Source organism: Thermostichus sp. MS-CIW-30 (genome assembly GCF_054058015.1).
In genome coordinates, this window is the sequence record NZ_JBSRZW010000013.1 from 1 (window position 1) to 56,325 (window position 56,325).

A 56,325-nucleotide genomic window follows, 5' to 3' on the forward strand; every position below is an offset into this window, starting at 1 on the left:
CAGAAAGATCAACTGGTAGTAATCCGTACTGAACATATTATACATTATTTTCAGTATAGTTGAGCTTATTATTGACTAGAGTCATGCTCTCTCCCGGTGGTCTCTATGCTGAAATCGCTGCCTGCTCGCCCATTGTCCTGCTTTCTTGTAGCCGGCCTGCTGTTGGCAGGGGGCGTTGCGTTTTTGGCCCCCCGTTGGTTCCCGGCTCTGGCCAACGAACAGGCTGTTCCTGAGGCCGAACTGGCGCTTCGGCCCCTCTTGCCTCCGGGATCCCGGATCCTCAGCTCGCGGCGATTGAGCGACACAGAAGCGGAAATTTGGGTGGAGTCTCGGGGGGGAACCAGCCCTGTGATCATGCGGCTGAATGCTGCAGGGACTTGGGAACAGGATATGAGCGCCACCTTGGCCCGCGGAGCCAGCCAGATGCAAGCTCTCGCCCGGCAACAAACGGTGAACTTGCCTGCCGGCTTTGGCCAGACCGCCCCCGATCAACCCCCGCCGCCGGTGCCCTCCCTTCTGCAGGCTACCCAAGCTGCCTCTAGCCTGATCCCGCCAGTGGATCGAGAGCAGGAAACCCAGCGGGCCTTGAGTGGGGCTGGCCGTGTGGATCCCTTTGTGCCCCAGAACATTCGCGCTCCTGAACCGCAGATTGTCCTGCCGCCCCTGCCTCCACCTCCGGTTTTGCCCCCTCCTGGCGACGGCAATGGAGCGCCTGTAGCAGTGGCCACCCCGATCCCAACGCCTACCCCCGACCCGGCTGCCTTTGCCCGCAGTGTACAGGTTTCCGGGATGATACAGATCGGCGGCGAGTCCTTTGCTCTGGTTTCTGGCCCAGGTGTCATTCCCGCTGTGGTGCAGGCCGGGCAAAACTACCAAACCGCCAAGGTGGCCGGAGTATCGGTGCCAGAGCGACGGGTTGTGCTCTCGGAAGGGGGAGAAACGGTCGTGAAGCAAATGGAAGACACCAGCGTGATTGTAGGTGCGCCCTAGCTTCAGCAGCAGCAAGACACCGACGGTAGAACGGGCTTATTCCAAGTAGCAGCCAACTAGCAGTAAAACAGTTGGCTGGCTTGATTCCCAACTCCCCCTTCCAGAGGGGCCGGGGGCAAGGGTCAGAGGCTACTTGAACGGGCTCGGAACAACCCTAGTTGGAAGATAGGAGTTGCCAGATCTCCAGATCCCGAGATCTTGGCGGCAAGGCCGAGAAGACTTCAAAAGCGGGGTTCGCTGCTGAGGCGGGAGGGCTGCTGTTTTAGGTAGCGCAAAAACTCCCGCAGCTCGGCGTCGCTGAGTTGGTGGCGAGATTTCTTCTGAAAGCGACGTTCCAAAAACTCTTGTCCTTCCTTGCGGCCCCAGCCAATGCGCTGCATCTCCACATCCGTTTGGGCAATGATGTCCGATAGGTCATCCCCATAGGCCGCCGGCTCACTTAGACCGGGCAGCTCTGGGGAACTTGGCTTTGCAGGGATCCCTATCGACTCGGGGGCTGGAGAAGCAGGGGAAGACTGAGCGTGTCCGTTGGCCAACTCAGGAGTTGGCAGATAAGGCACCCTGGCGGCAGCAGAATCCATGCCCAAACTCAAAGAGGAAGTGGGGCGACCAAATCCTGCGTGGTGGAGGGCGCGCTTCAAGGCAGCATCTTCCGCCTCTTCGACGGTGTTCGAGCCAGCCATGCCACTGCCCAAAACCGTGTTGTTCACCACCACCTGGGCTCTGACGATGTAGATCCCTTCTTCCACCCGCAACAGATCGGTGAGCAAGCTGCCCATGGGGTACCGCTCTCGAAAGTCTTGGATCATGTTGGCGTCAGAACCTGTTGCTGCTGAAGATCTGACTACAAGCTAGCCCGAAAGTTAACTTGGCATCCAGATCTCAATCCAATCCCACCCTCAATATCGACATTGAATTGATATAAAGCGAGAGATCTCAACAAGAGGGAGCTGTCCGAGCAGATAACATCCCGGCTGGTGAGGGTATGCTATGGCCAAGGAATCCAGTTATATTAAGCAAGCGTCAACCCACGTGGCTGGCTTGGAAAACCTGAATTATCAGCAGCTCAGCCTTGACTCTTAGCTCTATTGTCGGCGCCAAGACAGATGGGGGACTATGGCCAGCGATACCATCGGGGTCAGCTCAGCGAGTTTGGGACGGGCAGCCATTCGAGAGCGCAACTACGGCACTGCTTTGCAGTTGCTCCGGCGAGCTTATCGTGCGGATCCCAGCCCAGAGAATGCCCGTTGGCTGGCCACCGCCTACGAGGAGGCGGGTTACCTTCAATTGGCCGCTCTGTACCGAGAATTGGCCCAAGAGGGCAGGGAGACTCCCAAAGCGATTCAATTTCAGGCCCCCAAACCTCCCAGCACCCTTGAGGAGCTGAAGCAGCCATCTCCTGAACCGCCGGATCGCAAGACCATTCCCTTGCCGCAGCCGATCCCACGCCCAACCCCACCCGCATCTCCTCCGGATCAGCCAATTTGGGTTTACAAGCCCACCCCCATCGATCCCAAAAGCATCAGCCGCCAAGCGCCCCTTCGACCTCAAGCTGCAGAGCCTGCCCCTTCCCCTCAACCATCGGCGGAGAGGGACGACTATCTGCCGGTTCAGCACGCCCCGGATTTGAAAAACCCGCAGCAGGGATCCCCCTTTGTGCGGCGACTGAACCAACTGCATCGCCAGTTTAAGGATCAGCCCACAGCGGAACTGGCGCTACAACTGGCGGAAGCCTACGACGAGCAAAAGAACTTTAAAGAGGCCCAGCGCTACTACCGAGAGGTTTTGGATCTGGATGACTCTTGGCTGTTACGACCGATGGTGCAAGAGCGCCTAGAAGAGCTGCGGCAACTGCAGGAGCCAACAGCCGAACAGAATCCTTGGGCAGATCTCTCAGCCCAAAACTTGCTCAAGCTAGGAGAAAAGTTGGAACAGGAAGGGGAAGTGGCTCGTGCCGAGCAAGTTTACCGGCAGATCCTGAAAATGGATGCCACCCTGGATGTCCATGCTAAGGCTCGCAAGGGTCTAAACCGGCTCTATCCCGACGGAAAGCGGTGATTTGCAGGCCACTCCATTCCCCTCACTCGGCGCAATGGGGAAGCAGCTCACCCTTCCCGAGGATCGAGGGCGTCCCGCAAACCATCCCCCAGCAGGTTAAAGGATAGAGAGGTCAGCACCACCATCAAAGTGGGGGCCAGCACCAGCCAGGGCTGTAGGATGATCACCGAAGCGTTGGTGGCCAGCGAGAGCATGTTGCCCCAAGAGGCATCCGGCTGTTGGATCCCCAACCCGATGAGGCTCAGCACCGACTCTGCCGCAATGTAGCCGGGCACCGCCAAGGTTGCCGAGATCACCACATAAGTGGCTGTCTGGGGCAAAATATGCCGCACCAGCAGATACAGGGATCCCGCCCCGGCTACCCGCGCTGCCTGCACAAAGTCCCGCTCTCGCAAGGACAGCACCTGCCCACGAATCACCCTGGCTAGGCCCGCCCAACCCACAAAAGAGAGGATCACCACAATCACCAAGAAGCGCTCGGCATTGCTGAAAGGCACCCCGGTCAGCGGATTCACCTGCAACACCGCTGCCAGCGACACCAGCAGATACAGCGTCGGAATCGACATCAACACCTCGGCCAAGCGCATCAGGAGCGTATCCACCCAGCCCCCAAGGTAGCCGGATATGGCCCCCACCAGCAGACCAATGGGGAAAGAGATGCCAATGCCCACCAAGCCGATAAACAGGCTGACGCGCCCGCCATAGACCAAGCGACTGAAATAGTCCCGACCTTGATCATCTGTGCCCAGCAGGTGCAGCCGTGCCAGAGGTGGCTCTTCGCTGATTTGCGATCCCACTTGTCCTGCTTCTGCAACAGGCCGCAGCGGGACGGTGCCGAACAGATGCCGATTGGAGGGGATCAACCCCAACCAACGGTAGGGAGTACCGGCCACAAACAAGCGGATCCCGGCTGGACGGCTGGTATCCACCAAGAGCGGGCGTTCTCCCGTTTCCAGATCCACTGGCCCCTGGCGGGTTGGATAAACGTGGGGCCCAATCCAAGCGCCCGATTCATCCCAAAAGTGAATGGCGGTGGGCGGCAGAAGGGATCCCCCCGGTTGAGATTCCAGCGGGCTGTAGGGGGCAACAAACTCGGCAAAAATGGCGCAGGCGTAGAAAACAAGGAGAATGTAAGCTCCTACTTGGGCCCATCGGTTTTGGCGAAGCCGTTTCCACCACTGCATGAGGCAAAGATTCCAGTCGAGTCCAGTTGAACCAAATGCCAGCAGTGTAGCTGATCGTGTCTTGTTCCAGTTGCAGAGAGGGCTGCAAGGTGTCACCGATTCATGCTGGCAGGACGAGTCCCTTCCCCAGTCCAAGACAAGCTCAGCCTGCCAAGGAATAGCTGGGGCTGTAGAGGGCCGTCATCTCCATCCGCACCGCAGCAATCGTCTGGGGCAGCACCCCCACCAGCCGTGCCAAAATGTCATCGGGCAATTGGCTAACCAAATCCGCAGAGAAAAATTCCTCTAAGCTAAAGAGCAAAACCCGCGCCCGCTGGGCCGGCAAAGGATTGTCGGTGATTTGCTGCAGCCAACGCATCCAGTGCAGCCGCTTGGCATAGGCATTTTGCCGCTCTTGGTGGTCTTGCGGATGCAGCAAAACCACATCCCCAATGGGGACAACGCCGCCGGACTCCACATCCAATGGCCCCCCAACAGCAGCACCCGGCCCGGCAAACTCAGCATGAAACGTCTTGCAGATGATCAGGGCGTTGTGCCGCTGGGGATCCACCATCAGCAATTGCCCACTGCTGAGGGTTCGAATCAGCTGGCCAGGCTCAACTCGCTGAACCAGACTACGGCTGGGGGGAAGCTCGCTCATAGATCTCAGGATATCTCAACCTTCCCTTGCCTCACATGGTATCTTTAACTTTCTCAGAGCTGCTTGACGCAATCTTCATACTGAGCCCTCTATCGAGACTTTGCATGAGACTTTGCATGGTGAGCATGCCTCTAACCCCCAAAACCCTGAACTTTGCTGAATTTACTGAGCTTTAGGCGGTTTGGCAAAAGTCATTGAGAGGGATATAGTAGACCAAGTTTCCCCCTGATCCTTGAGTCCACCGCAACGGTTGCCGGGAAGTGAAGGGGGAAAGCGCTCGGGGGGTATTCCTCAGGGCTTTGCGGGATACCGCCTTCCTGTTTGGACTCCGTCCCGCTGACGCGAACAGAGATAGGCAGGATGCGATCGCTTCTTTCCTGAACCATGTTCAGGAGAGTTCAGCGTGAATGTATCAGTATTGCCAGAGGGTCTTCTTCAGGCTGCCGCTGGGCTGAGGCTGATCTTGCCGGTAACATGGATTCTGGTGTCTCCAGCTTGGCAGCGGCCAATGCGACGGGCGTAGGGGTAGCCGGCACTGTGCAGCTCTTGCAAGAGGTCTGAGGTGTAGCCGGGATCCACCGCCACCAGCAAGCCCCCGCTGGTTTGGGGATCTGCCAGCAGCAGTTGCTGCCACTCGGGCAGGGATTCTGCCTGTACCCCCTCATAGCCCTGCCAATTGCGACGAGCCGCCCCTGGGAAGATCCCCGCCTCTGCCAGCGAGAGCGCTTCTGCCAAAAACGGAATGGAAGCCAGATCCAAACTGGCCCCCACCCCCGAGCCGCGACAGACTTCCAGCAAGTGTCCCACCAGGCCAAACCCTGTTACATCCGTCATGGCGTGAACTTGCGGTCGCTGGGCCAGTTGCGAGCCGATGCGATTCAGCTGGGTCATCACCTGCAAAACTTCCGCGTAGCCTGCCGCACTGAGCTGACCCTTTTTCAGAGCGGTGGTCATCACCCCGATCCCCAGCGGCTTGGTCAGGATCAGATCGTCCCCGGCTTGGGCCGTGGCATTGCGGCGAATGTGGTGTGGATGGGCCAAACCTGCTGCCACCAAGCCGAAGATGGGCTCCGGCGAATCGATGGAGTGCCCCCCTGCCAAAGGGATCCCGGCTTCTTGGCAAACCTGGATCCCTCCGGCCATGATCCCTTGGATGGCCTGCATCGGCAGGGTATTGACCGGCATGCCCAAAACTGCCAAAGCCAGAATGGGAGTGCCCCCCATCGCGTAGACATCGGAAAGGGCATTGGTCGCCGCGATCCGACCAAAATCCACCGGCTCATCCACAATCGGCATGAAGAAGTCGGTGGTCAAAATTAGGGCTTGGTGGTCGCTTATTTGATAGACAGCCGCATCATCGCTGGTTTCAGCTCCCACCAACAAAGCCGGATTTGGGGATAGCAGGGGCACATCCTTAAGAATTTGTTGCAGCAGGGCCGGGGCAATTTTACAGCCGCAGCCACCGCCGTGGGAGTACTGGGTGAGGCGAATGGGAGCATCCATAGGTTCAAGAAAAGGGAAAAAACATCAGCTGACTTTACTGTAGCGGCATCTGCAGGCAGTCGAGAAATGGACACGCTGAGTTAAGGTTAAAGGGATCCCACTATCCATAGCGTTGCCATGTCTTTTGTTCCTTTGCATCTCCACAGCGAATACAGCCTCTTGGATGGCGCCAGCCAATTGCCGCGTCTGATCGAGCAGGTGGTGGCTATGGGTTTGCCGGGGCTGGCCCTGACGGATCACGGTGTCATGTATGGGGCGTTAGAGCTGGTGAAACTGTGTAAAAGCAAAGGGATTACTCCAATCATCGGCAATGAAATGTATGTAATCAACGGCGATATCCGCGACAAAAGCCGCAAGTACCCCAAGTATCACCAAGTGGTTCTGGCCAAAAATACCCAGGGCTACAAAAACTTAGTGAAGCTAACCACCATTTCCCATCTACATGGCATTCAAGGGAAAGGGATTTTCTCTCGCCCCTGCATCAACAAAGAGTATTTGGTGCAATACAAAGAAGGGCTGATCGTCACCAGCGGCTGCTTGGCAGGAGAAGTGCCTCAAGCTATTTTGCAGCGGCGGCCAGAAATTGCCCGTGAAGTTGCCGCTTGGTACCAAGAGCAGTTTGGGGATGATTATTACATCGAGATTCAGGATCACGGCTATCAAGAAGATCGCTTTGTCAATGTGCAGTTGGTGCGCATCGCCCGCGAATTGGGGATCCCGATCATCCTCACCAACGATAGCCATTTTATTTCCTGCTGGGATGTAGAGGCCCACGATGCGCTGCTCTGCATTCAAACAGGCAAATCCCTTACTGAAAAAAATCGCCTTCGCTACACCGGAACCGAATACCTGAAAAGCCCAGAAGAGATGCGCCGTCTCTGCCGTGACCATTTGGAACAGGAGGTGATTGACGAGGCCATCGCCAACACCCTGAAGGTGCTGGAAAAGATCGAGGGCTATGAGCTATTTGGGGAAATGCGCATGCCCGACTACCCGGTTCCACCGGGCCATTCTGCCGATAGCTATCTCACAGAATTGGCCTGGCAGGGGCTGGCGAAGCGCTGCGGTGTTGCTCAGCCGGATCAGATCCCCCAAAACTACCAGGAGCGCCTGCGCTTTGAGCTGAACATCATCCAACAAAAGGGCTTCTCCAGCTATTTCCTGGTGGTCTGGGACTACGTTCGCTATGCCCGCGAGCAGGGGATCCCGGTGGGGCCGGGGCGAGGCTCGGCAGCAGGATCCCTGGTGGCCTATGCCCTACAAATTACCAACATTGACCCGGTTAAATACGGCCTACTGTTTGAGCGATTTCTCAATCCAGAACGTCAATCGATGCCGGATATCGATACGGATTTTTGCATCGAGCGGCGGGGAGAGCTGATCGACTATGTGACCCGCAAATACGGCCAAGAGCGAGTCGCCCAGATCATCACCTTTAACCGCATGACCTCTAAAGCCATTCTCAAAGATGTCGGTCGAGTCTTAGACATTCCCTACTCAGAAGCCGACAAAATGGCGAAATTGATCCCGGTATCCCGAGGCAAGCCCGCAAAATTGGAAGAGATGATTGGCGAGGATACTCCCGCTCCAGAGTTCAAAGAAAAATACGAGAAAGACCCAACCACCCACCGCTGGATCGAGCTGGCACGTTTGTTGGAGGGCACCAACAAAACCTTCGGGGTTCACGCTGCCGGTGTGGTGATTGCTAAGGATCCCTTAGATGAGATCGTGCCTCTGCAGTACAACAATGAAGGCCAAATTATCACCCAGTACTCGATGGAAGATATCGAGTCTTTGGGCTTGCTGAAGATGGACTTTTTGGGTCTGCGCAACCTGACGATGATTCAGCGGGCAGTGGAACTGATCCGAGAACACAATGGCGTCAATATAGATCTGGATAACCTACCCCTAGACGACAAGAAAACCTACCAGCTTTTGGAAAAGGGAGAGCTGGAAGGGATCTTCCAACTGGAATCTTCTGGCATGAAGCAGGTGGTGCGGGAGCTCAAACCTTCCAACCTGGAAGATATTTCTTCAGTATTGGCCTTGTACCGGCCAGGCCCATTGGATACGGGAATGATCCCCGACTTTATCGATCGCAAGCACGGTCGCAAACCGGTAACCTATGCCCACGAACTCCTCAAGCCCATTCTTCAGGATACCTACGGAGCCATCCTCTACCAGGAACAGATCATGCGCATTGCCCAAGACATGGCCGGATACACCTTAGGCCAAGCCGATCTGCTGCGGCGAGCGATGGGGAAAAAGAAAGTCTCCGAGATGGAGAAACACCGCGAGCAATTTGTGCAGGGGGCAGCCAAGCGGGGTGTAAGCCAAGAAGTTGCCACAGAATTGTTTGATCAAATGGTTGCTTTTGCCGAGTATTGCTTCAATAAATCGCATTCTACTGCCTATGGGTTGATTACTTTTCAAACAGCTTACCTCAAGGCCAATTACCCAACGGAATATATGGCAGCCTTGCTCTCTTCTGTGGGGGGAGATCAGGACAAGGTACAGCGCTACATTACCTATTGCTTGTCAATTGGGATCCAAATTCAGCCGCCGGATATCAACCGTTCTGGAATGGACTTTACTCCCCAGGGATCCAGCATTTTGTTTGGTCTGGGGGCAGTGAAGAATGTAGGGGAGGGGGCCATTCAAAACATTTTGGCTGCCCGTCAAGCTGATGGCCCCTTCACCTCTCTGGCGGATTTTTGCCAGCGGGTGGATCTGCGCATTGTTAACCGTCGTGCCCTGGAGGCCCTGATTTGTGCGGGCGCTTTTGATTGTATTTCTGGAAATCGTAAACAACTAATTGCCGATTTGGATCCCATCCTCAGTTGGGCAGCGCAGCGAGCCAAGTCCAAAGCCATCGGCCAAGCCAGCTTGTTCGATCTATTGGGGAGCAATAGCAGCGCCGGCAATGGATTTGTGGAGGCTCCGCGTGGGCCGGCTACTGAAGATTTTCCACCTCAGGAAAAGTTGAGGCTAGAACGGGAGCTGCTGGGGTTTTATGTCTCGGATCATCCGCTGCGGCGCATTCAGGAGCAAGCGCGACTGCTGGCCCCTGTAAACCTAGCTGACTTGGGCGGCTGCGCAGCCGATGCCTCTGTGGGCGTTCTCGCCCTGGTGACTGCCATTAAAAATGTCACAACCAAGAAAGGGGATCGCATGGCCATTTTGCAACTGGAAGATCTCACCGGCAGTTGTGAAGCGGTGATCTTTCCCAAAACCTACGAACGTTTGCGCGGTTGCCTGGAGGTGGATCAACGGCTGTGGGTCTGGGCCAAAGTGGATCAGCGGGATGAACAGGTGCAACTGATTGTGGAAGATTTGCAACCGATTGAATCTGTTAGCTGGGTAACGGTGGAGATCCCTCTCGACTCTGCCGGGACACTGGAGGATCGATACCGTTTACAGACGCTAATCGCTCGCCAACGCTCGGAAATTAAAGAAGAAAATCGCATTCCTGTCGTGGCTGCCATCACCGCCCATCCCCATACCCTTTGGGTGAGAATGGGATCCCAATTTTGGGTTAACAATGCCCAAGCCGCCGTTGAAGCCCTGCGTCAAGCCGGCTACACCGCCCGCAGCGAATCGCTGCTCTCTCCATAGGCATGGCAGAGAAAGCTCCGGCAGCAGCAGGAGAAATTCAACGGAGCTGTTTCTCAAGCCAAGCCCGCAACTGGCTCACCGTCAGCCGAGGGGAAGGACGTGGCAAAGGTCGCTCGGGATCCCCTGCCAGGGTGAGCACGGGAACTTCCAGTTGGTATTGCTCCCACCAACTCGGGTTGGAGGTGATGTCGCGGACTTCCAGATCACGGATTTCGGGGATCTGCCGCAACTTCTCCACCAAGCTCTCGCAGAGGTGGCAGCCGGGTTTGCTGTAGAGAATCAGCGCAGGCCAAGGGGATGGCATAGCGGATCCCTAGCGGGTGACGGTGCAGGCCAGCCGACGGTGTTGTAGGGAAGGCATCTGCCGCCTGACCAACTGGAAACGCTCTGGGTTAATTTCAGCAATGGCCACCCCCGGTTTTTCGCCACCCGCATCCGCCAAGATAGTCCCCCAGGGGTCCACGATCATGGCGTGGCCATGACATTGCCGCCGCTCGTAGTGGGTGCCCACCTGGGCGGGGGCTATCACGTAACAGGTGTTCTCAATGGCCCGGCATTGCAGCAAAACCTGCCAGTGATCCCGACCCGTGTAGGCCGTGAAGGCGGCAGGGATGAGCAAAATCTGGGCTCCGCGATCCACCAGGGATCGGTACAGCTCTGGAAAGCGTACGTCGTAGCAGACCGACAAACCGAGGTTCCCCAGTTGCTCTTGTTCGCAGGTGACCACCTCATCTCCGCTGACCACCGTGTTCGACTCGCGGTAGGTATTGCCGTCGGGCAGATTGACATCGAACAGGTGGATTTTGCGATAGCGGGCCAGCTCTTTGCCGTCAGGGCTGTAGAGGGCAGCGGTATTGTAAACTTTGCCCTGCCCGTCCGGCACAGGATACCCTCCTCCCAAAATAAATACTTGGTAACGCTGGGCCATCTTGGCCAAAAACTCCTCCGCCCGCTCCGCAATCTCAGGAGCAAGGCGGGCTTTCTCGGCTTCCGGCCCCATGAAGGCAAAGTTTTCTGGTAGCGTCACCAGCTCGCATCCCTGGCGCACTGCAAAGTCGATCCACTCTTCCGCCTGCTGCAAGTTGCTGGCCAGATCGGGAATGCTGGTCATTTGAATGGCGGCTGCCAGATAAGAGCGCATAGACGGAAACTCCAAAGGATGCTAAAGGGGATCCGGCCGGCTAGCCGACCAGATGCCACCAGCCGAAGGCAGGCCCTACAAATCGGATCACCACCCAAATGATGGCCAGGAGAATGATGCCTGCCCAAGCGCCACGGGTTGTCCAATTGTAGATGGCGCGAGCTTGCCCTTTGGTGAGGGGAATATCCTTGAGGTTGGGAAACACCAGCTCTTGGTCGGGATCTTGGCTGATGCGGGTTTTACGGCGCTTCGCTTCGCCCATGGGGTGGCCTCCAAGTTCTTCGCTGGGGTGGCGACTTTTATCTTAAGGTTTTCTGTCTGGGTCACAAGACTGGGTGGATATCAATCTGCATAATAATCGCCTATTTACGCCATCAGGCCACGCCAATCCATGGGCCTGCCGATGCTTTCCCTAGCCGGAAATCCACAAAGGGGATCCCTGGTGCTCTTGGGGACGATTGCCATCCTCTTCGGTAATGGCCACAGCCCGCACCCATTCTGTAGATTCAAACACCGGCGGTAGGCGCAGCTCCTGTTGGCGATTTCCTGTTTCATCCACCGGAAAAGCTGCCACGAGAACGGCCCCCGCCCTATCGGTGGTAAAGGGCGCCTCCGGTTCCAGCACCACCCACAGGGCATAGACCCGGCCTTCCGGCAAAGGCGGCAACCCTTGGGCCACCAATCGCCCTTGCAGGCGCTGGGGATCCACCTCAAGCTTGACCGAGCCGGCCAGGTTCTCCGCAGTCGGCTGCAATTCATAGGTCAACACCTCGCCAGGGATCCCTTGAGTCTGGGCTAGCTGCAGCCTGCGCCACAGGTAGAGGTTCCCCAGCCCCAAAGCGACGATCAAGCCTGCGGCCACCGCCCCCAAGCCCCGTTGCCAGAGACGGGATCCCTTGGCAATCCAGGCGGGGGTGCGCATCGGTTGGGCTGCCTGCTCCGCATGTGCCTGCAACAGAGAAGCCCGCAGGGCGGGGGGAGGTTGCTTTTCCTCCACGCCGTAGGCTGTCTCCAACGCCCGTTGCAACGCTTGCAGTTCTCGGTGCAGCTCCGGGCGCAGCTTGAGCAAGGCTTCCAGCCGCTCGGCCTCTTCCGGGGAGAGATCCCCCAGCACATAGCCTGCCAGCCACAGTTGCAGTTCTTCGGGAGACACAGATTCGGCTTTCATGAGGGGCCTCCCAACAACTCGCGCAGCCGCAGCAGAGCCCGCCGAGCTCTGGCTTTGACCGTTCCCAAAGGCAGATCCAGTTGCTTGGCAATTTCCGTTTGGCTCATGCCTTCGTAATAGGCCATCTTTAAGACTTGCCGTTGACTTTCGGACAACTCGGCCAAGGCCGTTTGCACCTCGGCCACCCGTTCCGCTTGGGCCAACTGCTCCAAGGTGGGATCCGCAGCAGGACTACCCTGCAATTCCACTCTGCCCTGTTCCAGGGAGCGCTGTCGATTCCGCCAAGAGCGCAGCCGATCCAAACAGCGAGAGCGAGCCAAGATGCTCAGGTAGGTGCGCAGGGATCCCCGTCTGGGATCAAAGGAGCATGACTCTAGTCAATAATAAGCTCAACTATACTGAAAATAATGTATAATATGTTCAGTACGGATTACTACCAGTTGATCTTTCTGTTTACTTTCGAGTCTGCCAACATGGTAGCCAAAGCAAAGCAGAAAATTGGTAGTAAGACGACACGGAAACTGCGCTTTGGGTATTCCACTCAAAGCTTTGCGGAATACCGCCATTCTGTTTGGAAACAAACAGAATGCTATCGCTGCATAGTTGAACAGTGATGTTCAGCAGTGTTCAGCGTAAATGTATCAGGAACGAGCCAAGTTCAAAAAAATATCCTGGGTGAGATCTTCGGCTTCGGCAGTACTGCCCAGCATTTTGCAGGCAATTCCGTACACCAAGCCGGCGTGTCGGTCGTAGAGAATGGCCAGAGCTTGTGACCGGCCTGCTTTTAGGGCTGCAAACACCTCTGCATCGGTTTTTTCCTGCAGGGATTCCTCAGCTTTGTCGCCCTCGATCTTCATGAGCGGGAAGAGGAAACGGGATGGAAGAGAGAGAGAAACTGCAGAGGCACAAGCATCGCCCAGAGTAATCCAAGCAGGGCAGCGGCTCTCATAATTTATCGTCTGCATAGGCGAAGGTCAACCCTGACTTGTGGGGAAATAGAAGGCCCAATCCTGAGCTGGGATCGGGCCGGGTCAAGGATCAACAGCAGCAACGATCTCAAAACGATTCCAACAATTGGTTCCAAATCAATGAATCCAAAACATTGATTAATGTTGATTAACCTTGATTTAGATAGGCAAATGGGAATCGGCTTTCCTAGAGGGCGGCCAAGCCAAAGAACGGCCCACCCGGCAGGGTGCCCAGGGATGTGGCCCGACCGGTGTTGAGGTCAATTCGATACAAGGTGGAGCCGCCGATGGCAAAGCCGGTATCCACTCCATCAGCAGTACGGATGTCAAACCCACCCATAGGGCCGAAGTTCACCCCCAGAGGGCCAATGGGCACCTGAACCCCATCGTTGGGGGGATTCTGCAACACCAGCAGGTTCCGTTGCCCGTCGATGTTCAGCAGCCGCGTGGATTGGGCACCCGCCACATTGTTGGTGTAGGCGGCGGCGGTGATGGCCGGCTGGGATCCCTGTAGTTCCATTGGGCCAAAGGCCAAAGGTCTATCTTGGATCACTTCGCCCGTATCCACATTGATGCGGAAGTTCTGGCCATTGGCTCCCACCAAGCGCAGCCGATCCGGAACAGGGTTGAAATCCATGCCAGAAAGCGTGCCCGCGGTGAAGGGAACCGACAGAGTGCTGGCCACGGTAGCGACACCGGTCTGCAAGTTGATGGTGTAAAGGATGCTGGTGTCGGTCAGCCCGTAAAGCAGCCGGTTGGCAGGGCGCACATCGATACCAATGAGGTTGCCGTTCACTCCTGTTACCGTCAGGGATCCCTGCACAAAGGCATCGGCAGAGCGGATAAAGGTGAGGCGATTGCCGCTGCTCAAAGCCACCAAATCCGCTTGGGAAGGCATCATCGAAGACGAAGTGCTGCTGCCACAGCCCAAGAGAGCAAAACTGCCGGCTATCACAGATGCTGCTACAAAGCTTGTGTGTTTGTGCATTGAACAGGCTCCTCAAAAGATCGACAAACCATCAAAACCACTGACAGACAAGCCCCCCTAAACCACAGAGCCTGTGGCTGCAAAGCGCTGCAGTGAAAACTTTTTTGCCCTCAACCCAGAGAACTCTGCGATTCCCTCTGCCTTGTACTGAAGGCAGTTGTTCTCCGCGATGTCAGCGCGTGGGGCGCGTCTGTAGAAATTACTCAACTCCTGGAAACTCGGATGCGTGGGATCCAAGCTTTTTGGCCCAGACTTTAACTGGAAGCGCTGGTGTAAAAGCGCAGGGCAAAGCGCCAGAAGAGATGGGATCCCCACAACAGCCCTGCCGCCAGCAGAGCGGATCCCAGCAGCCACGGCCATTGGGCTCGCCCCAGCAGGGTCTCCGCCGGGATGGTGGTCAGGAAAGCCACCGGCACGACGAAGGTGAAAAACACGCGGTAGGCCACCGGATAGGCCACTATCGGAAATCGTCCTGCCTCTACTAGGCCCCGCAGCACCTCGGTGACGTTGTAGATTTTGACAAACCAAATGCTGGTGGCTCCCAACATAAACCAGAGGCTGTAGAGGATGATCAGCCCCAGCAGCAGAGGCAGCAGCCCCAGAGCATAGGCCCAAGCAGGCAAATGGAGCTGGATCCCGGCGTAGAGAATCAGCAACAGGCCAAAGCCGATATCCACCAGGCCCCAGGGGGAAAACACCCTGGCCGACAGCCAAAACTGGCTGCTTATTGGCTTTAGCAAAACAAAATCCAAGGTGCCTTCCTGCACCTGCTGCACAATGCGATTGAGGTTGACGTTAAAGAGACTGGCCGACACCCCCTGCAGAATGGTGAACACCCCCAACACGATGAGGGCTTCCGGCCAACTCCAACCGCCCAGCCGGTGCCCCTGCTGGTAAAACAACGACAGCCCAAACAGAGCGGATCCCAAGCCACCCAGACTGCTGAGGCTGGCAAAGAAAAAATTGGCACGGTACTCCATTTCTGCCGCGATTGAGGTGCTCCAAAACAGCCACAATATCCGCAAATAGCGCAGCACCTTGGTTTTCTCCAATCTCAGCTTTTATCCCACTTGCGGTAACAGCGGGCGGTAATGAAATAGGGGTGAAACACCTCCAAAAAACAGCTTTGCAGCACCTGAAAGAATTGCTCTACCTTTTGCGGGTCGTCCAGGTGAAAAGGAAACTCGCCGTTAAACCCCTTGAAAAAGTACCAGTTGATCAAAAGCTTACCTGACGGCTTGAGCCAGTCGTAAAACTGCCGCAACTGCGCTGCCGGATCCGCCAGATGTTCCACCACATCGAAGCAGATGACCGTGTCAAAAAAGATCTCTTCTGGGAAGTTTTCTGGACAGTGGATGCGCTCGGTTAAGCCCAGCTTTTCCGCCCGCCATTGCACAAACTGCCGATGGATGGGGTTGATATCCCAGAAGATCACCTGATCCACCGCTGCGCAGAGGGCCGCCCCGATAGCATGGGTGCCGATGCCGCCGCCAAAATCCAACACCAACCCGCGGGCATGATCCGCCACCAGGCGTAAGGTATCGCCGATGTAGTCGGTGCTGCTCAGGTGCCAAGCCGCCAAATCCAGCAGATAGGCGGATCTCACCTGATCCCGATAAAACGCATCTGCCCGATCCCAGCCAAAGTCTCGCCGGCCCAACTCCGCCAATTGCTGCTGCCCTGCCCGCAGTTTCTCCCGCAGATCGGCAGCCCCAAGGCCCAGGAAGGATCCCAGATGGGCTTCTAGGTCAAAGGCATTTTGCCAGTAGCCGCTCAGAGCAGGTGGGATGGGGAGCACAGGAGGATTCAGAAGACTGGTTGGGTTGGCTTAGGCAACAGTGAAATCCTCTTCCTCTGGCTGAGCCAGGTTTTCCGGGTTCGGCTCCGTGTCTTTATTAAAATCAAAATTAAAATCAAATGTGGATGGGGATGTAGAGCTAGCAGCATCCAGAGGCTGCAATAACTTGGCTAGGGTTTCCGGGCTGAGTCGATCCGTTGTCTCCACAATTGCTGTTACGTTCGGCCCAAACCTTATCTTATCTAGGAGCTGAAGGCGATGGGACAAAACCCGTTTTCCGTTGACGAATAGGCCATTGGTGCTGGGCCTGGATCCCGGACTGCCATCGAATACCATGTAGCTGTACTGCAGGGATCCCTGTGCAGTTGGCCCTGAACCTGGGATGCGGATGAGGGAAGCGTGTTTCCGAGAGACGCAGGGATCGTAAAGGCGAATATGATTGTCTTTAGACCGTCCCACTGAGTAATAGATACTATCCAGAACAACCCCCCTCTGCCCCAATCGATCCCTGAAGATCAAGACCCAGTGAACAGGGACAGGCTGAGTACTGCAGCGAGCAGAAGAGGCCATGATGAATCAAGCTGCACCTAGAGTCGCTGGTGTCAACAAAAGGGAAACTCAATAAAGGTGGGTAGTCACTTAGCTCTTAAAGGCCAAAGCAGCAGCTGCTTTCCCCATTATAAGTAGCCATCCCCCTGAGTCCAAAAGCCCAAGTTCAGCTAGGAGTAGGGGCGTTGCCGAAACAGAAACCGGCCCAGAAAACCCATTCTTATTGGTCTAAGATGCATCCAGAGTTACCCCGTTTTGGGGAAGAACCCTGAGAGCTCAACTCTCGGCAGGCTGGCGAGCAGTCTAGCATGCCCAAAGTCTTTTAGACTAGAGCGCAGGGAGGTAGGTTGCAGGTTTGGCTTGGACAGGAGATCATAGAGTTTCGTCGAAACCCAAAGCTCCCATTGACAGCGTGACGGTGGAACACAAGCACATTCAGTTAGACAGTCGGCCCGTTGGCCTGAACACAGCCACCGGTACCATCAAAGCCCAGTTGGACTTGCTACTGCTGGGGTTGGAGTCCCTGAGCGGAGAAAGTTCCGAAGCGGTTCTGGCCGCAGCCAAAGCCCTCAACTTGGAAGAGCAGATTGGCGACCGGGTGACCCTCTGGCGACTGCGCAATGCTAACCCCTTGCGCCGCAGCAGCGGTGGGCGCAAAAAGGTCGATATCGAAGAGGCCCGCGCCCTGGTGATGGTGATTGCCTATCTGGCTGCTCAGCAACAAGCCCGTATCCGCAGCACCTTGGAGCAACTGGAAGCCGCTGTCGATCAAGAGCTCAGCCCCTTCCGTCAGCCGCTGGTGGGAGATTACTTGGATGAATTCCTCTCTCACTACCGCAGCCGCATGGTGGATGGGGACGTGCGCGATGAGAATAGCCTCACCGAGCTGGCCCTGCGCATCTTGATTGAGCTGATGTTCTACAGTAGCCCGAAAGGCGCTCAGCGCCTGTGGAAAGCCTTGCTCAGCCGTCCTGAGATGGATTTGCCTGCCGGCAGCGATCTGGAGGAAGAGGGGGTAGCCCACAGCTCCGGCCCCGATACCTCACCCTCTTCTTGAGGCAGGTTCGTCAATTATCACCTCTGTTATCGCCTCTGTAGCCCTCTACCCGTGTTGTTTGCCCGCAGTTGCCATGCCCAACCTTACCCTGGTTAGCCACACCTATCAACAGCCCACTTCTACGCTGACTGTACGGGGAGAAGCCCCTGCCGATTCCAATTCTTCAGACTCCTCTGCAACGCCGCCGCTGCAAGCCATCCAGCGCAGCTTCGAGTGTCAGTTGGAAATCCGCCAGGGAGAGACAGTCAAAACTTTACACGGCGATAACGTTTGGCTCAACGATTTGATCACCGTAATCGACCGCTACGTGGGATCCCACTTGAGTGGGGAACCCAAGGGAACCTTCAGCGGTACCGTGGCCATCCGTCCGCTTGATTTTATTTTTCATCGTCTCACGGTGCGCCAAGGGGAAGATCGCATCGCGCAGGTGGATTTGTCGATGACGCAGTTGTACGACCTGCTGGAGAACCTCTCCCAGGTGGCGGATGACATTCCCCAACTGGCCAATCTGGGAACTCCGGTGACGCGGGCTTGGTATCGACAGCCCACCGGAATCGCGGCCCTGCTGGTGGGAGGGATCGCAGTTGTGGCCGGTGTTGGGATCTGGGCCAGCCGCACCCCCAGGGATCCCGCAGTTTCCCCTTCCCCGCAAGAGCGGCTCACCACCCCTGCCTTGACGGGTCAATCGCAGCCTTTGGCCACATCCCTCCAAGAATCTGACCCAACAGCGGGAAGAGAGGCAGCAGGGGCGGATCCCCTTTCCCGTCTGCGAGACATTTTGGCAGAGCAGTGGCAGTCTCCCCCCGATTGGCCAGAGAGCTTGGTCTACCGGGTAACGGTGGATAGGACGGGATCCCTGCTGGCTGCCGAGCCGGAGAATGAGCTTGCCCGAGAGCGCCGAGCCGAAACCCCATTTGCCGACCTGCCGGAGCTACCGCCGGATCCCTTGCCAACAGGCGCACAACAGTTCCGCGTCAGCCTAGAGCCGGGCAACCAGGTGGAAGTAACCCAGGACAGGTAGGCATCTTGACAGGCCAAGCTGGGGTGGGTCAGCACTATAGTCTACCTAGGGATGTTATCGATAGTCACTTCAGGTTAGGGTGAGACCCGTGGGCCACTGAGAACAGCTCCCTGGCCCCCTGCGTTCAACGTTTTAGGTGTTGGGTGCATTGTCCCAGTTTGAATCGAAATAACCCTACTTTCAGGGCCGGGGGATTAGAGGAAGCGATCTGACCCTGGAGGATTAAGCCGGAAAGAGAGAGACCATCCAGTTCAGACAGCCAAGGCTGCCGCCAATGCCGAGGCGCAAAGGCTCTACTGATCGCATCTGAAGGGTTTAATCGGCTTCAGACAGCTAGGGCAATGAGGAAAGAGGATAAAGTGGAAGAGTTCCCTCTATATCGGATCGCTGCCATTCCATGACTGCAACCATCGAAGTGCCCCAGCGCGGCTTACCTGTCACCATCATCACAGGCTTTTTGGGCAGTGGAAAAACCACCCTTCTCAACCACATCCTCAACAACCGGAAAGGGATGCGCACAGCGGTGCTGGTCAACGAATTCGGCGAGATCAGCATCGATGCGGAGCTGATCGTCTCCAGCGAAGAAGACTTGGTGGAGCTGAACAACGGCTGCATCTGCTGCACCATCCGGGACGACATCGCCGAGAGTGTTTTGCGGCTGATGGAACGCTCTGACCACATCGACTACTTGGTGGTGGAGACTACGGGATTGGCGGATCCCTTGCCGGTGGCCCTCACCTTTTTGGGGCCAGAATTGCGAGATCTGACGCGGCTAGACTCGATTATCACCCTGGTAGATGCCACCAACTTTGCCCCCGATCTGTTCAACAGCAACGTGGCCTACAGCCAAATTGCCTATGGGGATGTGATTCTCCTCAACAAAATCGATTTGGTCGAGGAAGCCGAGATCGAGCGTCTGGAAAAACGCATCCGCGAGATCAAAGAAGATGCCCGCATTTTGCGCACCGTCAACAGCGCAGTTCCCCTGGAGCTAATCTTGGATACCGATTTGTTTCAGGCCAGTTCCTTGCCCCAAGAAGAAGCCCATGATCACGACAGTCACGACCACCATGACCATGAGCACGATCATGACCACCACCACTCCCATCACAGCCACATCGAGGCTGACGGCTTTAACTCCCTAGCCTTTGAGAGCGATCAGCCCTTCTCTTTGGATGCTTTCCAAAATTTTCTCAACGAGTTGCCCGATGCAGTCTTTCGTGCCAAAGGGGTGTTGTGGTTCGAGGAAAGCCCAGAGCGACATATCTTTCACCTCAGCGGTCGGCGCTATACCCTCAGCAGCGATGAGTGGCCTCGCCAGCCCAAAAACCAGTTGGTGCTCATCGGTCAGCGCCTCGATACAGCCCAGCTGCGGAAAAAACTCCAAGCCTGTCTTGCCCGCCCGGCCACGTGGGGTCAAGGGTTTGGTCGCTGAATCAGGACTTGGCGGCAGTCCAGGCTAAAGAAAGTCGGGCTACATTCCAGCACCCTCGATCATAAACCCCTGAGGTGATGGCGCACCCTCCATGTCCGACATCTTCGTGATGATCCGCAACCAGGCCAACAACGCGCTCACCTCCATCGATGGGATCCCTTTTCTCAGTTTCCTGGAGCGAGAGGGGCAGTTGATTGCAGAAGAAACCATTGAGTTGATCTATGCGGACGCTGGATTTGATGACCTGCCGATTGGAGAATACACTGTGGGGGTACGGCATGAACGGGTGGAACCCCCGAAAGCCACCTGCCCGGTCAGTATTACCTCTGAGGACGAGGTTGTTTTGGTAACATTTGTTTACCTTGAGCCCGAGCGGGTTCTGCTGACTATTCACGTCTCTGTGGAGAAGAGGTTGTAGCCATGACTGTCAAGGTCATCCCATCGCGCTCGATCAAAGCCTTTCGCTATCGGGTGTTTTGTTTGGGACAGGATCTCTGGAATGCCCGGGATCCGATTAGCCGTGCCAACCTTGCTCTACAACTGGCGGATGCCGCTACGACTTTGGCCCGAATGGAAGTCCAAGCCGCTCAGCCCTTCAGCTCAAGCCCTTCCTATTCCCTGCCGGAAGCTGGCCATAGGTAGCCATCGATCCAGCCGGGAATCGAGGCCAGACGCAAGGGATCCCGCCTACTCCCACTCGATGGTGCCAGGGGGCTTGGAGGTGATGTCGTAAACCACGCGGTTGATGCCGGGCACCTCGTTGACGATGCGGTTGGAAATGGTGGCCAAGAGATCGTAGGGAACCCGCGCCCAATCGGCGGTCATACCGTCTTCGCTGGTAACCAGTCGCACCACCACCGGGCAGGCATAGGTGCGCTTGTCCCCCATCACCCCCACCGACCGCACTTCCGGCAGCAGCACGGCAAAGGCTTGCCAAAGTTTGGGATAGTAGCCGGAGCGGTTGATCTCCTGCCGCACGATCATGTCCGCTTCTCGCAGGGTTTCCAGCCGTTCTTTGGTGACTTCGCCCACAATGCGGATGGCCAGCCCCGGCCCGGGAAAAGGATGGCGGCCAACAATTTCTTCCGGCAGCCCCAAAGAGCGGGCCAGTTGCCGCACCTCGTCTTTGAAGAGCTTGCGCAAAGGCTCCACCAGCTTAAAGCGCAGATTTTCGGGCAAGCCGCCGACATTGTGATGGCTTTTGATCTTGACGGCAATGCGTTCTCCAGTAACCGGATCCACATGGGTATTGGCAGACTCGATCACGTCTGGGTAGAGAGTGCCTTGGGCTAAGTACTCAAAAGGACCCAGCCGCTGGGATTCTTCCTCAAACACGCGAATAAACTCTGCCCCAATTCGTTTGCGTTTTTCTTCGGGATCGGTAACCCCCTGCAACTGCCGGAGAAACCGCTCCTGGCCATCCACGTAGTGGACGGGAATGTGAAATTGCTCTTGGAAAAGGCGCAGCAGCCGCTGGGGCTCTTCCTTGCGCATAAACCCTTGGTCGATGAACACGCAGGTGAGCTGGTCGCCGATGGCCTTGTGCAGCAGAAAAGCCAAAGTAGAGCTGTCTACCCCCCCCGAGAGGGCCAACAGCACCTTCTTATTGCCCACACGGGCACGTACCTCTCGAATGGCTTCCTCCAGAAAAGCTGCCGTTGTCCAGGTGGGCTCGCAACCGCAGATGTGATAGACAAAGTTGCGGATGAGAAAGGCGCCAGCCTCTGAGTGGGCCACCTCCGGATGAAATTGCACCCCGTAGAGACGACGCCTTGGATCGGCAATGGCGGCACAGGGGGTGTTGTCGGTAGAGGCCAAGGTGTGAAAGCCCGGCGGCAGTTCGGTAACCGAATCCCCGTGGCTCATCCACATGATGCTGTTTTCCGGCAGGTTGGTGAGCAGGTCGGTGGGATCCAAAATGTGCAGAGCGGCACGGCCATATTCCCCCTTCTGGGCTGCCTCCACCTTGCCCCCCAACTGTTGCACCATGAGTTGCATGCCGTAGCACACCCCCAGAACCGGGATCCCCAGGTTCCAAATCTCAGAGTCACACACCGGAGCGGCTGGCTCATACACCGAGTTGGGGCCCCCGGAGAGGATAATGCCCTGCGGTTGCAGTTGCCGCAGTTGCTCAGCAGTGGTGCGATAGGAAAGGATTTCCGAATAGACGTGGGTTTCGCGAATGCGGCGGGCAATCAGCTCAGAGTACTGGGATCCAAAATCGAGAATGACGATCATCTGGCGCTGCACTTCGAGGGGGGAAAGGCCGGAACTGGGAGGAGATGCAGAAGGGATCACAAAACCTGGCACAGTGCACAATAAAAAAGCCGGTCCAAGAGACTAGCTTGGCTATGGATACGATGGATACGAAAGAAACATTAAGGGCTCTTCCATGGTAACAGGGGTGGAGAGCTTGCACGCGGCTGCCTGCTCTAAAAAGCCTCTGTCAGGCTTGCCGAGAAAACAGCGCTTCTCGGAGGAGTCTCGCCGAAAAACCGCCTGATGAGCCCCTGAAAAAGCTGGCCACCGGCTGGGCATGACTCCCGCCAACAACGCAATACAGAAGCCAGATGACCTAGCAAAGTTAAGACTTATGATCGTGAAGGAGCGCTCCAGGCCGGTGGGGGTATTGGTAGGGATCCGCAGTGCCATTTTTTTATGTCGATTGTTGCCGAGTCCTTTCAAACCTATCTGCGCCGCCGCCGTCGTCTTCTAGCCCGCCGTCTCAAGCGACAGCAGGGCTGGGTCGTGGTTTTGGCTCTGCTGGCTTTGTACTTGCTCAGTTGGGATGCGCTGGGCGAAGATGGGTCACTATCGCACCTGTGGAGGGGACAACCCCTGTGGCTGGTGTTGATCCCGCTGTTGGGGGGAGGGCTGTACAGCTTGGGCGCCGGGGTGATCTGGATGCTGCGCCAGCGCTGGTCTGCCCAGCTGTTGGCCGAGATGATCAGCTTGCCCCACTTGGCTTTGGCTGCCCTGATCTGGCTGGGGTTAGCCGTTTGGGGAGAGCACCTTTCGCCTTTCCTGTTGCGACAAAAAAACCAATTGTTGGCGGGCCTGTTGATCAGTTGGCTGTTGGCCCAGGGGTGGAGTTTTTTTCAGACAGGTTGGGTAGTAGAGGCTGGGCAACTGTGGGCCGACTATCTGCAGGAGCTGCGCGGTTCTGTATTACAGCCCTGCTACCAGCGCCTGGAAGCCTGTCGTCGCTCGCTTCATCTTTACCACGCCATTTGGCAAGACCTGCAACTGGAAGAACTGGAGGCCCAGCACCTGATTCAACTGTTGTCTGAGTCGTTGCTGCCGCTGACCCTGCCGCTTAAGGTCTATGCTCAGCGGGTTCACCATTGCTGTCAGCAGTTGGCAGCCCTGCTGGCGCAAATGCAGGAGCGGGTAGAGCGGTTGGAGCAGGTGCTTTTGAATGTAGAGCTGGAGTTGGCCTCTCATCAGTTGCTTCAGGCTCAGCCGCAGCCGATTAACTTGCTGGCGGAAGATTGGGCCAGCTGTCAGGAGCTGGATTTGCAGGAGTTGGTTTGCTTAAACCAAGAGCTGCTGGGCACCGACCGTTCTTTGCAGGGCTTGACCCAAGAGCTGAAAGGCTGGGCCGACAGAGCCATCCCCGCTGGATTGAAACTGGGATCCCTGGGATGAAGAAGGCTGACGCTTCTTCCTCTGAGCCCCCACAGCTCAAGACGCTGTGGGAAAGCTGGCTGGCGGAGCTGGGTTGGCAGCCTTCTGAACAGCAGCAGCAACAACTGCAACAGCTCTATCCGCTGGTGATGGCCGGAAACCGAACCCAGAACCTGACCCGCATCACCGATCCCATCGACTTTTGGGAGAAACACCTGTGGGATTCGCTGCGGGGCCTACGCCTGCTGGGATCCTGGGAGGCAATCCAAGCTCAGCCCTGGCGGGGGATCGACATCGGCACCGGGGCAGGGTTTCCAGGGATCCCGGCCCAAATTGCCCTGCCCCAAACCCGCTTTACCCTGCTGGACAGCACCCAACGCAAGATTGCCTTTGTACAGGACACCTTGCAAAGGCTCTCCCTCACCCAAGCGCGGGCAGTGGCTCAGCGGGCCGAAATCTGGGGACAAATCCGGCAGGAACGGGGCAGCTATGATGTCGCTCTGGCCAGGGCCCTGGCCTCGGCGGAGATCTGCGCCGAGTATTGTCTGCCACTGCTCAAGGTGGGGGGACGCGCCATCCTCTATCGCGGCCATTGGACCGAGGCAGAAGCCCAAACTTTGGAGCGGGCCCTCAAGATCCTGGGCGGAAAACTGATCCATGTAGAAGCCTTCACCACACCCCACAGCCGTGGGGTGCGCCACTGCCTACTGCTGGAGAAAGTAGCCCCCACGCCGCCTCCTTATCCCCGCTCTCCCGGCACTCCCAAACGCCAACCCTTGGGCCAAAGTAATCGCCCATGAAGGTTAGGATCCTGAGTTTCCATCTTGCTACAAAAGTTCTCCCAATTCTCGGACAAAAAGCTGGAAGGATGGCTTTGCAAATGCCATTGGGAAGACTAAGATGTGGTTGGCATGAGGTTCGGATTGAGCGAATGGTTTAACCAGGTGAGCCTCCGAACTGAACGCTAAAGGGTAAGGTTCGGAGTTTGCTACACCATGACCATTTTTGTGGGTAATTTGTCCTTCAAGGCCAGCGAAGAAGACCTGCGACTTGTGTTCGCCGAATACGGCACCGTTAAGCAAATTAAGCTGCCAGTGGATCGGGAGACTGGCCGTAAACGGGGCTTTGCCTTTGTGGAGCTGGAAAACGAAGCTGATGAGCAAAAAGCCATCGACGAGCTGGATGGCGCTACTTGGATGGGCCGGGATTTGAGGGTCAACAAGGCGTTGCCTCGGCAGGCCGGTGCAGGCGGCAGTCGGGATGGCCGCTCTTCCCGCTTTTGAGTTAACATGCATCTACCCTTTCTCAGATGAGGTTTGAGCCAGGGATCCCAACCCGCGATCCCTGGTTTCTAGCGCGTTCCTGAGAACACTCTGCCCAGAAAGGCCAGGCTAAACCAGGCGGAGGCCACCAGGACGATGGCTGGGCCGGAGGCGACGTTGAGGTAGTAGCTGGCGTACATCCCCAGCAGGCTGGCGCTCACCCCAAATAGGGATCCCAACAGCATCACCTGGTGCAATCGAGGCACCACCAGATAGGCGGTTGCCGCTGGCGTGATCAGCATGGCCAACACTAAGAGCACGCCCACTGCCTTCATGCTGGCCACCAACGTCAGGGAAGTGAGCACCATCAGCCCCCACCCCAGCCGCTCGGTGGGCAGGCCGGCTGCTTTGGCCCCCAAGGGATCGAAGCTGTAAAAGGTCAATTCCTTGAAGAAGAGGGCCACTAACCCCAACACCAAAAGGGTGATGCCCACCACTGTCAGCACATCGACAGCATTCACCCCCAGGAGGTTGCCGAAGAGGAAGTGGTTGAGATCGATGCGAGCCCGCCGTTGGATCAAAGTGATCAACAGGATCCCCAAGGCAAAAAAGGCCGAAAAGACGATCCCCATGGCTGCATCCGGCTTGAGGGGGCTGGCGGAGCGGATCCATTGAATTAAGAGGGCGCTGAGGAGACCGGCCACAAAGGCTCCCACAAACAGGTTGAGGCCCAGCATGTAGGCAATGGCCAGGCCCGGCAGCAGCGAATGGCTGATGGCATCCCCCAGGAGGGCCAAGCTTTGCACCAGCAGATAGCTGCCCACCACGGCACAGAGAATGCCGACGGCCACCGCCACCAGCAGAGCCCGTTGCATGAAGGCAAAACTCAAGGGATCCGCCAGGCTGTGCCAGAGCCATTCCATAACGTTGTTGACCTCAAACTCTGATACATTCACGCTGAACTCTCCTGAACATGGTTCAGGAAAGAAGCGATCGCATCCTGCCTATCTCTGAGCAGGAAGGCGGTATCCCGCAAAGCCCTGAGGAATACCCCCCGAGCGCTTTCCCCCTTCACTTCCCGGCAACCGTTGCGGTGGACTCAAGGATCAGGGGGAAACTTGGTCTACTATATCCCTCTCAATGACTTTTGCCAAACCGCCTAAAGCTCAGTAAATTCAGCAAAGTTCAGGGTTTTGGGGGTTAGAGGCATGCTCCCTAGGCAGCTGAGTCCAGCAGCAGGGCTCGGCCATAGGCCCGCTGCAACACCGCTGGCTGCAACACCTCCCGCGGGGATCCCTGGGCAATTAAGACACGGTTGAGGAGGAGCACTTCGTCGAAGTAGGCCCGGGCCTGCCCCAAATCGTGGTGCACCACCATCACGATGTGGCCGGCATCTGCCAGCTCCCGCAACACCTGGAACAAAATAGCTTCGCTGGGCTGGTCGATCCCGGCAAAGGGTTCGTCAAGGGCGTAGATCTCCGCTTCTTGCGCCAAGGCCCGCGCCAGGAACACCCGCTGCTGTTGTCCCCCCGACAGCTTTCCAATGGGGCGATCCCGGTAGGCCCCCATCCCCACCCGCTCCAGGGCTTGAGCAGCCCGCTGCTGCCCCTTTTTCCCGATGCGGCGAAACCAGCCAGCAGCTCTCACCTGCCCCATCAACACCACATCCCACACCGTGGCGGGAAACGACCAGTCGATGGCCGAGCGCTGGGGTACATAGGCCACTTGCTCTCCCCGCAGCGCTTGTCCGCCGTAGCGCACTTCCCCCCGTTCCAGCGGCACCAACCCCAACAGCCCCTTGAGAAAGGTGCTTTTGCCGGCCCCGTTGGGCCCGAGGATGCCCGTGATGCGCCCCGGCGCGATTTCAGCCTGGATCCCTTGCAGCACCTGCAGGCTGCCGTAACGCACCGTCAGATCCCGCACCACCAGGGATCCCCTGGCCGGGCGAAGAGGGAGAGGAGCAGATTGCTTTTTCATTTTGCTTTCATTTTCGGTAAGTCCAGTGTACCCTAAAGGGACATCTAAACCATGAAACGATGAACAAAAGTCTTGTCTTCCTTTGGGGGCGGCGCCGTTGGGTAGCAGCCTTCGGCTTGGCAATAGGACTCTGTCTCGCTGACGGGAACGGCAGTTTTCTGGCCTTGGCCGGTTCGGGATGGGCGCGTTCCCGCGTTGTGGCCACCACCACACTGATCGCCGATTGGGTAGAGCAGGTGGGCCAAGATCGCATCCAGCTCACCAGCCTGCTGCAGCCGGGGATGGATCCCCATGTCTACGAGCCAACGCCGGCGGATGGGGTGGCCCTAGAGCAGGCAGACTTGGTGTTCTGGAATGGCTACAACCTGGAGCCGGGGTTGATGCGTCTCATCGAAGCCACGGCCCAAGGAGCGCGGCGGGTTGCCTTGGCCGAGATCCTCGATCCCATCGTCACTAATGAGGAGGATGGGATCCCCACTCCCGACCCCCACGTGTGGGGCAATGTGGAAAACGTCATCCTCATGGTGGAGCGCATTGCCCAAGAGCTGGCGGAACAGGTGCCTGGCGAGGCGACCTTCTTCCAAACCAATGCTGCTGCCTATCGAGCAGAGCTGGAGGAGCTTCATGCCTGGATTGGGGAGCAAATTCAGACCATCCCCCCTCCCAACCGGGTTTTGGTGACCACTCACGATGCCTTTGCCTACTACACCCAAGCCTACGGCCTGAAAATGGGGGGATCCCTGCTGGGGATCAGCACCGAAGAACAGCCCAGCGCCCAGACAGTGGCCCGGTTGGTGGCCGAGATCCGCGCTCTACAGGTGCCGGCTGTCTTTGCCGAGACCACCCTCAACCCGGCCCTGATCCAAACGGTGGCCGCTGAAGCGGGAGTCAAGGTAGCGGAACAGGAGCTGTACTCCGATTCTTTGGGGGAAGCAGGCAGCGGTGCTGAAACCTACATCGCCATGATGCGCCTCAACACCTGCACGATTGTGGTAGCCCTGGGCGGATCCCCTGAATGCTCTTGAGAAGCTGAGTCGAGGCAGGAGGTCTGAGTTTTGTATGATAGGGGCTCAGACCCTTGTTCTCTCACCTCTTCCATGCCTGCTGCCATCCATCGCCCGGCCCGCACCCTCTACTGTGGCGAAGTCCGCCCGGCCCACATTGGCCAGACCGTCACCCTCTACGGCTGGATCGACCGCCGCCGCGACCACGGGGGGGTGATCTTTCTGGATTTGCGGGATCGCTCTGGCATTGTGCAACTGGTGGCGGATCCGCAGAAAACTCCGCAGTCATATCCACTGGCGGGGGAAGTGCGCAACGAATATGTGGTGCGGGTAACGGGAACTGTCCAGCAACGGCCCCCCGACTCCTTCAACCCTCGCCTGGCCACCGGCGAGGTCGAGATCTACGCCGAACAGTTGGAAGTGCTCAGTCCAGTCGGCAAGCAGCTCCCCTTCAGCGTCTCGGGAGAAGAAGCAGAGGAAGTGCGAGAAGAGATCCGCCTGCGCTATCGCTACCTGGATTTGCGGCGGGAGCGCATGTCCCGTAACCTGCAACTGCGCCACCGGGTCATCCAGGCCATCCGCCGTTTCCTAGAGGATGAAGAGGGCTTCATTGAGGTGGAGACCCCCATCCTCACCCGCTCCACCCCAGAAGGGGCCAGAGACTACCTGGTGCCCAGCCGCGTCAACCCCGGCGAGTGGTTTGCCCTGCCGCAGTCGCCCCAGCTCTTTAAGCAGCTGCTGATGGTGGCTGGCGTGGATCGCTACTACCAGATCGCCCGCTGCTTTCGGGATGAGGATCTGCGGGCGGATCGGCAGCCGGAGTTCACCCAGTTGGACATGGAGATGAGCTTCATGGATCAAGAAGGGATCCTGGAGCTCAACGAGCGACTGATCTGCCATATCTTCAAAACTGTCAAAGGGATCCACCTGCCCCGTCCCTTCCCGCGCCTGACCTATGCCGAGGCCATGGCCCGCTACGGCTCCGACAAGCCTGACACCCGCTTTGGGATGGAGTTGGTGGATGTTTCGGAGGTGTTTCAGGGATCCCGATTCAAAGTCTTCGCCAAAGTGCTGGCTGAGGGCGGTTTGATCAAAATCCTGCCAGTGCCCGGCGGCGATGAAAAGATCTCCAACACCCGCATCAAACCAGGCGGGGATCTGTTCAAGCTGGTCACCCAGTATGGGGCGGGCGGCTTGGCCTTTATCCGGGTGCGGCCCGACAGCCTCGATACCATCGGCGCCCTGAAAGAGAGCTTGAGCCCCGAGCAGGAGAAGCGGTTGCTGGATCTCACCCAGGCCAAGCCAGGGGATCTGTTGCTGTTTGGGGCAGGGCCGGCGGCAGTGGTGAACGAGTCTTTGGGCCGGCTGCGGCTGCACCTGGGCCAGGAGCTGGGTTTGATCCCAGAGAACGCCTTGAATCTCCTCTGGATCACCGACTTTCCCATGTTTGAGTTCAACGCCGAAGAAAATCGCCTGGAAGCCCTGCACCACCCCTTTACCGCCCCCCACCCCGACGACTTGGCCGACCTGAAAACGGCGCGGGCCCAGGCTTATGACCTGGTGTGGAACGGCGTGGAAGTAGGAGGGGGATCCCTGCGGATTTACCAGCGGGAAATTCAGGAGCAGGTTTTTCAAGCGATTGGCCTCACCCCCGAACAGGCGCGGGACAAGTTTGGCTTTTTGTTGGAAGCCTTTGAGTATGGCACCCCGCCCCACGGCGGCATTGCCTACGGCCTGGATCGGCTGGTGATGTTGCTGGCCGGGGAAGATTCCATCCGGGATGTCATCGCCTTTCCCAAAACCCAGCAGGCGCGATGTTTGCTCACCGGCGCTCCTTCCAGCGTTGAGGCGAAGCAGCTCAAGGAACTGCACGTTGCTTCCACCTATCAGCCCGGTTGAGGGAGGTATCTTCCAACGACCACGGGTGCTCGATGATTTCGGCACGGGTAACAGGGCTGCGGAGATCCAGCAGACAATATTCCTTTTCAACCAAAAGGACTTTCATTGTGGAAGCCGGGCCTTTTTAACGGGAGTTCAGGAGTGCCTGGGATCCCTTCTCCCAGCCCCAGCTCCCACCTGTGGGAGGATAGAAAGGAATACACCCCTACTTTTTTTGCCATGCTACAGCTGACGGGAAAGAAAGCCTTGGTAACCGGCATTGCCAACGAGCGCTCCATTGCCTGGGGCATTGCTCAGCAACTGCACAAAGCGGGGGCCAGCCTAGGGGTTACCTATCTGCCGGACGAGCGGGATCGCTTCAAAACCAAAGTTCAGCAACTCACGGATCCCTTGCAGCCAGATTTTCTCCTCCCCTGCGACGTGCAAAGCGATCAGCAGATCAGCGATCTGTTTCAGGGGGTAACCGAAAAATGGGGTCAGGTCGATATTCTGGTTCACTGCCTGGCCTATGTCAAAAAAGAGGAGCTGAGCGGCAACTTCAGCGATATCTCGCGGGAGGGGTTTGCCCTGGCCATGGATGTGAGCACCTACTCCCTGATTGCCCTCTGCCGGGCTGCCAAGCCCCTACTGAGATCCGGCAGCAGTGTCCTCACCTTGACCTACTTGGGAGGAGTGCGAGTGGTGCCCAACTACAACATGGCTGCCGTCACCAAAGCGGGCCTGGAAACCTGTGTCCGCTACCTGGCTGCCGAGCTGGGCCCTGCCGGGATCCGGGTGAACGCCATTTCTGCCGGCCCAATCCGCACCTTGGCCTCATCGGCCATTTCCGATTTTCATGCCATGCTGCATGCTGTGGAGGAGAAAGCTCCCCTACGGCGCAATGTCACTCAAATAGAGGTGGGCAATGTGGCGGCTTTTCTGGCCAGCGACCTGGCCAGCGGCATTACCGGCCAGGTGATCTACGTGGATAGTGGGTATAGCATCCTGGGTTTTTAAGCGCTTTGGGATCCCTTGGGGATGGCTCCGGCATGAATCGCTTCTCACCCTTGCAGCGGTTGCTGCTCACCTGGATCTTGATCGTCATCAGCGGCTGGCTGGCCATACAGGTGGGTCGGCTGTTTGGGCATTTGCTCACCACCATCCTGACAGCGGCGGTGCTGGCCTTTTTGCTCAACTACCCGGTGCAGGTGCTGCGGCGCTATCGGGTCAGTCGAGGTTTGGCGGTCACCCTGGTCTTTGCTCTCTCGGTGGTGCTGCTGGTCTTGGTGGGGATCGCCGTGGTGCCGGTCTTGGCCAAGCAAGTGGTGCAGCTGGGGGCGCGGATCCCAGAGTGGGTGGACACCTTACAAAATTGGCTCGACCAGATTAGCCTTTGGGCCGCCGAGCGCAACATCAACCTTGGCCAGACGGAGCTGGTCAATACCCTTCTCAACCGCCTGCAGGCCAGCGCCGAGAAAATTGCCGGCCAATCCCTGGATCTCCTTCTGGGTACGTTCAACCAGGTGATCGACTTGGTGCTGGTGCTGGTGTTGGCCCTCTACATGCTGCTCTACGGGGGCCAGTTCTGGCAGGGGTTGCTCAGCCTCTTCCCCAAACCTTGGGGGCCGCGCATTGGCGAAGCCCTAGCCCTCAGCTTTCAGAACTTCCTCATCAGCCAGTTGGTGTTGGGGTTCATCATGGCCTTGATGCTGGTGCCGGTTTTTGGGTTTTTGCGGGTACCTTTCGGGCTCCTGTTTGGCCTGCTGATCGGCCTGCTGGAGGTCATCCCCCTGGTGGGGGGGGTGATTGGCATTGGGGCGGCGGCGGTGTTGCTGGCCTTTCAGGACATTTGGCTCAGCCTTAAAGTGGTGCTGGTTTCCCTGATCGTGCAGCAGGTGAAGGATCGGGTCATCGCCCCCCGCCTGATGGGAGAGCTGATCGGGCTAAATCCAGTGTGGATCTTGATTGCCCTGTTGGTGGGGGCGCAACTGGGGGGCATCCTGGGCGTGATCGTCGCCATTCCCCTCAGCAGTGTGGTGAAAAGCCTTTACGAGATCGCCCGCTCTGCCGACCTGGCCGCCGAAGATGGGTTGGGTTCCGGTGTAAAAGGATCCCCGCAAGGGCTCCGTCCGAGTAGCGCCAACGGCGAACCCCGCCGGGATCCTACCCTGCCCAAGCCGGAGACCCAGCAGATCTAGCTGCTCCAAAAGGGAAGAGGCTCTGCCCATGCGATTCAGGCGATCGCGTTAACCGGCAGGCAAACAGAGGCTCAATCCTGGTAAGCCCAGTTGCTGGGCTATCGATGGCCACCCTTGTCCTCAGGGAGAGGGGCTGGGGGTGAGGGCCTCATCCTAGCGAATCTTGCCCTCGATAAAAGGCACCTCCAGCACTTTTTCGTGGTGGATAGGGCCGTGGCCGAAGTAGCCTCCCTCCCCAAACAGTTCGCCGTGATCGGCTGTAACCGTGATGTAGGTGTTTTTGGGAACCAGGTCGAACAGCTGTTCAAAGATCCCATCCAGGTAGCGCACCGCCTGGATCTGTCGCTGCCGTAGCTCTTCCAACTGGGCCGAATCGAAAAAGGGGATCCCGTCCTCTTCTCCTTCATCCAGCCGCTTCAACACCCCATTCACCCCCGAGATGCGGGGCCACAAGCTGGGATCCTCATCGGGCAGCGCGTAGGGATAGTGAGTTTCGCCCACGTTTAACAGGTAAAAGCTGGGGCGATCCGGCTCGAAGCGCAACTGTTCCACCATGGCCGCCATATCGTTGTGCTGGGGCATGAGGCGGTAGGAATCGAAATCCCGATTCAGCAGCGTGCTGGGGTTGAGCACCGGCATGGAGACCATGGCGTGGGTGGTGTAGCCCAGTTGATGCTTCAGCAGCGTCGGCAAATAGAGATGAGGCAGCAGATGCTTGAACTCAATGGGTTGCCGGGTGCCGAGCCGCTCGTTGTAGCGCAGATAATCTTGCTTGTAGTGCTCGGACGCAAAAACGTGGATGGGGCTGGTGTGGGGCAGCAGGCCCATGAGCAGGTTGTAATGGGCAGGGGCCGTCCAGGAAGCGTAGCTCCAGCGCTTTTCCAGAGGGCCCAACTTCAGCAAGTGCTTGGGGTTGGCCGCCAGCAGGCTGTCGAAGCGGCAACTGTCTAGGACGATGAGCAGATAGTTGTTCTGTCCCCGCGGTTCAGGGCGGGGGTCGGGCTCAGACGCAGGAGCGGCAGACGATTTCCACCAGTTTAGGAATCCCATCCTTCCTCCTCCTCGTCGGCGTAGGGCCGCTGGACAATCCGCCAGTTGGGAGCTGCTGCCGCATCGTCGTCCTCAGGAGCGGGATCGCGAATGCGTTCCGGCGGGATATTGGAATAGGAATAGCGGCCTGCTTGGGGATCCGGCTCGTACTCCGGCAGATCTTGGGGCAAATAGTGGTCGGGGGGAATCAGCTGGGCTTCCAAAAAGCGAACTCGGTCGCTCAACTGAGTTAACTTACGGATGGCCTGTCGCTGGAACACCCGGTCGTGCAATCGCCAGGAGCCTACATACAAAAATCCCAGCCCCATCCCTGCCCCATAAGAGGCCAATAGCACCAACGATAGAGGAAGCGGGGATCCCGATTGCCCACCCACCACAACCCTTGCCGGGGATCCCCAGTTTTGGATGAGGAGAACGAGCAGGCTCAAGATCCACAAGCCCAGGAGTATGAAGCGAAGGTTTCTGATCGCGTTAGCGGGACGAAATTCTTGCATGGCCTCAACCCTACCCTTTGATTAGGCTACCATTCTTCCCTTTCTCCACTGGCCTGGCAGCAAAGACGCTGGAAGCTCAAGCGGAGTTGTTCTCAACAGCCATTAGCCCTCTCCCTAAGGCGCGCTTCAGGGAGACCCCGGGGCGGAAAAAGTCGTTTCTAGCCGCCTGTATCTCTCCTCCAGGAGAAGGACTTGGACTGTTGAAGCTCGCTGCAGGAGCAGGTTTGCGGGTATGGGCGGTACAAGATTCGAACTTGTGACCCCTTCCGTGTGAAGGAAGTGCGCTACCACTGTGCTAACCGCCCGCAGATACCACTCTAGCAGCTATCGACTAGAGCAGGATCTCTATATTACCACGTCAGCGATTGAGCCAGAGGATTCGGATCGGCATGGGAGATGGCTAGAGATAGCCGGGATCCGGCCTGAGGGCTACAGTAAGGGTCAGGGAGCTGTGGGGTGCTATGGCCTACTCACCGACCGAAGAGGCAATTGCTCTGCTCATTGATTTGGCAGAACGAGGCGAGATCGATCCCTGGGATGTGCAGGTCATCGAGGTTATCGATCGCTTTCTGGCCCGTATGGCTCCCACCAGCAGCAGCCATGACCTGTCTGAGTCGGGACAAGCCCTGCTCCACGCTGCCATGTTGGTCTATCTTAAGGCGATGGCTTTGGCAGAACCGGAAGCAGAAGAAAGTGAGCCCAGCCCGGTGGAGGTAGAAGTGGATCCCTGGCCAAGCTGGTCTTTGGCGCACTTGGATCGCGTGTTGCAACCCAGGGCAGCACCCCGTCTTCAACGTACCCGGCCCATCACCCTCAAAGAACTCATCGCCCACCTGCAAGAGCTGGAAACCCTGCTGGAACACCAGCCCGAAGCTGCCCCAAAGCCGCTGGCCCAACGGATTTCTCGCCAGCAAGCGCTGTCGGCCATCACTCAGCTAGCCCACCCGGAAAACCTTTTGGAAACCACCGCCGAGCTAGAATCTCTGCTGGCTCAGCTTTGGCAGCAGGGTCTGACCCAGATCAGCTTTGTCGATCTCCAGCAACACTTTTGCCAAAAAAGCTATCAAAACGGCAGCAGCGGGACCATTCACCCCATTCAAGTCTTCTGGTCATTGCTGCTAATGGCTGCCCGCTCTCAGGTGGAGCTGTGCCAAGAGGAGTTCTACGGCCCACTGACCATCCGACCCTGCACAACTGAGGGCCTGGCAAAGTAAATCCCGCCCTTGGGATCCCCTTCATCTGCCAAGGTGAACTCTAGAGAACTTTTCTGGCCGTGGCCGGGCCATCCACCTCTAGGCTTCTGAGCTGGCGTCTGAACCTGAGGATGTCAAGCGCTCTTCTGCGCCGCTCTGGCAAACGGAGAACTCAATCCGTGCCTTCAGCATCGTGCCGGGCACGATCCGCCCGTTTGAGATCTTCCCCACTGGAGCGCACCGGCAGCTCGGCAGGAGCCTCCCGATCCAGGTAGTAATCCTCCACGAGGCGCTCGCTGCTGGGATGATCTTCTCCTTCGGTAGGCAACAGTGGCGGATGCAGCAATTCAGCCGGAGGGCAGTCTTCTGAGGTGAGCAAATCTGACGTGCTGAGCATCCCCTTGGGAATGGTGGAAAGGCGCTGAGCAACAGCTCCAATGCTTTCCAGGCGAATCATCTCCTCCCAGGAGCAGATCTCCTCCTCATCTTCTGTCTCGTAGCGAACTAGGATGGTGTCCCCTTCGATATCGAGGATCTTGGCCCGTTCCAGCCAGCGTCCCTGATCCCGCAGATAGATCCACACATCCTTGCCTTCGCGGCTGAGTTGATAGATCCTACGATGAAGCACGGTCCCCTCCTGAAGTGAAAGATCCGAGTGAGTTGTGGGGGCTACCCAGCTCATCCCTCCATCTTAGCGGCTGGACACCGAGGCTGTATGCCTTTCCCGAGGCCAGATAGAGTCTCTTTAGGTTGGGTCGGTTTCGGCCAGAGAGACCCCTTCCATCGCCAAGGCTGTCTCCGCTTCTTCTGCCTGCACATCCCGCAGAAAGGATTCCAGAGAGGCATGGGCTTCCGCCTCAAGTTCTGCTCCGCCAAGGGTCATGCTCTCTTCCGGCAGCCAGCCCAAAAACGGCAGGGGCAAGAGGGTGGAAAGGTTGGTCAGGATCAGCAGCAGCCCCAGCCGGCTGAAATCGGTCTCCGTTACCCCCAGCCCATGCATCAGCAGGGATCCCAGCTCTTGGGAGAGAAACCCCGCCAAATTAAAGGCCGACATCAGCAGAGCAAAGAGGGTGGCCTCGATCCCAGGGGGGCAGAGGCGGGCGGCCAAGACCAGCACTGGCATAAAGGCAATTTGTCCTGCCACCGTCAGCACCAGGCTGTCCCCCAAGCTAAACCAATGATCGTCGATACCCCAATCCCGGTTGAGGTGATAGACCAAGATGAGGCTGGTCAGGCCCAACCCTGCCGAGATCACGGTCATCCAGCCGAACAGGGGCCGCAGTGGGATCCGCCGCAGGTACACCTGGAAGATCCCTACCCCCAGCAAACTGGCGATGCTGGTAACCAAGCGCACCTGACCCAAAAATTCCGGCCCAAAGCCGAGATCGTTGGTGACAAAGTAAAAAAGAGCCGCATCGGCGCTGGGAGTGGCCTGCCAAACGAACACAAACAGCACCGGCAGCAAAATGCTGGGTTGCCGCAGCGCCCGCCACACCTGCCCCACCTGTTGTTGCAAGGGATCCCAGCCCTGAGACAACACCACCGGTTGATCGGCGATAACCCAAGCTGCCAGAGCGATGAACAACGGCAAAAAGGCCGTCAGCCCAAACACCACCTGCGGCGGATAATGGGCCAAGAGCGCTCCTCCCAAATAGGCGGTGAGCAGGGATCCCAAGGCCGTTGCCCCCCAAGTCAAAGATTGCAGCGTGCCCGTCCCCGCCCAGTCACTGCCGTGTACCCGCTCCACCACCAGCGAATCTACGATTACATCCCCTACCGCCACCGCCAGGGATCCCAAAACCATCCACAGGGTGGCCAGACCAGCCGTCGGTGCCCACAGGGCCATCCCCAGCCAAGCCCCACACCCCAGAAGCCCTGACAACAAGAGGTAGGGACGACGCCGATAGCCCGCCACCGGTACGGTATCCGACAGCAGGCCGTAGAGGGGCTTGAGGATCCAGGGGCTCATGGCAACGCCCATCAACGCCGCCACCTGAGACGGGCTGAGGCCCAAGCTATCCTTCAGGTAAAAGCTGGTGGCCAGCCGTGCCAGCCCCACCGCCCCCTGCACAAAGTACACCAAGAGGATTCCGAACAATTCCGGCGTCCAGTGGATATCCCGCAGCGGGGTCAGGGTGGATTGGTGCAGCCGTTGCAGCAGAGGATGAATCATGAGCGGTCGCAGTGTAGCGAGATGTTAGTTGGTGCGGTGTTGCCTTGGCAACAGCAAAACCATAAGAATCTTAACAGTCTCTTCACCTTAACCTGTCCAACTGGCTTCCGGCTCCGACCTCCTTGGACGGGTTGCGCTTCCCAGCGCTCTTTCTGCTCAACCCAGCCGAGCTACAAAATCTACAAAATAATGAGGTAATAATGAGGTCGAAATGAGGTCGAAAGGTAAACTACCCGGCTCCGACCGCTAAGCGGTACGGAGCGGGCTTTCAGTAGCCCTGAGCCTGCTCTGCTCTACCAGAGAACAAAACAAGCCCGGACCTCTAGGCTGGTTTACGACAGCCCCCAAGAGCGCAATCACATTCGCACCATTCAAATCCGCATCCCCTTCCCATCCACAGTGCCCACACTTGAACGACTTACCACTGCGGTAGGATTGCGCAGGGTCGGGATGGATGTGCAAACACCGGTGGCAGGTCTGCGACGTGTAGGCAGGCGGAACAAGAATCAGAGAAACCCCTGCAACCCTCGCCTTGTACTCCAGAAACTGACGTAGTTGGTAGAACGCCCAACTGTTGGTCCTACGCCGCTCGGCTTTGCTGCGTGGCTGTTGATTGACCCTTTCCCGGATCCCTGTCAGGTCTTCCAGAGCAATAGCGCTGTTGGTAGCTTTTGCCCTGGAGACAATAGCTTTGGAGATGCGATGATTGACCCACACTTGAAAGCGTCTCTCCTTGCCAGACAGCCGTTGCAACAGTTCTCTGCATCTGCGCCGCGAACTGCGGGTGCCCTTACTGGCTTTGCGTTGGAGTACCGCCCTCAACCGGGAGTAGTGGTCGCGGACTCTGTTCAACTGCTGTCCATTCCAGTTATCTCCTTCCGATGTATGGGCAATATCTGTCCTCCCCAAGTCCACCCCGATCACCTTGTCGGTATCTTGTTGCTTGGGTGTTTTTTCCTCTACGCAAATCTGGATGTAGTAGGAGCCGTCTTTCCGCTTGACCAGCGTGGCGGCTTTTGGGTTGGAACCCGCCAGTATCCCACGCTGGTAGTTGCCGATGGACAGCTCAAAGCGCTCCCGACCCTCCACCGTGGTCAGCGACACCGTCCAGTCTTTCTCGCGGAACGAGAAGATACGAGCGTCGTAGGTAGCGAACCTACGCTTGAACTCTTTAACTGGACGGTTGCGCTGTCTCGCCACTTTGCGGGCGCCGGCCACCCGTCTGCAGACCTGCTGGGCCAAGTTACTGGACAAGCCGAATCGGGCGCGAATCTCGTAGTAGCAAAGGGATTGCAGTTTGACCGCATTGACGATCTTCTCCGGCGTGTTCTGGTTGACCCAGTTCAGTGCCTGCATAAAGGCATCCATCGTCACGTCCAATTTAGCGGCTTGCGACGGGGACACCTTGAGCTTGCAGGAGATGGTCAGGATTTGGCTCATAAGTTCATTGTACTTCATCAAAGCGCATTCCTCCCGACACTGACCCTACGGGTACAGTGCGGGGCTCCTGCGATTTCTAGCTGATCCCCGGGTGCTATGCCATCCAGCCAAGGGCGGGGATCCCAAGAAGTCCAGCATGCTTTCGTCCCATGTTGACCGGCCCAACCCCACCTCGGCGGCACCTGAACCCGCAACTGCAGCAGCAGGCAGGGCAGTAGAGACGGGAGACAAAGGCATTCCGAAGCTATGATGAACAGGGATGGCTCTGAGTTTCTACCTACATCTTTAACTGGGTCTGTTTTCAGGCTGTGCTGACTGCTTCTCCTGCCGGTTCTGCGGTTGATGCCATTGCTCCTTTTGCTCCACAAGTCTGGAGCTGGCGCGGACATGCCATTCGCTATGTGGTGCAGGGATCCGGATCCCCGCTGGTCTTGGTGCATGGATTTGGGGCTTCCATCGGCCATTGGCGGCACAACATCCCCGTGCTGGCTGCGGCAGGATACCGGGTCTATGCCCTGGATTTGCTGGGGTTTGGCGGCTCGGCCAAGCCTGCTCTCCCCTACACCTTGGATCTGTGGGCGGAGTTGCTGGTGGATTTTTGGCAGCAGCACATTCAGCAGCCTGCTGTATTTATCGGCAATTCCATCGGTGCCTTGCTCAGCTTGATGATGGCTGCCCGGCATCCCCAGTTAACAGCAGGGGCGGTGCTGCTCAACTGCGCCGGGGGATTGAACCATCGCTCCCATGAGCTCAACCCGATGTTTCGCCTTTTCATGGGTGTTTTCACCGCTCTGGCGGCTTCTCCGGTGACGGGGCCATTTTTGTTCGATCGGGTGCGGCAGCGGCAGCGTATTCGCGCAACTCTCAAGCAGGTGTACCGCAACCCCGCCGCCATTACGGATGAGCTGGTGGAGATTCTCTATGCCCCTTCCTGTGATGTGGGCGCTCAGCAGGTGTTTGCCTCGATTCTCACCGCTCCCCCTGGCCCAACTCCTGAAGCCCTATTGCCTCAGGTGCGCTGCCCGCTGTTGGTGCTCTGGGGAGAAGGGGATCCCTGGACGCCCATTCAACGGGGTCGCGGCTTTCAAAACCATGTGCAAGGGATCGACTACCAGTTTCTCCCCATCCCCGATACAGGCCATTGCCCCCACGACGAGCGCCCAGAGGTGGTCAACCCTCTGATTTTGGGCTGGCTGCCCAGGGCCTTTGCGGCGGTCTAAGCTTTTTTGGAGGTTCCTTTGCTGGAGAGGCCCAACCAACCTCGGATTTTGGCCATCCAGACTTGAAGGGGTGAAGGCTGGGGACGGATCGCCACCTGGATCGGCTCGTCTTGGAAGTCCTTGTCCTTGAGGCGAAACCCAAACTCCAGGTCATCTTTCACCTTGCCGAGACGGGGAAACAGCCTGACGGCTGCTTTTTTGAGTTCTTCCTCGTTTTGGAAAATGGCCTGGTGAATGGCGCTGGAACGCCCCACTGCCAGGGATCCCACCGGCAGCCAAGGGTTGGGCTGGCCAGGCGCGGGCTGGCGACGGCGGGCAAAGATGTTGAACTCCGGCATCCCCTTGGCTTTCAGCTCGTCGTACCGTTTGGCGGCTTCCTTGCGCTTGGCAGTGTTGGAGCTGGCCGGTTTTTTCTCAGGCTTGGATTTGCGGAAACCCTTAGACTGACTCATACTTGGGCTGACGAGAGGGGGGATTTTTTGCAGCTTAGCGCAGATTGGATCCCCTTCTCTGCTGGGGATCCCTTGTCCTCATTGTTCGTAGCCGGCGTGCTATACTTGTTGAGCTTCGGCGGGCGGTTAAAGGGGCCTGTCAGTCGGGATGTAGCGCAGCTTGGTAGCGCACTTCGTTCGGGACGAAGGGGTCGCAGGTTCGAATCCTGTCATCCCGATGGCTTTAAAGTTCACTGAGCTCTCAACTTAATCTTGGGGGTTTAATTTTGGGGGTGTAGGTGACGCAGCCAGGCATTGACGTTGACCCGAATTCGCTGCCCAACCTGTAAGAGGCGGTGCAGGTTTTCGGCAGAAATGTCTCGGCAGTCTTCTTGGGGCCAAGCTGGGCAACGCGGGCCAATTTGACGCTCCAGCGCTGTCAGATAGAGCTCTTGCAGGCGATCCAAGTTGATGGGCAGGCGCAGGTCTGCAGCCAATTGCAGCCATTCTTCCAGGTTGTAGAGCTGTTCGCCGAAGGTCTCCGGCTCAAAAGCGTGGGCAAGGTGCCACATCCCCCGCTGTAGGAGCCGATCCAGAACCCGGGCTGCCTCTTCCCGCCGCAACTGACACCCCAACTGCTCGGCCTCGCGCACAATTGCCCGCAATTCCAGCAGGTGATCCCGCTTGCCCTCTTCCATTTCCATCGCCCGCAAACTGGTCAACAGGCGTTGGTTGAGGGTGATCTGAGCGGCAGCCAACAACTCTTCCGGGATCGGCAGGCCGTCGGCCCGAAAGGCCATCAAGACCCCGTAATTGTCCAGGTAGGTTTGGCGGTAGAGCTGGGCCAGGCGGTCTAGGGTATCTTGAGTGAGCCAGCGCATCATCTGCTGCCGATCTTCGTCGTCGAGGGCGTTCAAGTCGAAGGTTTCCGGCCCAAATAGGTCTTGCAGGGTCAGGATCATCTGTATCCGACTGTGGGATCCGGCCAGCAGCCGCGCTTTTATCTGCTCGTAGATGCGCCGCCCAGCGAACGGCTTGACGCCACATTGAAAGTCCCAGCCGCCGAGATGGAGCATGGCGTAGATTAGATCGTGCTCTTCGCGGGTGGTGGGAAAAGTGAGCTTCACCCGCCCGATAGCCAGTGTCGACCCGCCTATCGTCAGGCGCTCTTGATCCACTTGATCCAGCACATATCCTTGGGAACGGGGGATCCCGTTAAACAGGGAAAACATGGCGTGCTGAGCCACCAGCCGTTGCGGGCTGATCAAGCTGGGGCGCACCAAGGCGCAATAGACCCCCTTGCCGTCTCTGTAGAGGTCGAGGTTGCTGGGGGCCTTGCTCAGGCGCTGCAAAAACTCCTCTTCTAGGTTGACATCCGCCACTGCTGCTGCCAACTGGATAGCCCGTGCCGCGTAACGCAGGATCTGCACCCCTTCAGGACGGGATAGCTCCTCGAAAAACCAGCCACAACTGGTGAACATCAACTGGCTGTAGCGCTGCATCTCCAACAGGCGCAGCACTTGCACCCGATCTTCGGCGGTGAGGCGGTGGCTTTGGTGCTCCTGCAAAAAGGCATCACAGCGCTCCCGATCCAAAATCACCTCGATGTAACGATCCCGCGCCAGCCAGGGATCCCGCAGGTAGGCTCTGGCCTCCGTCTCGTAGATCTCGGCCAGCTGATCCCGCAGCCAGTTGAGGGCCTCCCGCAGCGGTTGCCGCCAGCGTTGGTGCCACCCTCCCACCGCTCCGCAGCCACAGTCTCGCGACCACCGTCCTACCCCGTGGGCGCAGCTCCAGGCGGTGACCGGTTTCAGTTGCACCTCCCAAGTGGGGGGATGTTGGCTGAGAAAATGGCTGTAGTTGCCCACCTGCCAGCCCCGGCGGGGAAATTCCTCGCAAAAGGCATAGGCCAGCGTGCGTTCTACACCCCGCTTGTGGTGGCCAAAAGTCTCGCCATCGGTGGCACAGTTGACCAGATAGGCTTCCCCCTCTTTGTCCGAGCGCAGAGCGGAACGGATCCGCTCCGCCAGCGAATAAGTACTGTAAACGATATCCCCAAAGCCCAAGTCACGGGAAATGGGGCCATCGAAAAAGAAAATATCCAAGTACCCCTCCCGATCGGGGGTAAAGCAGCGGTAGGGCCGACGGGGATCGATCTGGCCTTGGCTGACATCGATCCACTCGGTTTGTCCCAAGGGGCGAATGCGCTGCGCTTGGCTGGGGGCCAAAATGACGAAGCGGATCCCACACTCAACCAAGGCTGTGACCGTTGCTGCATCGATAGCGGTTTCGGCCAGCCACATGCCCTGTGGATGGCGCCCGAAGCGGTGTTGGAAATCGGCAATTCCCCAGCGGATCTGGGTGTACTTGTCTCGCTCGTTGGCCAGGGGCAGGATGACGTGGTTGTAGACTTGGGCGATGGCATTGCCATGACCCTCCAGCCGCTCAGCGCTGAGGCGGTCGCCGGCCAAAATGCGTTGGTAAACTTCAATGTCATGCTCCTCTAGCCAAGAGAGGAGAGTAGGGCCGAAGTTAAAGCTCAAGAATTCATAGTTGTTGACAATGCGCACCACCCGTCCTTGGTCGTCCAGAACGCGGGCAAAGGCGTTGGGGCGGTAACATTCCGCCCAAATGCGCTCGTTCCAGTCGTGAAAGGGGCTGGCGCTCGGCTGTCGCTGAATGCGGTTGAGGCAGGGATCCTCTCGGGGCGGCTGATAGAAATGGCCGTGCAACACCACGTACGGCCGCGCAGAGGAAAGCTCAGCAGCACCTGCCGGAGAAGGAGCCGCTTGCATCGGCGGGTCGGAGACCAAATCGCTGTGCCCTGACTGTGCCGCTGGCCTATCGGAATTTTTGGAGCCACTCGGCATCATGAGATTACACTCCTTTTAGAGGCCTCCAACTGGGTTACAGGGGAAGGCAATGTTAACTTAAGTTCATATCTATACGTTACAGCGATCCCCGATCTGCAACGGTGAATGTAAAAGATTCAGTTGGAAATTTGACAGGGAACAAACATCGGTCAGTAATCTTTGCGTTTTCCTCACAACAGAAGGGATCCCGGGACTTAGCGGGTGGGGGCCGATCTGCCGGTGGCCATTTCCCACGCCGAACAACCCGTTTGAGGTCAGGCCCCCATTGGAATCCCGGTGGATCCCCAGCTCGAACTCACATTCCGGTCCAGTGCCACCAGGCCCAGCCCAGCCCCACCAGCAGCGCCGTTATCCCATAGAGGGATCCCACCACCTGCACCTCCGACCAGCCCCCCAGCTCCAGATGGTGGTGCAAGGGCGACATGCGCAACAGCCGTCTGCCTGTGCCGGTTTTGCGTTTGGTGTATTGGAAGTAGCCCACCTGCAGCATCACCGACAGCGCCTCTGCCACCAGCACTCCCCCCATCAGGGCCAAGGCCCAGAGCTGATCCCCCAGCAGCGCCAACCCGGCCAGAGCGCCCCCCAACCCCAGGGATCCGGTATCGCCCATGAACAGCCGCGCCCGGTGGTGGTTGTGAACCAGGAACCCCAAGCAGGCACCGCTCAGGGTGAAAGCCAACACCGATAGCTCTGGATCCCTGTGAAGGAGCCCCAGCCCAATCAGCAGGATGGCCACCACCCCTGCCGCCAAGCCGTCCATACCATCGGTGAGGTTTACGGCATTATTGGTGCCCACCAACACAAACAGGGCCAAGGGCCAGAACAGCCAGCCCAAAGCTAGGGTGCCGATTCCGGGCAGCGTTAGGGTTGTCGGGATCCCCTGCCAGGCCAGGTAGCCGCAAAAGACCAGACCGATCCCCACCTGGAGCAACAGCTTGTGCTTGGGAGACAACCCCTTGTTGGATTGCTGTCGGATCACCAGCCAATCGTCCAGCCAGCCGACAAAGCTGTAGGCCAGCGTGAGCAGCGCGACGGCCAGCCAATGGGGATCCCAGCCGCTCCAGATCCCCGCCACCAGTAGCCCCACGGGCAAAAAGCTGATCCCGCCCATGGTGGGTGTGCCTGCTTTTTTCTGGTGGGATTGGGGCCCCTCCTGGCGGATCACTTGCCCCGCCTTCCAGCGCCGCAACCCGGGGATGAGCGGGGATCCCAGCAGGGCCGAACCCAACGCGCTCAATCCAAAAGGAACGACCACCTGGGGGCGGATCCCAATCACAAGGGCCGAGAGGGCTAAACCCAGCCCCAGCGAGAGCGCCATCCCGCCCCACTCTGTTTCTTCCAGCTCCAGATCAGGAAGTGTATCCGCATCCACTCTTTCTGAACCCCTCACACCCTCAACCTCCAAACCCTCAAAAACTCTATCCTGCCAGAGCTCAGAGGCGAAAGTTAGTTGAGTGGGGATCCCTTCAATAGGGCCACTTCCAGTTGCGCACCTCCGGCAGATCTTCCCCGTGTTTGCAGATGTACTGCTTGTGCTCCACCAGCTTGTCCCGGATAAGCTGCTGGACGTGATCCCGCCGGTACTTGAAGCGCTCCACCCGCTCCAAGACGTCGTTGGCCAAGTTAAAGCGATCCACCTGGTTGAGAACGCACATGTCGAAGGGGGTGGTGGTGGTGCCCTCCTCCTTGTAGCCGCGCACGTGCAGGTTGTGGTGGTTGGGACGGCGGTAGGTGAGGCGGTGGATGAGCCAAGGATAGCCGTGGAAGGCAAACACGATGGGCTTGTCGGGGGTGAAGATACTGACAAACTCCTTGTCGCTAATGCCGTGGGGGTGTTCGCTGGGCGGCTGCAGCTTCATTAGGTTCACCACGTTCACCACCCGGATCTTGATGTCCGGCAGGTGCTGCCGCAAAAAGTCCACCGCCGCCAGGGTTTCCATGGTGGGCACATCGCCACAGCAGGCCATGACCACATCCGGCTCTGAACCCTGATCATTGCTGGCCCATTCCCAGATTCCCAAGCCCTGGGTGCAGTGCTTGATGGCCGCATCCATATCCAGGTACTGCAGGGCCGGCTGTTTGCCTGCCACGATCACGTTCACGTAGTGGCGACTGCGCAGACAGTGGTCGGCCACCGAGAGCAAAGTATTGGTATCCGGGGGCAGGTAGACGCGGATGATTTCGGCCTTTTTGTTGACCACGTGATCCAAAAAGCCGGGATCCTGGTGGCTGAAGCCGTTGTGATCCTGCCGCCACACGTGGGAAGTCAGCAGGTAGTTGAGGGAAGGGATGGGCCGCCGCCAAGGAATGTGACGGGTGGTTTTCAACCATTTGGCGTGTTGGTTGAACATGGAGTCCACCAGGTGGATGAAGGCTTCGTAACAGGAGAAGAACCCGTGTCGCCCGGTCAGCAGATAGCCTTCTAGCCAGCCCTGACAGACGTGCTCGCTGAGGATCTCCATCACCCGTCCATCGGGGGAGAGGTGCTCGTCGCAATCGTAGATGGGAGCTACCCAGGTGCGGTCGCTGGCCTCAAACACAGCATCCAAGCGGTTGGAAGCGGTTTCATCGGGGCCAAAGAGGCGGAAGTTGTGGGGGTTGAGCTTCATCACATCCCGCAAAAATTGCCCCAGAACTCGGGTGGCTTCGGCTTCGGTGGTGCCGGGGCGGGGGACAGGCACGGCGTAGCGACGGAAATCCGGCATTTTCAGCTCCCGCGTCAGCAGGCCGCCGTTGGCGTGGGGCAAAGCCCCCATGCGTTTTTCCCCTTTGGGGGCCAGCTCTTGCAGCTCCGGCAGCAGACGGCCATTTTCATCGAAGAGTTCTTCCGGCTTGTAGCTGCGCATCCAGTCCTCCAGAGCCTTGAGGTGCTCCGGTTTTTTGGCCAGATCCGCCAGGGGCACTTGGTGGGAGCGCCAGAAATCTTCCACCTTTTTGCCGTCCACCTCTTTGGGGCCGGTCCAGCCTTTGGGGGTGCGCAGGATGATCATCGGCCATTGGGGACGAGTGGGATCCCTTTTGCTGCGGGCATGCTGCTGGATTTCTTGGATCTCGTGGATCACCGTGTCCAAAGTGGCGGCCATCAACTGGTGCATCTCTGCCGGCTCGCAGCCTTCTACGAAGTAGGGTTTGTAGCCGTAGCCCACAAACAGATTTTGCAGCTCGTCACGGCTGAGGCGGGCCAAAACAGTGGGATTGGCGATCTTGTAGCCGTTCAGGTGCAGAATCGGCAGCACTGCTCCGTCGTGGATGGGGTTGAGGAACTTGTTGGAATGCCAGGAAGCGGCCAAGGGGCCGGTTTCCGCTTCTCCATCCCCCACCACACAGGCCACCAGCAGATCGGGGTTATCAAAGGCAGCCCCAAAGGCGTGGGCCAGGGCATAGCCCAGTTCTCCCCCCTCGTGGATGGAGCCAGGGGTTTCCGGAGCCACGTGGCTGGGCACGCCGCCGGGGAAGGAGAATTGCTTGAAGAGCTTGCGCATGCCTTCGGCGTCTTGGCCGATGTTGGGATACACCTCGCTGTAGGTGCCTTCCAAGTAGGTGTTGGCCACCAGAGCAGGGCCACCGTGGCCGGGGCCGGTGATGTAGAGGATGTTGAGGTTTTCCCGTTTGATGATGCGGTTGAGATGCACGTAGATGAAGTTCAACCCGGGTGTGGTGCCCCAGTGCCCCAGCAGGCGTGGCTTCACGTGTTCCAGTTTCAGGGGTTCTCGCAGCAGCGGGTTGTCCATCAAATAGATTTGCCCGACCGACAGATAGTTGGCGGCCCGCCAGTAGGCATCCATTTTGCGAAGCTCGTCGGCGGTGAGCGGTTTTGTCGAGAGCTGTTCTGCCAGAACCATAGCTGTACTCCATAGGTATCTCTACTCCTATGGTGATCCGGGTTTGCCCAATTGCCGGGGGATCTTGGGATTCCTTTGGATTTGGCTCATTGGGTGAGCGGTAGGCACCTGTTACCACCACCAGGGCTTGATCGGGGTGCCGTCGGGAAAGATCAGGCCGGCAATCCGGGATCCGCTGTGCTTTAACCCTTCGATCTGAGCTCCTTCCAGGTTGGCTTGGGTTAGGTTGGCCCCGCTGACATCGGCCCGCCGCAGGTTAGCCCCCTGAAACTGGGCCTGACGCAGCTCGGCGCCGCTGAGATTGGCCCCTTCCAGGTCGGCATTTTGCAAGTTGGCCCCCCGCAAGTCCGCCCGCTGTAGGTTGGCTCCCCCCAAGTCCGCTCCCTCCAGGTTGGATCCGCGCAGATCGGCCCGGTTCAGATCCGCTCCCCTCAGCCGGATCTGACAGAGCACCAGTTCCCGCAGATCGGCTTTGCTCAGGTCTTGGCCGGAGAAATCCTGTCCCTGTCCCCCCCAGTTTTGCAACTGCCAAATGTGGCGCACCCGTTCTTCCAGGTGGGTCTCTTCCGAAAGCTGGGATCCCCGCAGGCTGGTGCCGCTAACTTTTACCCCCCTCAGGTCGGATCCCCGCAGGTCGGCTCCCTGTAAGTCGGCTCCGCTCAGCTTGGCCCCTTGCAAATCCGCTTGGCGCAAATCCGTTTGCCGCAGCCGGGCGCCGTTGAAGTTGCAAAAGCGCAAGTTGGCCCGCCTCAGGTTGGCCTCCCACAGGTTGATCCCCCCCAGCCGTGCTTCTTGAAGGTCGGCTCCCTCCAGGTCTGCATAGGCAAAATCCCGCTCCCCCCGCCGATAGGCCACGATCACCCCTTGCGCTCCCCCCACCGGGCGAAAAGGGCTGTAGGTGCGACAGGCCCGTTCTGCCTCCGGCTGGCCAAGCTGAGACAACAGCCGCCAAGCTGCCAAGCGGACTGCCCAAGAGCTATTGCCGGCGAGGGCTTCAATGAGTTCGGCCAGGCCCGCCGACCCGTACTGCAGCAACTGGGGCAGGGTGGCTAAGCGCACGGCTTCATCGCTATGGGCGAGTCGTCTCCGCGCCCCCTCGATACCTCCCAACACCAAGGCATGGGCCGGGGCGCTCCCGGTTGCCGTTTGCCCCCCCAACACCAGATCCCAAGGTTGGGGCCGGGATCCCTGGTCAGTCCTGACAGCCGGCTGAGGCTTACCTACCATGGGCGGATGCCGATGGGCCTAGCTATACCCAACGCCCCACCACCACGCGGATGGTGCCATCCTCCAGCACTTCTTCGGCCTCGATGGTATAGCCCTGCTCACGGGCTGAGCGCAGCAAACTTTTGTGGGCGTAGCGCTGCAAAATCGGCTCCAGGAAGGTCTTGGGATCGATGCCCGCCCCCCACAGATCGGCCACCAGCTCGTAGTGATCCCCGTTGCGACGAAACCCGATGTCGAAGCCATTCTTTTGCCGGATCACCAGATCGGCGCGGGTGCGGTTCCAGAGATAGCCCCGCAGGCTGGCATTCCGCTGCACAGCGTAGCCCAATTCCTTCAGAGTCTCTTCCAGGAGATCGGCGTCTTTGATTTGCACTTGCAGGGTGGTGAAGTGAGACATGGCCCTTCCAATCCTTTGACCGATGGAGACCGGATCCTCACTATAAAGCGCCCTTGGGGTGGTGGAAGAAATGTAAACCATCCTGCGGTGGGTCGAGCGAGCGGAACGCAGCTCCCCCTTTCTCCCGCAGGAGTGCAACACACCTGGGCCTGGAGGGTCGCTGGGCTGGCCTGACCTGCCTTCTTATGTAGGCGCGCGCTGCGGCATTCGCGATAGCGGTACGGAGCACCAAGGCTGAGGCATCCGCGCCTGGCGTGTTCGGTAACACAGAAATCTTGGATCTACATCTAGAGTCTAAAGTCAAGAATTGACGATAGTCTCCACTATGTTTGGAGGCAGCAGCAAAAATCTGTCCCACAGGGATCTGTTCTCGTCTGTCTCCGGCTGGAATTGCCGGCGATGAGGTACCAAACCAGCCCCAAGCCGTTCCAAAAACCCGCCGATGACCCTTGCTGTGCCTTGCCAAGTAAGCTTTTCCGATGGCTCTGCGAACAAAAATACTCATCTCTAGTCCCACAAATTGGATGAAAAAATTGCTTTTTTGTCTCTTGAAGATCTCTTGAAGATCTGATTTGGTACCAAAAACTGGTCAAGCAAGTGGAATAATTTTTTCAATCTATCTAGAACTTAAGATTGAGTTTATAAAATAGTTGATCTCTTCCCTCCTACTTAAGGTAGAGTTACTACTCAATAAAAAAGGACTTAAAGCACTGCCGGTAGTGTCTAGTGAAGCAGCCTCAATAAATTTAGTGAGTCAAACACCGAGTTCTGGATTAGATTTTTCGAAGTCAAAGCCTTTACGAAAAGGCTTTTGTGCTGGTATGAATAAGGTGCTGTTTGCAGAAAGGTCAGCTTCGTGTGTAGGAAGAGGGCCCGATGCAGCAGGAGAAGTAGAGATTCTGACAGGACATGAATTTATGGTGTGGGGTTTGATATGTCAGAAAGTCTTGACTTGCAAGATGCGGTGGGGCGTTTCTTAAAGACGATTGGCCGCTACTCGTTGCTCACCGCTGAAGAAGAGCTCCGCCTGGCTCACCAGGTGCAGCGGATGGTGACGCTCTTGGAGCAACGGCAGCCCCATGAGTCTGTGGAAGGTTGGAGCCAGCGGCTGGGGATCCCTTTAGCAGAGCTGCAGCAGATCCTGCGGCAGGGGGAAGCAGCCAAGAAACGAATGGTGGAGTGTAACCTCCGCTTGGTGGTGTCGATTGCCAAGCGCTATCGCAATCGAGGCTTGCCGTTTCTGGATCTGATTCAGGAAGGCACCATCGGCCTCACCCGCGCCGTGGAAAAGTTCGATCCCACCCGTGGCTACAAGTTCTCCACCTATGCCACTTGGTGGATCCGGCAAAGCGTGAACCGGGGCATCCAAAACAAGGGGCGGATGATCCGTCTGCCGGCCCACATGTACGAAAAGGTCTCCCAGGTGAAGCGGCGCTACCGCGAGTTATCTGCCGAAAGGGGATCCCGTCCCCAAGCGGAAGAAGTTTTTGATTCTCTGGATATTGGCGATAACTACCGGGAGCTGATCACCCGCCACATGGCAGAGATGCGTTCCTTGAATGTGGGGGTAGGGGATGAAGACGGCACCGAGCTGCAGCACTTCATCCCAGATGAAGACAACGACCCTGTTGAACACCTAACCCAGCTTGCCCGTCGAGAGGAAGTCCGCGCGCTGGTGGGCCAACTGAGTGAACGAGAACGACAGGTGATCGTGGCTCGCTATGGGCTGGATGGATCGAGGGGCCTAACGCTGCGGGAAATTGGGGAGCACATCGGCCTTTCGCGAGAGCGAGTCCGACAAATTGAGCGGCGGGCCTTGCGGAAATTGCGGCGGCTGCAACAGGAATACTCCACGCCCAAAGCTGCCAAACCCTGGGTTAACGGGAACCTGTAACCGTTTGCGTCAGCGGTGCGCAGCACTGTAGAAAGGTTTTTTCACCACTTCGGCAGGCTGGCGCTGCCCCCGAATTTCAATTTCCAGCCGGGATCCCACCTTGGCCCAAGCCGGAGCGACATAGCCCAAGCCGATGCCGTAGCCCAAACTGGGAGAATGGGTGCCGCTGGTTACCCGTCCGATCGGCTCAGGGGAGTTGGGAGCGTAGATGGCATAGCCGCTGCGGGGGATGGCCGGATGCAGCATGCGAAACCCCACCAGGTGGCGAGGGATCCCTTGCTGCCGTTGGCTTTCGATGGCGGGCTTGCCGATGTAGTCCCCTGGGTTGTTCACCAACCAGCCCAAGCCCGCTTCTAAGGGAGTGGTGCTCTCGTCCATGTCCTGCCCGTAAAGATGGAAGGCAGCCTCCAGGCGCAGGGTATCGCGGCAGCCCAGCCCACAGGGTTGTACGCCGGCCTGAATCAGTTGCTCCCAAAGGCGGATGCCGTCTTCGGGGCTGAGCATGACTTCAAAGCCATCTTCTCCGGTGTAGCCAGTGCGGGCCACGAAGATAGACTCTCCCAAGGCTCCCGCCGCTCCGGCAAACTGACCGTGCTGAAACCGGCGCAAAGCCTTCAGGGATCCCTCCAAAAAGGGCTGGAGAACCTGTTCGGCTGCCGGCCCCTGCACCGCCAACAGAACCTGAGCATCGGAGTGATCCTGCAGGTTAACTCCGGGGATCCCTTGGAAGTGGTGGTTGAGCCAATCCCAATCTTTCTGCCGGGTGGCTGCATTGACGATCACGCTCCAGTGCTCCAGCTCACCCTCCGGTGGATGCCGGTAGAAGATGACATCATCCAAAATGCCCCCCAGTGGATTGAGCAGGACGGTGTACCGACCAGATCCCACAGGAACGGCGCTCAGATCGCTGGGAACCAGACGGCTGAGGTGGGATCCCAGCTCCGGCCCCCAGAGGGTGAACTTGCCCATGTGGGAAATGTCGAATGTCCCCACCCTCTCCCGCACTGCCCGATGTTCTGCTATCACTCCCCGATACTGCAGCGGCATTTCCCAGCCGGCAAAAGAGACAAATCGCGCCCCCAAAGCTTGATGAAGGGAGAACAAGGGGGTGCGTTGCAGAGGCGTTTGGCTCATCAAGGGATCCTCAGCGGTCTAAAGACTAAAAGGTCAAAGACTAAAATAAGTGCAGCATCGCCCATTTCTCGGAGCTTGTGCCATGCGCCTTCTCCACACCATGATCCGCGTCGGCAACCTGGAGCGCTCCCTGCGGTTTTACCGAGAAAACGCCGTAAAGCCCTGCCCTTGAGGGTAGGGATGTAAGGCGCAGACCGTTTTATCCCTTCAGGAACGCTGTTCGCGGTAGCGGTGCGTAGCACTTTAAAATAGCAATATGTTGGTCAGAGAAGCCAAGCTGCTCAACGGCACAGCAGAGCAGTACCAAGCTCTGGATGAAGCCATTCGCACTGCGCAGTTTGTGCAAAACAAGTGTCTACGGTACTGGATGGATAACCGGGGCGCGACCAAAGCGGTTCTGTATTCCCTCTGCAAGGACTTGGCCAAAGAGTTCCCCTTCGCCCGCCAGCTCAACTCTGCCGCCCGTCAAGCTAGTGCCGAAAGAGCTTGGTCTGCCCTCTCCAACTTCTACCGCCGTTGCAAGAACAAAGAGCCAAGGAAAGGCTATCCGCAGTTCAAGAAGAACTGTCGGTCGGTCGAGTACAAGCTGTCCGGCTGGAAGCTGTCTCCTGACGGCATGTCCATCACGTTCACCGACGGCTTCAACGCAGGAACATTTGCCTTGTACTGCAATGGTGAGGCAAGACACCATATCCTAAACTCCAAAATCAATCGGGTGCGGGTGATACGCAGGGCAGATGGGTACTATGCCCAGTTCTGCTTGGATGTGGAGCGCAAGGAGCAGGGAGAATACACAGGCAATGTTATTGGCATTGACTTGGGCTGGAAGGCTTTCTACACCGACCAGAACGGCAACTCTGTAGAGTGTCCAAAGTTTCTCAGACGCAGCGAAAGGAGGTTAAAGCAGCACCAGCGCAGATTAAGTCAGTATCGGGAGGAATACACAACTTCACTTGCCTTGTGATATAACTTGTGATATAATAATACTGCGGACACCAGGAACGGTTGTTTAAGGCACTGGTAACGGTCGATTGGGGGTGTCGTAAACCATCCCAGAGGTCCGTGGTTAGTTTACTAACTGCAGGGCTACTAAAAGCCTACTCTGTACCGCGAAGCAGTCAGGGTCGGGTAGTTTACTTGGCGGATCCCCCTACAGTCAACTGGCCCAGCACGTTGATATCAAAGGTGAAATTAATTGTCACCGAGTTGCCCTCATAAGCCTCAGGCAGGGGCAGGAAGGGAGCTGCCCTCTGGATAGCCGTCAGCGCTGCATCGTCTGTTTGTTGGCTGCCGGACGTGCGCCCCAGGCGAATGCTCTGCAGATCGCCAGCTCGACCCACTGTAAAGATCACCACTGTGCGGCGCGAGGTACCGGTCTGCCCAGGTATCCAATTTTGCTCCACTTTTCGCTGCAAAGCGGCCAGCCAAGGACCCCAATCCACATTGGCCCGCGCTGCCACACTGGGGGGATTGGGAGCGGATTGGGTGGGGTTGGCCAATCCACTAGCTCCACTGCCCTGGATCCCGGCTCCATTGCTGGGAGCAGAGGCACTGACCGGAGGCCCCAACTGGGAAGAGTCAGAGGGCCGCTGGGCGGGAAGAACCTCTGTCACCGGTTGCGGAGCGGGCGGAACGGGAGCCAATTGGCTGGGATCCGAAACCCGCTCGCTTGGCTGTATGGGCAAGGGCTCCGCAGTTGGCGGGGGAGTGGGCCTTGGGGAGGGAGCAGCCGCCACAGGCGGTGGAGTTTGGGTCGGAGTAGGTCTGGGGACAGGCGTGGGAGGGGACGGTGCCGCAGTCGGGGTCGCGGTGGGCTGAGGGGGAGCGGGGGTTGGGGTAGGCGTGGGCTTGGGTGGAGGGGTTGGAGTTGGGGTTGCCAGGGCAACTGCAGCCGGGGCAGGTGGTGGTGGAACAGGGGCAGGCGGTGGCGGTGGTTGGGGTCTTGGCGGCGGCGGCGGAGGGGCCTCCTGGGGAGGGGCGGCCTGAGATTGAGGTGGACTGCCTTGAGACGGAGGGGCTTCTACCCGCTCACCCCCATCGCGGGAATCAACTTCTGAAACCAGATCTGCTTCCTCTGGGGGCTGCAGCTCTTCTGGATCCAGAAGGATAAACTCAATGGCTTCTTGTTCTGGCTCGCGAGTGAGCCAAAGCCGCCCCAAGTGGAGCAATCCCAGCAGCACCAGCACGTGCAGCAGCAGCGACAGCGCCACCATCCAAAAAAAGTTGCGAGATTCATCCTCGCGGCGGCGCTGCTCAATCCAGATGCTGGTCATAGCCAAGATTGCCCTTTCCTTTCTTCAACGCTCTCAACACACCGAGTTGTCTGTTGCAGACTGGGCCACGGGGGTAACACCCCAGCTAGTGTTATAGCATCCGAGCAGTTGGCACTCCTGCGCAAAGGCGTATAGTCTATCTCGGGCTCGGGAAGGGATCCCACCTTGCAGCAGCTCTAAGATCGCCTACCTTGAAAAGAGCGGGGATCCCATTAGCCGGGGAAAAGCCCCACAGCTCGGGGTGCTGGCTCTGATGTTGGCTGGTGGGGCACTTTTGGTGGCTTTTTAGGAGCGACGTTATGGAACCCATCCGCTTTCATCTGGCCTTTCCAGTTGCCGATATTGCCTTGGCCAAGGCCTACTACGGCGATGGCTTGGGCTGTGAGATCGGTCGAGAAACCTCTGCTGCCGTTATTTTTAACCTGTACGGCCATCAACTGGTGGCCCACCTCACCCACGAAGAGCTGACGCCCCAGCGGGGCATCTACCCTCGTCATTTTGGCCTGATCTTCCCTACCCAAGGGGATTGGCAGGCGCTGGCCGACCGTGCCCTGGAGCGAGCCTTGCCCTTTTATCAGGAGCCGCGTTGGCGCTTTGTTGACACCCCCTTGGAACACGGCACCTTCTTTTTGCAGGATCCCTTCTACAACCTGCTGGAGTTTAAGTACTACCGCCACGCTTCCGCCATTTTTGGGGAGCGGGAGTTGGCCTTGGTCGGGGACAGTGCTTCCCACCGCTCGCGCGAACGATCCCCGGCCCGCTCAAGTGGCATGTAGTGCAAACAGGAGGAACCTTTGGCCACTCAACCCCTGCGTTCTGGCCCCGCGCGCGGCCCTATCTGGCAGATGGATTTCAACGCCGTCCCCCTGCGGGATGAGCAGAACCGAAGGGTTTGGGAGCTGTTGGTATGCGATCCCACCGGCCGGTTTCGCCAAGCGCAGTATTGCAGTAACCAAGAGGTGAATAGCACCTGGGTGGCACGACAGTTGCGGAGCTACCTCGAAGCGGCTCCCCAGCCTCCCTCGGCCATTCGTGTGTTTCGAGCCCGCATGAGTTCCATCCTGCAACGGGCCTGCGATGCGGTTGGGATCCCGATGCTGCCCAGTCGTCGCGTTTACACCCTCAAAGCTTGGATGCGAGAACGGGCAGAGCAGGTTTACCCTCAAGAGACTCAGTTTACCTACAGCCCCGAACCTCCTGTGGATCCGGATCCGCCGGATCCCATCCGTCTGCCGGACAAGTTGCAGGGAGAACGCTGGGCCTTCGTGACCTTGCGAGCTGAGGATCTGCGGGAAGCCGACGCCTGGCCGATAGAATTTGGCGAGCTTTTTCCGGTTGCCTGGGACACTTTGACGCCCGACACATTGGCACCAGTGGTGCGGAGCACCCTCATTCCCGGCTTGGTGATTACCTCGCAGCGGGCTTTGCCGATGGCAGCCTGGATGAGCGGTATGGAACCCGCCTACTTGAGTGTGGCAGACGGACGGCTACTGCTCGAGGCGGGCCTCAACGATTGTTATCTGTTTGCACAATTGAGAGATGAAACACTGCGAACAGAGGCAGAAGTCTTTGCCCAGCGCCAGCAGCAGGCCCAGGGGCTCCACTTTCTTGCCATTCAAACCGATCTCAGGGCCCAGTCTTTCGCCGGCTTCTGGCTGATGCAACATCCGCTGTAAGTAGCAGCCGTTACAGCCTGTTTGTAAATTACAGTCATTTCAAACTAGATTGAGACACTCCCCAAACGCTCCGCGCCGCTGCCGCGACCACCCCCAGCTCCTCTCCCAGAGGGAGAGGGGAGTTAGAGACCAATGCGACAGAAATGTTTCATTACCTGTTTAAAAAATGACTACACTACTTGAAATGACTGCGTTTTCGATTCAAACTAGGGCCCTGCATCCGCACCCAAAACCTTGAATGCGCAGGGCCAGAAGGCTTTTCAAGGACTCCGTCCTGCTGGCGCGATCAGTGGCCTAGGCGTCTCACCCTAACTTGAAACCACCATATCGCCAAAGTCGCCAAAGAGAGAAGGGATCCTCACTAGGAAAACACAGCCTCCAGCGCCTGCAAGGTCTTTTTCACCTTGGCCTGGGCTGCCTCCACCTCGGGTTGGTCATAGGCTTTGGCGGCAAAGTCTAGTTGTTCTAAGCTGCGGCCCATCTCCTTAGCCAGGCGCAGCACTTCCCGCTTTTGTTTATCTGGCAGGGTAGCCGCCAGGCCGGTCAAGGTCTTACGAGTGAGTCCCATCGGCCCGTGGATGTAGGAGCGGATCTCCAACCAGTCCTCCGCCTCCACCAGGCTTTGCAGCCGCTCTACCTGTTGCTCCAGTTGTTGCAGCTCTCGGGGCAGGCCAGCAGCCGCTTGCACAGAAAGGGATCCCAGCCACAGCCCCAATGTCAGGATGGCAACCAGCAACACACTCCGCCAGCGACAGATCATCACATACCTCCCACATGCCTGCAACAGGCTTGACTTCTTGGCCATGATTGCCATCAGCTTTTTGGCAATCATTTGGTAATCAAATGAATAGTTTACCCGCTGGCTGCACCTCAGCCCCTTGGCTGCCTCTCGAAGAGCACAGCAAATCGGTTAGGCTAGGGATGTAAAAGAATGTAAATGGCACTCT

The 56,325-nt window shown here is 58.0% G+C and carries 51 protein-coding genes, 2 tRNA genes and 2 pseudogenes; 23 read left to right on the forward strand and 32 right to left on the reverse strand.

The annotated features are described in order from the left end of the window. Positions 1–105 precede the first annotated feature (105 nt). The gene (locus tag ACVWXW_RS07295) at positions 106–990 is read left to right on the forward strand and encodes a hypothetical protein (protein ID WP_414329850.1); all 885 of its coding nucleotides are present in this window, start codon (positions 106–108) and stop codon (positions 988–990) included. Positions 991–1,211: 221 nt separating this feature from the next. On the opposite strand, the gene ACVWXW_RS07300 is transcribed toward ACVWXW_RS07295, so the two are convergent. After that, a complete protein-coding gene (locus ACVWXW_RS07300) occupies positions 1,212–1,799 on the reverse strand; it encodes a hypothetical protein (protein ID WP_414329849.1) in 588 nt (195 codons plus the stop codon). Between the two features lie 307 nt (positions 1,800–2,106). On the opposite strand from ACVWXW_RS07300, the gene ACVWXW_RS07305 reads away from it, so the two are divergent. Then, positions 2,107–3,048, forward strand: a complete 942-nt coding sequence (locus ACVWXW_RS07305) for a hypothetical protein (protein ID WP_457403375.1) — start codon at positions 2,107–2,109, stop codon at positions 3,046–3,048. Between the two features lie 47 nt (positions 3,049–3,095). On the opposite strand, the gene ACVWXW_RS07310 is transcribed toward ACVWXW_RS07305, so the two are convergent. From ACVWXW_RS07310 to selD, 3 genes are all read right to left on the reverse strand, one after another. Next, complete coding sequence (locus tag ACVWXW_RS07310; protein ID WP_457403376.1) at positions 3,096–4,232, reverse strand: ABC transporter permease; 1,137 nt, start codon at positions 4,230–4,232, stop codon at positions 3,096–3,098. Positions 4,233–4,374: 142 nt separating this feature from the next. Next, on the reverse strand, positions 4,375–4,872 hold the full coding sequence (locus tag ACVWXW_RS07315) for a hypothetical protein (RefSeq protein ID WP_414381897.1): 498 nt from the start codon (positions 4,870–4,872) through the stop codon (positions 4,375–4,377). A 435-nt stretch (positions 4,873–5,307) separates the two neighbouring features. After that, positions 5,308–6,375, reverse strand: coding sequence for a selenide, water dikinase SelD (gene selD / locus ACVWXW_RS07320; RefSeq protein WP_457403377.1), 1,068 nt, complete (start codon positions 6,373–6,375; stop codon positions 5,308–5,310). A gap of 117 nt (positions 6,376–6,492) precedes the next feature. Here selD and ACVWXW_RS07325 point away from each other — a divergent pair, with 117 nt between their 5' ends. Next, positions 6,493–9,990, forward strand: coding sequence for a DNA polymerase III subunit alpha (locus ACVWXW_RS07325; RefSeq protein WP_457403379.1), 3,498 nt, complete (start codon positions 6,493–6,495; stop codon positions 9,988–9,990). Between the two features lie 37 nt (positions 9,991–10,027). Here the strand turns inward: ACVWXW_RS07325 and ACVWXW_RS07330 are convergent, their stop codons facing one another. The 5 genes and pseudogenes from ACVWXW_RS07330 to ACVWXW_RS07350 all read right to left on the reverse strand — a co-directional run. Next, positions 10,028–10,294 carry a glutaredoxin family protein gene (locus ACVWXW_RS07330; RefSeq protein WP_457403380.1) on the reverse strand — a complete coding sequence of 89 codons (267 nt, stop codon included), beginning with the start codon at positions 10,292–10,294 and terminating at the stop codon, positions 10,028–10,030. A gap of 9 nt (positions 10,295–10,303) precedes the next feature. Next, positions 10,304–11,131: a carbon-nitrogen hydrolase family protein gene (locus ACVWXW_RS07335; RefSeq protein WP_011432809.1), complete on the reverse strand. Its 828-nt coding sequence runs from the start codon at positions 11,129–11,131 to the stop codon at positions 10,304–10,306. A 40-nt stretch (positions 11,132–11,171) separates the two neighbouring features. After that, positions 11,172–11,393 carry a DUF2839 domain-containing protein gene (locus ACVWXW_RS07340; RefSeq protein WP_414329235.1) on the reverse strand — a complete coding sequence of 74 codons (222 nt, stop codon included), beginning with the start codon at positions 11,391–11,393 and terminating at the stop codon, positions 11,172–11,174. Positions 11,394–11,543: 150 nt separating this feature from the next. Next, complete coding sequence (locus ACVWXW_RS07345; RefSeq protein WP_414421818.1) at positions 11,544–12,299, reverse strand: anti-sigma factor domain-containing protein; 756 nt, start codon at positions 12,297–12,299, stop codon at positions 11,544–11,546. Then, positions 12,296–12,676, reverse strand: a pseudogene (locus ACVWXW_RS07350) (sigma-70 family RNA polymerase sigma factor); the annotation flags it as partial. The gene ACVWXW_RS07345 and the pseudogene ACVWXW_RS07350, both read right to left, overlap by 4 nt. Positions 12,677–12,718: 42 nt before the next feature. Here ACVWXW_RS07350 and ACVWXW_RS07355 point away from each other — a divergent pair. After that, positions 12,719–12,902: pseudogene (locus tag ACVWXW_RS07355) on the forward strand (hypothetical protein); the annotation flags it as partial. 38 nt (positions 12,903–12,940) lie between these two features. Here ACVWXW_RS07355 and ACVWXW_RS07360 read toward each other — a convergent pair. The 5 genes from ACVWXW_RS07360 to ACVWXW_RS07380 all read right to left on the reverse strand — a co-directional run bounded on the left by ACVWXW_RS07360 (position 12,941) and on the right by ACVWXW_RS07380 (position 16,623). Continuing rightward, positions 12,941–13,156, reverse strand: coding sequence for a sigma factor (locus tag ACVWXW_RS07360; RefSeq protein WP_457403381.1), 216 nt, complete (start codon positions 13,154–13,156; stop codon positions 12,941–12,943). 298 nt (positions 13,157–13,454) lie between these two features. Then, positions 13,455–14,168: a DUF4394 domain-containing protein gene (locus ACVWXW_RS07365; RefSeq protein WP_457394078.1), complete on the reverse strand. Its 714-nt coding sequence runs from the start codon at positions 14,166–14,168 to the stop codon at positions 13,455–13,457. Between the two features lie 341 nt (positions 14,169–14,509). Further along, positions 14,510–15,292: an ABC transporter permease gene (locus tag ACVWXW_RS07370; protein ID WP_414349888.1), complete on the reverse strand. Its 783-nt coding sequence runs from the start codon at positions 15,290–15,292 to the stop codon at positions 14,510–14,512. Positions 15,293–15,309: 17 nt separating this feature from the next. Continuing rightward, entirely contained in the window at positions 15,310–16,053 is a 744-nt protein-coding gene (locus ACVWXW_RS07375) for a class I SAM-dependent methyltransferase (protein ID WP_457403382.1), read from the reverse strand. Positions 16,054–16,083: 30 nt separating this feature from the next. Continuing rightward, a complete protein-coding gene (locus ACVWXW_RS07380; protein ID WP_457403383.1) occupies positions 16,084–16,623 on the reverse strand; it encodes an FHA domain-containing protein in 540 nt (179 codons plus the stop codon). Between the two features lie 391 nt (positions 16,624–17,014). On the opposite strand from ACVWXW_RS07380, the gene ACVWXW_RS07385 reads away from it, so the two are divergent. The 5 genes from ACVWXW_RS07385 (at position 17,015) to ACVWXW_RS07405 (ending at position 20,757) form a co-directional block, all read left to right on the forward strand. Next, the gene (locus ACVWXW_RS07385; protein WP_414341745.1) at positions 17,015–17,659 is read left to right on the forward strand and encodes a DUF3038 domain-containing protein; all 645 of its coding nucleotides are present in this window, start codon (positions 17,015–17,017) and stop codon (positions 17,657–17,659) included. Between the two features lie 73 nt (positions 17,660–17,732). Then, positions 17,733–18,680: a DUF4335 domain-containing protein gene (locus tag ACVWXW_RS07390; protein WP_457403385.1), complete on the forward strand. Its 948-nt coding sequence runs from the start codon at positions 17,733–17,735 to the stop codon at positions 18,678–18,680. Between the two features lie 397 nt (positions 18,681–19,077). Then, the gene (locus ACVWXW_RS07395) at positions 19,078–20,115 is read left to right on the forward strand and encodes a CobW family GTP-binding protein (RefSeq protein WP_457394070.1); all 1,038 of its coding nucleotides are present in this window, start codon (positions 19,078–19,080) and stop codon (positions 20,113–20,115) included. A gap of 91 nt (positions 20,116–20,206) precedes the next feature. Further along, on the forward strand, positions 20,207–20,533 hold the full coding sequence (locus tag ACVWXW_RS07400; RefSeq protein WP_414329244.1) for a hypothetical protein: 327 nt from the start codon (positions 20,207–20,209) through the stop codon (positions 20,531–20,533). Positions 20,534–20,535: 2 nt separating this feature from the next. Next, on the forward strand, positions 20,536–20,757 hold the full coding sequence (locus ACVWXW_RS07405) for a hypothetical protein (protein ID WP_011432797.1): 222 nt from the start codon (positions 20,536–20,538) through the stop codon (positions 20,755–20,757). A gap of 45 nt (positions 20,758–20,802) precedes the next feature. Here the strand turns inward: ACVWXW_RS07405 and guaA are convergent, their stop codons facing one another. Beyond that, on the reverse strand, positions 20,803–22,353 hold the full coding sequence (guaA, locus tag ACVWXW_RS07410; protein WP_457403415.1) for a glutamine-hydrolyzing GMP synthase: 1,551 nt from the start codon (positions 22,351–22,353) through the stop codon (positions 20,803–20,805). Between the two features lie 420 nt (positions 22,354–22,773). On the opposite strand from guaA, the gene ACVWXW_RS07415 reads away from it, so the two are divergent. The 3 genes from ACVWXW_RS07415 (at position 22,774) to ACVWXW_RS07425 (ending at position 25,025) form a co-directional block, all read left to right on the forward strand. Continuing rightward, entirely contained in the window at positions 22,774–23,763 is a 990-nt protein-coding gene (locus ACVWXW_RS07415; protein WP_457403387.1) for a hypothetical protein, read from the forward strand. Then, on the forward strand, positions 23,760–24,542 hold the full coding sequence (gene rsmG, locus ACVWXW_RS07420; RefSeq protein ID WP_457403388.1) for a 16S rRNA (guanine(527)-N(7))-methyltransferase RsmG: 783 nt from the start codon (positions 23,760–23,762) through the stop codon (positions 24,540–24,542). The genes ACVWXW_RS07415 and rsmG overlap by 4 nt, the downstream gene beginning before the upstream one ends. Positions 24,543–24,737: 195 nt before the next feature. Beyond that, complete coding sequence (locus ACVWXW_RS07425) at positions 24,738–25,025, forward strand: RNA recognition motif domain-containing protein (RefSeq protein ID WP_414329140.1); 288 nt, start codon at positions 24,738–24,740, stop codon at positions 25,023–25,025. Positions 25,026–25,093: 68 nt separating this feature from the next. Here the strand turns inward: ACVWXW_RS07425 and ACVWXW_RS07430 are convergent, their stop codons facing one another. After that, positions 25,094–25,927 (reverse strand): metal ABC transporter permease, encoded by an 834-nt coding sequence (locus tag ACVWXW_RS07430; protein ID WP_011432792.1) that lies wholly within the window; start codon positions 25,925–25,927, stop codon positions 25,094–25,096. Positions 25,928–26,219: 292 nt separating this feature from the next. Then, entirely contained in the window at positions 26,220–26,981 is a 762-nt protein-coding gene (locus ACVWXW_RS07435; RefSeq protein ID WP_414381929.1) for a metal ABC transporter ATP-binding protein, read from the reverse strand. Positions 26,982–27,040: 59 nt separating this feature from the next. Between ACVWXW_RS07435 and ACVWXW_RS07440 the strand changes: the two genes are divergently transcribed. The 4 genes from ACVWXW_RS07440 (at position 27,041) to ACVWXW_RS07455 (ending at position 32,061) form a co-directional block, all read left to right on the forward strand. Then, a complete protein-coding gene (locus ACVWXW_RS07440; RefSeq protein WP_457403389.1) occupies positions 27,041–28,006 on the forward strand; it encodes a metal ABC transporter solute-binding protein, Zn/Mn family in 966 nt (321 codons plus the stop codon). A gap of 72 nt (positions 28,007–28,078) precedes the next feature. Further along, entirely contained in the window at positions 28,079–29,884 is a 1,806-nt protein-coding gene (aspS, locus tag ACVWXW_RS07445; RefSeq protein WP_457403390.1) for an aspartate--tRNA ligase, read from the forward strand. 219 nt (positions 29,885–30,103) lie between these two features. Further along, positions 30,104–30,880 (forward strand): enoyl-ACP reductase FabI, encoded by a 777-nt coding sequence (fabI, locus tag ACVWXW_RS07450; protein ID WP_011432788.1) that lies wholly within the window; start codon positions 30,104–30,106, stop codon positions 30,878–30,880. Between the two features lie 32 nt (positions 30,881–30,912). Further along, complete coding sequence (locus ACVWXW_RS07455) at positions 30,913–32,061, forward strand: AI-2E family transporter (RefSeq protein ID WP_414341734.1); 1,149 nt, start codon at positions 30,913–30,915, stop codon at positions 32,059–32,061. 153 nt (positions 32,062–32,214) lie between these two features. Here the strand turns inward: ACVWXW_RS07455 and ACVWXW_RS07460 are convergent, their stop codons facing one another. The 3 genes from ACVWXW_RS07460 to ACVWXW_RS07470 all read right to left on the reverse strand — a co-directional run bounded on the left by ACVWXW_RS07460 (position 32,215) and on the right by ACVWXW_RS07470 (position 33,910). Beyond that, positions 32,215–33,111 carry a sulfatase-like hydrolase/transferase gene (locus ACVWXW_RS07460; protein ID WP_011432786.1) on the reverse strand — a complete coding sequence of 299 codons (897 nt, stop codon included), beginning with the start codon at positions 33,109–33,111 and terminating at the stop codon, positions 32,215–32,217. Continuing rightward, positions 33,099–33,539: a hypothetical protein gene (locus ACVWXW_RS07465; RefSeq protein ID WP_238376922.1), complete on the reverse strand. Its 441-nt coding sequence runs from the start codon at positions 33,537–33,539 to the stop codon at positions 33,099–33,101. Before ACVWXW_RS07465 ends, ACVWXW_RS07460 begins: the two co-directional genes overlap by 13 nt. A gap of 299 nt (positions 33,540–33,838) precedes the next feature. Further along, positions 33,839–33,910 (reverse strand) — tRNA-Val (locus tag ACVWXW_RS07470). Between the two features lie 156 nt (positions 33,911–34,066). Here ACVWXW_RS07470 and ACVWXW_RS07475 point away from each other — a divergent pair. Then, positions 34,067–34,819, forward strand: a complete 753-nt coding sequence (locus ACVWXW_RS07475) for a segregation/condensation protein A (RefSeq protein WP_414349871.1) — start codon at positions 34,067–34,069, stop codon at positions 34,817–34,819. A 151-nt stretch (positions 34,820–34,970) separates the two neighbouring features. Here ACVWXW_RS07475 and ACVWXW_RS07480 read toward each other — a convergent pair whose 3' ends face one another. The 3 genes from ACVWXW_RS07480 to ACVWXW_RS07490 form a co-directional block, all read right to left on the reverse strand. Continuing rightward, entirely contained in the window at positions 34,971–35,426 is a 456-nt protein-coding gene (locus tag ACVWXW_RS07480; RefSeq protein ID WP_011432782.1) for a DUF6679 family protein, read from the reverse strand. 117 nt (positions 35,427–35,543) lie between these two features. Beyond that, positions 35,544–36,971 (reverse strand): folate/biopterin family MFS transporter, encoded by a 1,428-nt coding sequence (locus ACVWXW_RS07485; protein ID WP_457403391.1) that lies wholly within the window; start codon positions 36,969–36,971, stop codon positions 35,544–35,546. 246 nt (positions 36,972–37,217) lie between these two features. Further along, on the reverse strand, positions 37,218–38,411 hold the full coding sequence (locus ACVWXW_RS07490; protein WP_457403392.1) for an RNA-guided endonuclease InsQ/TnpB family protein: 1,194 nt from the start codon (positions 38,409–38,411) through the stop codon (positions 37,218–37,220). 308 nt (positions 38,412–38,719) lie between these two features. Between ACVWXW_RS07490 and ACVWXW_RS07495 the strand changes: the two genes are divergently transcribed. Then, entirely contained in the window at positions 38,720–39,631 is a 912-nt protein-coding gene (locus ACVWXW_RS07495) for an alpha/beta fold hydrolase (protein ID WP_457403393.1), read from the forward strand. Here ACVWXW_RS07495 and ACVWXW_RS07500 read toward each other — a convergent pair. Then, entirely contained in the window at positions 39,628–40,083 is a 456-nt protein-coding gene (locus tag ACVWXW_RS07500) for an HHL1-like protein (protein ID WP_457403394.1), read from the reverse strand. The genes ACVWXW_RS07495 and ACVWXW_RS07500 overlap by 4 nt on opposite strands. Positions 40,084–40,227: 144 nt before the next feature. Here ACVWXW_RS07500 and ACVWXW_RS07505 point away from each other — a divergent pair. Beyond that, positions 40,228–40,301, forward strand: a tRNA-Pro gene (locus ACVWXW_RS07505). Positions 40,302–40,343: 42 nt separating this feature from the next. On the opposite strand, the gene ACVWXW_RS07510 is transcribed toward ACVWXW_RS07505, so the two are convergent. The 5 genes from ACVWXW_RS07510 to ACVWXW_RS07530 all read right to left on the reverse strand — a co-directional run bounded on the left by ACVWXW_RS07510 (position 40,344) and on the right by ACVWXW_RS07530 (position 48,401). Beyond that, a complete protein-coding gene (locus ACVWXW_RS07510) occupies positions 40,344–42,935 on the reverse strand; it encodes a DUF3536 domain-containing protein (RefSeq protein WP_457403395.1) in 2,592 nt (863 codons plus the stop codon). Between the two features lie 295 nt (positions 42,936–43,230). Next, positions 43,231–44,253: a phospho-N-acetylmuramoyl-pentapeptide-transferase gene (gene mraY, locus ACVWXW_RS07515; protein WP_457403416.1), complete on the reverse strand. Its 1,023-nt coding sequence runs from the start codon at positions 44,251–44,253 to the stop codon at positions 43,231–43,233. A 148-nt stretch (positions 44,254–44,401) separates the two neighbouring features. Continuing rightward, a complete protein-coding gene (locus tag ACVWXW_RS07520; protein WP_457403396.1) occupies positions 44,402–46,777 on the reverse strand; it encodes a phosphoketolase family protein in 2,376 nt (791 codons plus the stop codon). A 111-nt stretch (positions 46,778–46,888) separates the two neighbouring features. Beyond that, on the reverse strand, positions 46,889–48,004 hold the full coding sequence (locus tag ACVWXW_RS07525; protein WP_457403398.1) for a pentapeptide repeat-containing protein: 1,116 nt from the start codon (positions 48,002–48,004) through the stop codon (positions 46,889–46,891). A gap of 22 nt (positions 48,005–48,026) precedes the next feature. Further along, positions 48,027–48,401, reverse strand: coding sequence for a DUF1257 domain-containing protein (locus ACVWXW_RS07530; protein WP_457384385.1), 375 nt, complete (start codon positions 48,399–48,401; stop codon positions 48,027–48,029). A 934-nt stretch (positions 48,402–49,335) separates the two neighbouring features. Here ACVWXW_RS07530 and ACVWXW_RS07535 point away from each other — a divergent pair. After that, positions 49,336–50,295 carry a sigma-70 family RNA polymerase sigma factor gene (locus tag ACVWXW_RS07535; RefSeq protein WP_011432772.1) on the forward strand — a complete coding sequence of 320 codons (960 nt, stop codon included), beginning with the start codon at positions 49,336–49,338 and terminating at the stop codon, positions 50,293–50,295. A 9-nt stretch (positions 50,296–50,304) separates the two neighbouring features. On the opposite strand, the gene gcvT is transcribed toward ACVWXW_RS07535, so the two are convergent. After that, the gene (gcvT, locus tag ACVWXW_RS07540; RefSeq protein ID WP_457403399.1) at positions 50,305–51,429 is read right to left on the reverse strand and encodes a glycine cleavage system aminomethyltransferase GcvT; all 1,125 of its coding nucleotides are present in this window, start codon (positions 51,427–51,429) and stop codon (positions 50,305–50,307) included. Between the two features lie 256 nt (positions 51,430–51,685). On the opposite strand from gcvT, the gene ACVWXW_RS07545 reads away from it, so the two are divergent. After that, the gene (locus ACVWXW_RS07545; protein WP_011432770.1) at positions 51,686–52,393 is read left to right on the forward strand and encodes an RNA-guided endonuclease InsQ/TnpB family protein; all 708 of its coding nucleotides are present in this window, start codon (positions 51,686–51,688) and stop codon (positions 52,391–52,393) included. A gap of 169 nt (positions 52,394–52,562) precedes the next feature. Here ACVWXW_RS07545 and ACVWXW_RS07550 read toward each other — a convergent pair whose 3' ends face one another. Continuing rightward, positions 52,563–53,702, reverse strand: a complete 1,140-nt coding sequence (locus ACVWXW_RS07550) for an energy transducer TonB (RefSeq protein WP_457403400.1) — start codon at positions 53,700–53,702, stop codon at positions 52,563–52,565. Between the two features lie 299 nt (positions 53,703–54,001). Between ACVWXW_RS07550 and ACVWXW_RS07555 the strand changes: the two genes are divergently transcribed. Next, complete coding sequence (locus ACVWXW_RS07555; RefSeq protein WP_414424831.1) at positions 54,002–54,478, forward strand: VOC family protein; 477 nt, start codon at positions 54,002–54,004, stop codon at positions 54,476–54,478. Between the two features lie 18 nt (positions 54,479–54,496). After that, positions 54,497–55,378 carry a Tab2/Atab2 family RNA-binding protein gene (locus tag ACVWXW_RS07560; protein ID WP_011432767.1) on the forward strand — a complete coding sequence of 294 codons (882 nt, stop codon included), beginning with the start codon at positions 54,497–54,499 and terminating at the stop codon, positions 55,376–55,378. 361 nt (positions 55,379–55,739) lie between these two features. On the opposite strand, the gene psbQ is transcribed toward ACVWXW_RS07560, so the two are convergent. Beyond that, positions 55,740–56,183: a photosystem II protein PsbQ gene (gene psbQ / locus ACVWXW_RS07565; RefSeq protein ID WP_414349863.1), complete on the reverse strand. Its 444-nt coding sequence runs from the start codon at positions 56,181–56,183 to the stop codon at positions 55,740–55,742. Positions 56,184–56,325: the final 142 nt, after the last annotated feature.

Bases quoted from the DNA above. Each gene is read 5' to 3' on its own strand.
- ACVWXW_RS07550 (WP_457403400.1), bottom strand. From the start codon at position 53,702: ATGACCAGCATCTGGATTGAGCAGCGCCGCCGCGAGGATGAATCTCGC.
- ACVWXW_RS07555 (WP_414424831.1), top strand. From the start codon at position 54,002: ATGGAACCCATCCGCTTTCATCTGGCCTTTCCAGTTGCCGATATTGCC.
- ACVWXW_RS07395 (WP_457394070.1), top strand. From the start codon at position 19,078: ATGACTGCAACCATCGAAGTGCCCCAGCGCGGCTTACCTGTCACCATC.
- ACVWXW_RS07545 (WP_011432770.1), top strand. From the start codon at position 51,686: ATGTTGGTCAGAGAAGCCAAGCTGCTCAACGGCACAGCAGAGCAGTAC.
- ACVWXW_RS07365 (WP_457394078.1), bottom strand. From the start codon at position 14,168: ATGATGCCTTCCCAAGCGGATTTGGTGGCTTTGAGCAGCGGCAATCGC.
- ACVWXW_RS07460 (WP_011432786.1), bottom strand. From the start codon at position 33,111: ATGGGATTCCTAAACTGGTGGAAATCGTCTGCCGCTCCTGCGTCTGAG.
- ACVWXW_RS07390 (WP_457403385.1), top strand. From the start codon at position 17,733: ATGCCCAACCTTACCCTGGTTAGCCACACCTATCAACAGCCCACTTCT.
- rsmG (WP_457403388.1), top strand. From the start codon at position 23,760: ATGAAGAAGGCTGACGCTTCTTCCTCTGAGCCCCCACAGCTCAAGACG.
- ACVWXW_RS07415 (WP_457403387.1), top strand. From the start codon at position 22,774: ATGTCGATTGTTGCCGAGTCCTTTCAAACCTATCTGCGCCGCCGCCGT.
- psbQ (WP_414349863.1), bottom strand. From the start codon at position 56,183: ATGGCCAAGAAGTCAAGCCTGTTGCAGGCATGTGGGAGGTATGTGATG.
- ACVWXW_RS07490 (WP_457403392.1), bottom strand. From the start codon at position 38,411: ATGAGCCAAATCCTGACCATCTCCTGCAAGCTCAAGGTGTCCCCGTCG.
- ACVWXW_RS07335 (WP_011432809.1), bottom strand. From the start codon at position 11,131: ATGCGCTCTTATCTGGCAGCCGCCATTCAAATGACCAGCATTCCCGAT.
- ACVWXW_RS07535 (WP_011432772.1), top strand. From the start codon at position 49,336: ATGTCAGAAAGTCTTGACTTGCAAGATGCGGTGGGGCGTTTCTTAAAG.
- fabI (WP_011432788.1), top strand. From the start codon at position 30,104: ATGCTACAGCTGACGGGAAAGAAAGCCTTGGTAACCGGCATTGCCAAC.
- ACVWXW_RS07485 (WP_457403391.1), bottom strand. From the start codon at position 36,971: ATGATTCATCCTCTGCTGCAACGGCTGCACCAATCCACCCTGACCCCG.
- mraY (WP_457403416.1), bottom strand. From the start codon at position 44,253: ATGGCGCTCTCGCTGGGGCTGGGTTTAGCCCTCTCGGCCCTTGTGATT.
- ACVWXW_RS07310 (WP_457403376.1), bottom strand. From the start codon at position 4,232: ATGCAGTGGTGGAAACGGCTTCGCCAAAACCGATGGGCCCAAGTAGGA.
- ACVWXW_RS07510 (WP_457403395.1), bottom strand. From the start codon at position 42,935: ATGATGCCGAGTGGCTCCAAAAATTCCGATAGGCCAGCGGCACAGTCA.
- ACVWXW_RS07425 (WP_414329140.1), top strand. From the start codon at position 24,738: ATGACCATTTTTGTGGGTAATTTGTCCTTCAAGGCCAGCGAAGAAGAC.
- ACVWXW_RS07520 (WP_457403396.1), bottom strand. From the start codon at position 46,777: ATGGTTCTGGCAGAACAGCTCTCGACAAAACCGCTCACCGCCGACGAG.
- ACVWXW_RS07295 (WP_414329850.1), top strand. From the start codon at position 106: ATGCTGAAATCGCTGCCTGCTCGCCCATTGTCCTGCTTTCTTGTAGCC.
- ACVWXW_RS07430 (WP_011432792.1), bottom strand. From the start codon at position 25,927: ATGGAATGGCTCTGGCACAGCCTGGCGGATCCCTTGAGTTTTGCCTTC.
- ACVWXW_RS07500 (WP_457403394.1), bottom strand. From the start codon at position 40,083: ATGAGTCAGTCTAAGGGTTTCCGCAAATCCAAGCCTGAGAAAAAACCG.
- ACVWXW_RS07380 (WP_457403383.1), bottom strand. From the start codon at position 16,623: ATGGCCTCTTCTGCTCGCTGCAGTACTCAGCCTGTCCCTGTTCACTGG.
- ACVWXW_RS07435 (WP_414381929.1), bottom strand. From the start codon at position 26,981: ATGAAAAAGCAATCTGCTCCTCTCCCTCTTCGCCCGGCCAGGGGATCC.
- ACVWXW_RS07325 (WP_457403379.1), top strand. From the start codon at position 6,493: ATGTCTTTTGTTCCTTTGCATCTCCACAGCGAATACAGCCTCTTGGAT.
- ACVWXW_RS07525 (WP_457403398.1), bottom strand. From the start codon at position 48,004: ATGGTAGGTAAGCCTCAGCCGGCTGTCAGGACTGACCAGGGATCCCGG.
- ACVWXW_RS07360 (WP_457403381.1), bottom strand. From the start codon at position 13,156: ATGAAGATCGAGGGCGACAAAGCTGAGGAATCCCTGCAGGAAAAAACC.
- ACVWXW_RS07305 (WP_457403375.1), top strand. From the start codon at position 2,107: ATGGCCAGCGATACCATCGGGGTCAGCTCAGCGAGTTTGGGACGGGCA.
- aspS (WP_457403390.1), top strand. From the start codon at position 28,079: ATGCCTGCTGCCATCCATCGCCCGGCCCGCACCCTCTACTGTGGCGAA.
- guaA (WP_457403415.1), bottom strand. From the start codon at position 22,353: ATGATCGTCATTCTCGATTTTGGATCCCAGTACTCTGAGCTGATTGCC.
- ACVWXW_RS07530 (WP_457384385.1), bottom strand. From the start codon at position 48,401: ATGTCTCACTTCACCACCCTGCAAGTGCAAATCAAAGACGCCGATCTC.
- ACVWXW_RS07340 (WP_414329235.1), bottom strand. From the start codon at position 11,393: ATGGGCGAAGCGAAGCGCCGTAAAACCCGCATCAGCCAAGATCCCGAC.
- selD (WP_457403377.1), bottom strand. From the start codon at position 6,375: ATGGATGCTCCCATTCGCCTCACCCAGTACTCCCACGGCGGTGGCTGC.
- ACVWXW_RS07345 (WP_414421818.1), bottom strand. From the start codon at position 12,299: ATGAAAGCCGAATCTGTGTCTCCCGAAGAACTGCAACTGTGGCTGGCA.
- ACVWXW_RS07330 (WP_457403380.1), bottom strand. From the start codon at position 10,294: ATGCCATCCCCTTGGCCTGCGCTGATTCTCTACAGCAAACCCGGCTGC.
- ACVWXW_RS07440 (WP_457403389.1), top strand. From the start codon at position 27,041: ATGAACAAAAGTCTTGTCTTCCTTTGGGGGCGGCGCCGTTGGGTAGCA.
- gcvT (WP_457403399.1), bottom strand. From the start codon at position 51,429: ATGAGCCAAACGCCTCTGCAACGCACCCCCTTGTTCTCCCTTCATCAA.
- ACVWXW_RS07300 (WP_414329849.1), bottom strand. From the start codon at position 1,799: ATGATCCAAGACTTTCGAGAGCGGTACCCCATGGGCAGCTTGCTCACC.
- ACVWXW_RS07400 (WP_414329244.1), top strand. From the start codon at position 20,207: ATGTCCGACATCTTCGTGATGATCCGCAACCAGGCCAACAACGCGCTC.
- ACVWXW_RS07315 (WP_414381897.1), bottom strand. From the start codon at position 4,872: ATGAGCGAGCTTCCCCCCAGCCGTAGTCTGGTTCAGCGAGTTGAGCCT.
- ACVWXW_RS07475 (WP_414349871.1), top strand. From the start codon at position 34,067: ATGGCCTACTCACCGACCGAAGAGGCAATTGCTCTGCTCATTGATTTG.
- ACVWXW_RS07455 (WP_414341734.1), top strand. From the start codon at position 30,913: ATGAATCGCTTCTCACCCTTGCAGCGGTTGCTGCTCACCTGGATCTTG.
- ACVWXW_RS07405 (WP_011432797.1), top strand. From the start codon at position 20,536: ATGACTGTCAAGGTCATCCCATCGCGCTCGATCAAAGCCTTTCGCTAT.